General features: G+C 69.0%; 51 protein-coding genes (1 of these 51 cut by a window edge). 36 read left to right on the top strand and 15 right to left on the bottom strand.

Annotated elements, in window-relative coordinates; translation table 11 throughout:
• Positions 1-118 precede the first annotated feature (118 nt).
• The 9 genes from ABZ470_RS23650 (at position 119) to ABZ470_RS23610 (ending at position 9,130) form a co-directional block, all read left to right on the top strand.
• Entirely contained in the window at positions 119-649 is a 531-nt protein-coding gene (locus tag ABZ470_RS23650; protein WP_362913857.1) for a hypothetical protein, read from the top strand.
• A gap of 35 nt (positions 650-684) precedes the next feature.
• Complete coding sequence (locus ABZ470_RS23645; RefSeq protein WP_362913855.1) at positions 685-1,650, top strand: N4-gp56 family major capsid protein; 966 nt, start codon at positions 685-687, stop codon at positions 1,648-1,650.
• Between the two features lie 61 nt (positions 1,651-1,711).
• On the top strand, positions 1,712-2,125 hold the full coding sequence (locus tag ABZ470_RS23640) for a hypothetical protein (RefSeq protein ID WP_362913853.1): 414 nt from the start codon (positions 1,712-1,714) through the stop codon (positions 2,123-2,125).
• A 147-nt stretch (positions 2,126-2,272) separates the two neighbouring features.
• Positions 2,273-3,442 carry a hypothetical protein gene (locus tag ABZ470_RS23635; RefSeq protein WP_362913851.1) on the top strand — a complete coding sequence of 390 codons (1,170 nt, stop codon included), beginning with the start codon at positions 2,273-2,275 and terminating at the stop codon, positions 3,440-3,442.
• Positions 3,439-3,633 (top strand): hypothetical protein, encoded by a 195-nt coding sequence (locus tag ABZ470_RS23630; RefSeq protein WP_362913849.1) that lies wholly within the window; start codon positions 3,439-3,441, stop codon positions 3,631-3,633. The genes ABZ470_RS23635 and ABZ470_RS23630 overlap by 4 nt, the downstream gene beginning before the upstream one ends.
• Positions 3,634-4,097: 464 nt before the next feature.
• Entirely contained in the window at positions 4,098-4,994 is an 897-nt protein-coding gene (locus tag ABZ470_RS23625) for a hypothetical protein (RefSeq protein ID WP_362913847.1), read from the top strand.
• Positions 4,995-5,147: 153 nt separating this feature from the next.
• Complete coding sequence (locus ABZ470_RS23620) at positions 5,148-5,882, top strand: hypothetical protein (RefSeq protein ID WP_362913845.1); 735 nt, start codon at positions 5,148-5,150, stop codon at positions 5,880-5,882.
• A gap of 41 nt (positions 5,883-5,923) precedes the next feature.
• Positions 5,924-7,789, top strand: a complete 1,866-nt coding sequence (locus tag ABZ470_RS23615; protein WP_362913843.1) for a hypothetical protein — start codon at positions 5,924-5,926, stop codon at positions 7,787-7,789.
• 726 nt (positions 7,790-8,515) lie between these two features.
• Complete coding sequence (locus ABZ470_RS23610; protein ID WP_362913841.1) at positions 8,516-9,130, top strand: LysM peptidoglycan-binding domain-containing protein; 615 nt, start codon at positions 8,516-8,518, stop codon at positions 9,128-9,130.
• Positions 9,131-9,611: 481 nt separating this feature from the next.
• Here the strand turns inward: ABZ470_RS23610 and ABZ470_RS23605 are convergent, their stop codons facing one another.
• Positions 9,612-10,766: a tyrosine-type recombinase/integrase gene (locus ABZ470_RS23605; RefSeq protein ID WP_362913839.1), complete on the bottom strand. Its 1,155-nt coding sequence runs from the start codon at positions 10,764-10,766 to the stop codon at positions 9,612-9,614.
• 17 nt (positions 10,767-10,783) lie between these two features.
• Between ABZ470_RS23605 and ABZ470_RS23600 the strand changes: the two genes are divergently transcribed.
• The gene (locus ABZ470_RS23600; RefSeq protein WP_362913966.1) at positions 10,784-12,223 is read left to right on the top strand and encodes an MFS transporter; all 1,440 of its coding nucleotides are present in this window, start codon (positions 10,784-10,786) and stop codon (positions 12,221-12,223) included.
• A gap of 62 nt (positions 12,224-12,285) precedes the next feature.
• Here ABZ470_RS23600 and ABZ470_RS23595 read toward each other — a convergent pair whose 3' ends face one another.
• Positions 12,286-14,391, bottom strand: a complete 2,106-nt coding sequence (locus ABZ470_RS23595; RefSeq protein WP_362913837.1) for a PhoX family phosphatase — start codon at positions 14,389-14,391, stop codon at positions 12,286-12,288.
• Between the two features lie 136 nt (positions 14,392-14,527).
• On the opposite strand from ABZ470_RS23595, the gene ABZ470_RS23590 reads away from it, so the two are divergent.
• A complete protein-coding gene (locus ABZ470_RS23590) occupies positions 14,528-14,974 on the top strand; it encodes a sterol carrier family protein (RefSeq protein WP_362913835.1) in 447 nt (148 codons plus the stop codon).
• Positions 14,975-15,167: 193 nt separating this feature from the next.
• On the opposite strand, the gene ABZ470_RS23585 is transcribed toward ABZ470_RS23590, so the two are convergent.
• Entirely contained in the window at positions 15,168-15,596 is a 429-nt protein-coding gene (locus ABZ470_RS23585) for a DUF4190 domain-containing protein (protein ID WP_362913833.1), read from the bottom strand.
• Between the two features lie 21 nt (positions 15,597-15,617).
• Between ABZ470_RS23585 and ABZ470_RS23580 the strand changes: the two genes are divergently transcribed.
• The 3 genes from ABZ470_RS23580 (at position 15,618) to purM (ending at position 19,295) form a co-directional block, all read left to right on the top strand.
• Positions 15,618-16,151: a hypothetical protein gene (locus ABZ470_RS23580; protein WP_362913831.1), complete on the top strand. Its 534-nt coding sequence runs from the start codon at positions 15,618-15,620 to the stop codon at positions 16,149-16,151.
• Between the two features lie 644 nt (positions 16,152-16,795).
• Complete coding sequence (purF, locus tag ABZ470_RS23575; RefSeq protein WP_352015249.1) at positions 16,796-18,232, top strand: amidophosphoribosyltransferase; 1,437 nt, start codon at positions 16,796-16,798, stop codon at positions 18,230-18,232.
• A 37-nt stretch (positions 18,233-18,269) separates the two neighbouring features.
• Positions 18,270-19,295 carry a phosphoribosylformylglycinamidine cyclo-ligase gene (gene purM / locus ABZ470_RS23570; RefSeq protein ID WP_362913829.1) on the top strand — a complete coding sequence of 342 codons (1,026 nt, stop codon included), beginning with the start codon at positions 18,270-18,272 and terminating at the stop codon, positions 19,293-19,295.
• Between the two features lie 182 nt (positions 19,296-19,477).
• Here the strand turns inward: purM and ABZ470_RS23565 are convergent, their stop codons facing one another.
• On the bottom strand, positions 19,478-19,711 hold the full coding sequence (locus tag ABZ470_RS23565; protein WP_352015251.1) for a DUF3073 domain-containing protein: 234 nt from the start codon (positions 19,709-19,711) through the stop codon (positions 19,478-19,480).
• 150 nt (positions 19,712-19,861) lie between these two features.
• Entirely contained in the window at positions 19,862-20,965 is a 1,104-nt protein-coding gene (locus ABZ470_RS23560; protein WP_362778160.1) for a Glu/Leu/Phe/Val dehydrogenase dimerization domain-containing protein, read from the bottom strand.
• Positions 20,966-21,151: 186 nt separating this feature from the next.
• On the opposite strand from ABZ470_RS23560, the gene ABZ470_RS23555 reads away from it, so the two are divergent.
• Entirely contained in the window at positions 21,152-22,009 is an 858-nt protein-coding gene (locus ABZ470_RS23555) for a hypothetical protein (RefSeq protein ID WP_352015253.1), read from the top strand.
• A 322-nt stretch (positions 22,010-22,331) separates the two neighbouring features.
• Complete coding sequence (gene bldC / locus ABZ470_RS23550) at positions 22,332-22,535, top strand: developmental transcriptional regulator BldC (RefSeq protein ID WP_013133571.1); 204 nt, start codon at positions 22,332-22,334, stop codon at positions 22,533-22,535.
• Between the two features lie 230 nt (positions 22,536-22,765).
• Here bldC and ABZ470_RS23545 read toward each other — a convergent pair whose 3' ends face one another.
• Entirely contained in the window at positions 22,766-23,461 is a 696-nt protein-coding gene (locus tag ABZ470_RS23545; protein WP_362778162.1) for a TetR/AcrR family transcriptional regulator, read from the bottom strand.
• Between the two features lie 200 nt (positions 23,462-23,661).
• Between ABZ470_RS23545 and ABZ470_RS23540 the strand changes: the two genes are divergently transcribed.
• From ABZ470_RS23540 to ABZ470_RS23525, 4 genes are all read left to right on the top strand, one after another.
• Positions 23,662-24,747, top strand: a complete 1,086-nt coding sequence (locus ABZ470_RS23540; RefSeq protein ID WP_352015255.1) for a LacI family DNA-binding transcriptional regulator — start codon at positions 23,662-23,664, stop codon at positions 24,745-24,747.
• Positions 24,748-24,865: 118 nt separating this feature from the next.
• Positions 24,866-25,114 (top strand): hypothetical protein, encoded by a 249-nt coding sequence (locus ABZ470_RS23535; RefSeq protein ID WP_352015256.1) that lies wholly within the window; start codon positions 24,866-24,868, stop codon positions 25,112-25,114.
• Between the two features lie 77 nt (positions 25,115-25,191).
• On the top strand, positions 25,192-26,055 hold the full coding sequence (locus ABZ470_RS23530) for an N-acetylmuramoyl-L-alanine amidase (protein ID WP_362778166.1): 864 nt from the start codon (positions 25,192-25,194) through the stop codon (positions 26,053-26,055).
• Between the two features lie 35 nt (positions 26,056-26,090).
• Complete coding sequence (locus tag ABZ470_RS23525) at positions 26,091-27,749, top strand: beta-N-acetylhexosaminidase (RefSeq protein ID WP_362913827.1); 1,659 nt, start codon at positions 26,091-26,093, stop codon at positions 27,747-27,749.
• A 220-nt stretch (positions 27,750-27,969) separates the two neighbouring features.
• Here the strand turns inward: ABZ470_RS23525 and ABZ470_RS23520 are convergent, their stop codons facing one another.
• Together ABZ470_RS23520 and ABZ470_RS23515 are read right to left on the bottom strand one after the other, a co-directional pair.
• Entirely contained in the window at positions 27,970-28,173 is a 204-nt protein-coding gene (locus tag ABZ470_RS23520) for a cation transporter (RefSeq protein WP_352015259.1), read from the bottom strand.
• Positions 28,174-28,215: 42 nt separating this feature from the next.
• Positions 28,216-29,283: a quinone-dependent dihydroorotate dehydrogenase gene (locus ABZ470_RS23515; RefSeq protein WP_362913825.1), complete on the bottom strand. Its 1,068-nt coding sequence runs from the start codon at positions 29,281-29,283 to the stop codon at positions 28,216-28,218.
• Between the two features lie 171 nt (positions 29,284-29,454).
• On the opposite strand from ABZ470_RS23515, the gene ABZ470_RS23510 reads away from it, so the two are divergent.
• From ABZ470_RS23510 to ABZ470_RS23490, 5 genes are all read left to right on the top strand, one after another.
• The gene (locus ABZ470_RS23510; protein WP_352015262.1) at positions 29,455-29,838 is read left to right on the top strand and encodes a hypothetical protein; all 384 of its coding nucleotides are present in this window, start codon (positions 29,455-29,457) and stop codon (positions 29,836-29,838) included.
• Positions 29,839-29,970: 132 nt separating this feature from the next.
• On the top strand, positions 29,971-30,732 hold the full coding sequence (locus ABZ470_RS23505; RefSeq protein ID WP_362913823.1) for a phosphatase PAP2 family protein: 762 nt from the start codon (positions 29,971-29,973) through the stop codon (positions 30,730-30,732).
• A 444-nt stretch (positions 30,733-31,176) separates the two neighbouring features.
• On the top strand, positions 31,177-31,407 hold the full coding sequence (locus ABZ470_RS23500) for a hypothetical protein (protein ID WP_352015264.1): 231 nt from the start codon (positions 31,177-31,179) through the stop codon (positions 31,405-31,407).
• A 379-nt stretch (positions 31,408-31,786) separates the two neighbouring features.
• On the top strand, positions 31,787-32,605 hold the full coding sequence (lepB, locus tag ABZ470_RS23495; RefSeq protein ID WP_352015265.1) for a signal peptidase I: 819 nt from the start codon (positions 31,787-31,789) through the stop codon (positions 32,603-32,605).
• 134 nt (positions 32,606-32,739) lie between these two features.
• Positions 32,740-33,585 carry a universal stress protein gene (locus ABZ470_RS23490; RefSeq protein WP_352015266.1) on the top strand — a complete coding sequence of 282 codons (846 nt, stop codon included), beginning with the start codon at positions 32,740-32,742 and terminating at the stop codon, positions 33,583-33,585.
• A 55-nt stretch (positions 33,586-33,640) separates the two neighbouring features.
• Here ABZ470_RS23490 and ABZ470_RS23485 read toward each other — a convergent pair whose 3' ends face one another.
• The gene (locus ABZ470_RS23485; RefSeq protein ID WP_352015267.1) at positions 33,641-35,560 is read right to left on the bottom strand and encodes a glycoside hydrolase family 15 protein; all 1,920 of its coding nucleotides are present in this window, start codon (positions 35,558-35,560) and stop codon (positions 33,641-33,643) included.
• An 83-nt stretch (positions 35,561-35,643) separates the two neighbouring features.
• A complete protein-coding gene (locus ABZ470_RS23480) occupies positions 35,644-36,669 on the bottom strand; it encodes a hypothetical protein (RefSeq protein ID WP_352015268.1) in 1,026 nt (341 codons plus the stop codon).
• A gap of 291 nt (positions 36,670-36,960) precedes the next feature.
• On the opposite strand from ABZ470_RS23480, the gene ABZ470_RS23475 reads away from it, so the two are divergent.
• Complete coding sequence (locus tag ABZ470_RS23475) at positions 36,961-37,701, top strand: HAD family hydrolase (protein ID WP_352015269.1); 741 nt, start codon at positions 36,961-36,963, stop codon at positions 37,699-37,701.
• A gap of 52 nt (positions 37,702-37,753) precedes the next feature.
• Here the strand turns inward: ABZ470_RS23475 and ABZ470_RS23470 are convergent, their stop codons facing one another.
• Positions 37,754-38,515 carry a helix-turn-helix domain-containing protein gene (locus ABZ470_RS23470; protein WP_362913820.1) on the bottom strand — a complete coding sequence of 254 codons (762 nt, stop codon included), beginning with the start codon at positions 38,513-38,515 and terminating at the stop codon, positions 37,754-37,756.
• A gap of 61 nt (positions 38,516-38,576) precedes the next feature.
• On the opposite strand from ABZ470_RS23470, the gene ABZ470_RS23465 reads away from it, so the two are divergent.
• Positions 38,577-39,983, top strand: a complete 1,407-nt coding sequence (locus ABZ470_RS23465; protein WP_362913818.1) for an MFS transporter — start codon at positions 38,577-38,579, stop codon at positions 39,981-39,983.
• On the opposite strand, the gene ABZ470_RS23460 is transcribed toward ABZ470_RS23465, so the two are convergent.
• A complete protein-coding gene (locus ABZ470_RS23460) occupies positions 39,909-41,138 on the bottom strand; it encodes an MFS transporter (RefSeq protein WP_362913816.1) in 1,230 nt (409 codons plus the stop codon). The two genes, ABZ470_RS23465 and ABZ470_RS23460, sit on opposite strands and share 75 nt — an antisense overlap.
• Before the next feature lie 101 nt (positions 41,139-41,239).
• On the opposite strand from ABZ470_RS23460, the gene ABZ470_RS23455 reads away from it, so the two are divergent.
• Positions 41,240-42,121 (top strand): LysR family transcriptional regulator, encoded by an 882-nt coding sequence (locus tag ABZ470_RS23455; RefSeq protein ID WP_362913814.1) that lies wholly within the window; start codon positions 41,240-41,242, stop codon positions 42,119-42,121.
• Here ABZ470_RS23455 and ABZ470_RS23450 read toward each other — a convergent pair.
• Entirely contained in the window at positions 42,086-44,407 is a 2,322-nt protein-coding gene (locus ABZ470_RS23450) for a M28 family peptidase (RefSeq protein WP_362913812.1), read from the bottom strand. The genes ABZ470_RS23455 and ABZ470_RS23450 overlap by 36 nt on opposite strands.
• Positions 44,408-44,557: 150 nt before the next feature.
• Between ABZ470_RS23450 and ABZ470_RS23445 the strand changes: the two genes are divergently transcribed.
• From ABZ470_RS23445 to ABZ470_RS23435, 3 genes are read left to right on the top strand one after another with little or no spacing between them, the layout of a single operon-like run.
• The gene (locus tag ABZ470_RS23445; RefSeq protein WP_352015275.1) at positions 44,558-45,175 is read left to right on the top strand and encodes a DedA family protein; all 618 of its coding nucleotides are present in this window, start codon (positions 44,558-44,560) and stop codon (positions 45,173-45,175) included.
• Positions 45,159-46,241, top strand: coding sequence for a histidine kinase (locus tag ABZ470_RS23440; protein WP_362913810.1), 1,083 nt, complete (start codon positions 45,159-45,161; stop codon positions 46,239-46,241). Before ABZ470_RS23445 ends, ABZ470_RS23440 begins: the two co-directional genes overlap by 17 nt.
• Positions 46,232-46,882, top strand: a complete 651-nt coding sequence (locus tag ABZ470_RS23435) for a response regulator transcription factor (RefSeq protein WP_352015277.1) — start codon at positions 46,232-46,234, stop codon at positions 46,880-46,882. Before ABZ470_RS23440 ends, ABZ470_RS23435 begins: the two co-directional genes overlap by 10 nt.
• Here ABZ470_RS23435 and ABZ470_RS23430 read toward each other — a convergent pair.
• Entirely contained in the window at positions 46,823-47,464 is a 642-nt protein-coding gene (locus ABZ470_RS23430) for a TetR/AcrR family transcriptional regulator (RefSeq protein ID WP_362913808.1), read from the bottom strand. The genes ABZ470_RS23435 and ABZ470_RS23430 overlap by 60 nt on opposite strands.
• Positions 47,465-47,504: 40 nt before the next feature.
• On the opposite strand from ABZ470_RS23430, the gene ABZ470_RS23425 reads away from it, so the two are divergent.
• Together ABZ470_RS23425 and ABZ470_RS23420 are read left to right on the top strand one after the other, a co-directional pair.
• Entirely contained in the window at positions 47,505-48,341 is an 837-nt protein-coding gene (locus ABZ470_RS23425; RefSeq protein WP_362913806.1) for a helix-turn-helix transcriptional regulator, read from the top strand.
• Positions 48,342-48,410: 69 nt separating this feature from the next.
• Positions 48,411-49,163, top strand: a complete 753-nt coding sequence (locus tag ABZ470_RS23420) for a glucose 1-dehydrogenase (protein WP_362913804.1) — start codon at positions 48,411-48,413, stop codon at positions 49,161-49,163.
• Between the two features lie 15 nt (positions 49,164-49,178).
• Here the strand turns inward: ABZ470_RS23420 and ABZ470_RS23415 are convergent, their stop codons facing one another.
• The gene (locus tag ABZ470_RS23415) at positions 49,179-49,784 is read right to left on the bottom strand and encodes a DUF1707 domain-containing protein (protein ID WP_362913802.1); all 606 of its coding nucleotides are present in this window, start codon (positions 49,782-49,784) and stop codon (positions 49,179-49,181) included.
• A gap of 410 nt (positions 49,785-50,194) precedes the next feature.
• Between ABZ470_RS23415 and ABZ470_RS23410 the strand changes: the two genes are divergently transcribed.
• From ABZ470_RS23410 to ABZ470_RS23400, 3 genes are all read left to right on the top strand, one after another.
• Positions 50,195-56,665 carry a metallophosphoesterase gene (locus ABZ470_RS23410; RefSeq protein ID WP_362913800.1) on the top strand — a complete coding sequence of 2,157 codons (6,471 nt, stop codon included), beginning with the start codon at positions 50,195-50,197 and terminating at the stop codon, positions 56,663-56,665.
• A 249-nt stretch (positions 56,666-56,914) separates the two neighbouring features.
• A complete protein-coding gene (locus ABZ470_RS23405; protein ID WP_362913798.1) occupies positions 56,915-57,364 on the top strand; it encodes an SRPBCC domain-containing protein in 450 nt (149 codons plus the stop codon).
• On the top strand, positions 57,361-57,671 hold the 5' portion of the coding sequence (locus ABZ470_RS23400; protein ID WP_362913796.1) for a helix-turn-helix domain-containing protein. The gene runs 28 nt beyond the window's last position; the window shows 311 of its 339 coding nt (coding positions 1-311); it begins with the start codon at positions 57,361-57,363; its stop codon lies off the right edge, out of view. Before ABZ470_RS23405 ends, ABZ470_RS23400 begins: the two co-directional genes overlap by 4 nt.

Below are 57,671 nucleotides of genomic sequence, written 5' to 3'. Positions count from 1 at the left end.
GACAGATCAACCGGCCCTGTCATGCGTATCTAGTCCGGTAGCAGGAGCCAGCCAAAGCCCCCCCATGCAATGGCTGTGGCCCGCGCAAACCATGATTACTAATGGGAGTAGGAAGTAAATGAGTGAGTACGACTGGGACGACTTTGAGTCTGAGGACGAGGAGACCGAAGAGGGTGGGCGCACCGATGCGCAGCCGTCCGGCGTCAAGTCCCTGCCTAAGCATCTGCGTCAGCTGATCGTTAAGGCTGCAGCCGAAAAGAAGGCTGCTCTTAAGCGTGCTGACGAGGCAGAAGCCCAGCTCAGGAAGAACACCATTGAGGGCGTTTTGAGTTCCCGGAACGTGCCCGCCAAGGTCGCGAGGTTGATTCCGGCAGATGTCGCAGCGACGCCCGAGGGCGTCTCTGAGTGGCTGCAGGAGTATGGCGATGTATTCGGCGTCTCCGCCGAGAACGCTTCTCAGAATGCGTCTCAGGGCGCTACAGGCCACATGCCGGCCGATGCCGACAATGCCGCCCTTGCCCGTATGCAAAACACTGCGGCGACGGGCGCCCAATCACAGGGCGCCCAGACGGATCTGCAGATGAGGCTTAACGATCCAAGCCTGACTTTTGAGCAGCTCCAGGCCCTTATCAGGGGGGAGACTGCATGACCCAATTTAGCGGAGGTTAAGGCTCCGCCGTAATCATGAGTAATGTCTATACCAGCACCGATGTTGCCTCTCTGGGCACGTCCCTGGTGCAAACGGCGTATGACAGGTACGTCCGTTTTCAGCTCCGCTCCATGCCCCTCTTCCGCTCTTTCGCGGACTCTCGGGTAGAGCAGCCTACGGCCCCCGGCTCGTCTGTCGTTTGGCAGTTCTACAACGATCTTTCTCCGCAGACCGCAGAGCTTGATGAGTTCACTGATCCGGATGCGGTAGGCGTGCCTAGCACCACGTCGATTTCTGTGACCATGCGGGAATACGGCAATGTGGTCATCCTGACGCGGAAGCTGCAGCTCACTGCAATTTCTGACGTGGACGAGGCTACCGCTAATATCCTCGCCTACAACATGAGGGACAGCATCGACAATCTCGTCTCGCCCGTTCTTGCGGGCGGTACGAATGTGGTCCGCAGGAATGGCGGCACCCTCAAGTCGAACATGATCTCTGGCGGTGCTGGCACCACTGGTGCGGTCGCTTCCGGCGACATTCTGACGTCCCCTATGGTGCGTCTGGCTGTCGCTAAGCTCCGCTCCGGAAAGGTCATGCCTCGGCAGGGTGAACTGTACGGAATGCTGATTCACCCAGATGTCTCGCACGACCTGAAGGCCGAAACTGGGGCTGCCGCTTGGCGTGACCCTCACAACCTTTCCGGTGCTGAGGCCATTTGGACCTCCACCATTGGGATTTACGAGGGCGCCTACTACGTGGAGAGCCCGCGCATTCCATACGCGGCGGACGGCTCTGGCAGTGCCCGGGTTTACCGGAATGTCATGTTGGGCCGTGAGGCCCTTGCCGAGTCGGTCATTTCTGAGCCTGAGATTGTGATCTCCCCGGTCACTGACAAGCTCCAGCGGTTCCGTGGCATGGGATGGAAGGCCTTCCTCGGCTGGGCGCGATTCCGTGAGGCCGCGCTGATCCGCATTGAAGCCGCTTCTTCCATCGCCTAAGTCTAAGTAGTCAGAAAGGCCCCAGCTTCCCGGCTGGGGCCTTTCTCTATGGAGTCTCCACATGAGCAACACCTTGTACGACAAGGGCCGCGAGAAGTTTCTGACGGGGGCGATCTCGTGGGCTTCGGACAACATCAAGATTTACCTCGTCCGCGGCTATACCCCCAATACCAGCACCCATGAATTCCTGAGTGACATCACTGGCGGTGGAGGCGGGACACTCGTGGCCACGAGTGCCAACCTTTCCAGTAAGACCACCACGGCGGGTGTGGCCGATGCTGCGGATATCACCTATTCAGCGGTAGCAGCTGGCGCCGCTTGTGCCCATCTCGTCATTGCCAAGGACACCGGGACGGCTGGCACTAGCCCTCTAATTGGCCTCATCGACACGGCTACCGGCTTGCCGGTTACCCCTAATGGCGGCGACATCACGGTCACTTTCGACAACGGCGCAAACAAGATCTTCAAGCTGTAGGCTCAAGTGCCTGCTTCTTACCGGTCTATATCGGCGGCTCAGTCCACTGCCGAAGTCGAATCATTCACTGCGTCTCGCCCTTCTGGAGCCGTCGAGGGTGATCTACTGGTCGCCTTCCAGATGGGCGACCGGTCGGAGTCTGCCAGTATGGGCCTGCCCACGGGCGGGGCGGCCTGGGCACTGGGGGCCGAAGTACTGGGCAGCAGCTATGTCTCCGCAAAGATATTCTGGAAGGTCGCCGGTTCCAGCGAGCCAGCGAATTACACCTTTAGCCAGTCCACCAGTGGTGTGGGGTGTCAGGTGCACATTGTGGCTATCCAGGGAGCCACGGCTACGCCTTCGCCCGTTTTCGCCACCAGTTCCTCCTACTCGACACCCAATATTTCCACGCCGGGATTGACTCCTCCCGGCTCTACAGGCGTGGAAATTCGCTACGCCATCGGCGACTTCTCCTCCTCGACTACAGGCCAGACCCTCACCGCCCCAGGTGGCCTCACTTCACGATCGTCCGTACAACTGGGCTCCTATCGTGTGACTGGCGTAGCCACCCGAAATCTCGCCAGTGGCAGCGCCACTACCAGCCTGAATTTTTCCGCGCCTGCCACAATTGATGACGGCGCTGGGGTTACGGTCGCTGTAGCCAGTAGCGTGTTGCCTATCACAGGCTCCGGGATTTCCTCCGGGGAAGCATGGGGGGCGACGGTGGTTGCCGTCCCAACTCCTCAGGCCCTTTCCCTCTCGGGGATTGCGGGAGGGGAGGCTTTCGGTCTCGCCCAGATCGGCCTAGGGATTTCCCTCACGGGAGTTCCCTCCGCGGAGGCCTTCGGCCTTTCTGTCGTAGATGCCGGCCTCCGCCCCCCGGGGATTTCATCCGCTGAATCCTGGGGTGCTGCCAAGGTCATTATCCAGCAGTTCATTTCCCCGCCCGGGATTCCGGATGCTTCGGCATTCGGGGCGGCAGGGATTCAGACCGGTTACCCCATCACCCTCCTTCTGACGGGCATCCCGTCCGGGGAGATGGGGGATGGCGTAGACGTACGCCTCCGCAGTCAGTACGTACTGCAGACGCCATCAATCCAGGAGACGCCCCTTGGAGTGGGTTCGCTTATGCGCCGGTTCGGCCTGCATCGAGGGATCAGCATCATCCGGCGTCCGGACGGCTCTTACTACTCGTCTCGCTACCCAGCCCAGACGGAGCTGGAGGAGGCCTCCATGGTGTACCTGGGCGGACGCATCCACCCGATTTCGCCAGAGGCCGCAGAGGAACTCACTGATGCCGGATTCGGCGCGTACATCACCCTGAGAGAGATTGAATGAAGCGCTTTACGATCACGGTCACCGCTTTTCCGGTGACGGAAATCGATGGAGTCCAGTGGGCGGATGGCACTGCAGCCATCCGCGTCAAGGCGGGCCAGACCTGGGAGTCGCCATACGTCGGCAGAGTGGCCGACCTGGAAGAGGCCTACGGCGGCTATCCGGATTTCAAGCTCAAGTGGCTGGACAAGTGACGTACATCCGAGACGGCGAATCGTACGCCTCCTACGGGGCGTACCTCCGCAGCAAGAGACTGGCTGTCACGGATTGCCGCTCGGCCACCAATCCCCGATGGGACCGCACGGCAGGCAAGGCCTGGACTCGGGACCTGACGGCGTACGCCGACGCACGGCGCCAGGGGATCCAGCCGGACAGCACGGCTCGCCCCGACGTGGAGCGTGCCGTGCGGGAGTCCGACAGGACGGGGGTGGCCTATGGCTCACCTTGATATTCAGGGCGAGCTAAACCGATTGGCCGGTACGTCCGGCCTCGGGGAGGCCGGGGCAGCCAATCTCTACGCGGGCACTGTCGGTCTAGAGGTCGTGGGCGCTCTCCAGGCGAAGGCGTCCCTCCCCGGCGTCGCCCTTCAAGGCGTCGCCAATGCGCTTGCTGGCACAACCGGCCTCGGTGTCCCCGAGGCCCTATCCCGAATCTCTCCATGAGCACACTCGCATCCATCACTGACCGCATCATCGCCACCCTCCAAGGCGCCTCTCGGGATCAAGCCGAGCAGACGCACCTGGTGGCCGGGATCGCCGACACGGATCTCACCCTTCAAGCTTTTGAGCCGAAGCTGCTTTCGCAGGGCCTTATCGAGATCGGGGATGAGCTGCTGTGGGTGTCCGCGGTGGACAATGGCTCTGGCTCCGTGACGATCGCCCCATATGGCCGGGGAGTCCAGACGTCGGCGCCCAGCGCCCATGATGCGGGCGCCATGATCGTCAACAATCCGCGCTTCCCCCGGGCCTTGATCCGCGCGTCAGTCAATGACGCCATCTCAGGCGTCTATCCGGATCTGTACGCGCGCAAGACGTACGAGTTTCCAGCCGTCGCCACCAGGGTTAGTTACGAAATCCCTGCCGAAGCTGAGCAAGTGCATCGGGTCTCCTGGCAGGACATTGGGCCTTCCAAGCGATGGATTCCCGTCAGCCGGTGGCGTTTCGATCCGGCAGCGAGCACGGACGATTTCCCTACCGGAAAGAGCCTGGACCTGTATCAGGCGCCCCTCCCCGGGCGTACGGTGCGTGTGGTCTATCAGCGCCCTCCGGCGCCGTTCACCGACTCTTCCACGGAGTTCGCCACGGCTACCGGCCTGAATGCCTCCGCTGAGGACTGCATTGTGTATGGCGCTCTTTTCCGTCTGGTCGGCATGCTGGAAGCTCCGCGCCTCCAGCTAGCGGCAATTGAGTCGCAGCTTCGCGGACAGCTGGTCCAGCCTGGCGCTACTCAAAGCGCCGTACGGCATTACATGCAGCTCTACCAGTTGGCCTTGACAGCTGAGCGGGAGCGTCTCCTTAGGTCCGATCCGGTCTCCGCACACTACAGGTACATCTAATTGACTCGCCATTACTCGAACACTGCTGTCCAGACGACGATCACGTCTGCCATTTCGGATAGCTCTACGACAATCCCAGTCGCCTCGGTGTCTGGGTATCCTTCCGTGCCCTTCACGGCCGTTTTGGAGGCGGGCACCGCCCAGGAGGAGCTGGTGGAGGTCACCCTGATTTCGGGGACGAACTTCACGGTCAGCCGAGGGATTGACGGCACCCCAGCGCAGCCCCATTCGAGTGGGGCTGCTTTTGCGCATGCTGTGAGTGCCCGGGATTTCAAGGATATTCAGGATCACGTCGGGGAGACGACGGGGGTTCACGGGATCGCCAACACGTCTTTACTGGCGACCATCAATGGATCTCAGACGCTCACCAATAAGACGCTGACCTCCCCCACCATCAATGGCGGGGTGCTCACTACTCCCACTATCGGGAGCTTCGTCAACGCGCAGCATACCCACACGGACGCGGCTAGCGGAGGCGTGATTAGTGCCCAGTGGTGGCCTCCGGCCGCGACGATGTCCGGCACTTTTTCCCCTTCTGGAAGCTTTTCCGAAGTCTCATCTTTGGCGCTTTCCTTTTCTTCTCCGTCTAGCTGGCCGTCTGGAGCGACGAGGATTGCCTACCACCTACATCTATATTTGACCTCCCCGTCGGCTAGCGGCTCCCTGGTGTTGGACGTGAGGGATAACGGCTCGTCGATCGTTCCCAAGCCCAATGGCGGTTTCCCCGTCAGCTCCGTTCCATCCACGCAGTACGGCGCCATGGCTCAATATTCTTGGCATGGCAGCCTGCCCAGCTCGGGATCGCATTCTGTGCGCGTCTATCTCAGATATGACGCGGGAGTGGATATCACGGTCGTCGGCGGGCAGTTCTGGGCCTATCTGATCTAATGGCAACTTCCGGAAGCCTCATTATCCGCACGCTCCCCGGTGTGCTCTCCCGTGTCGCCAGCGTCGGCAGTGGCCCCTATCAGGATTACTACAATGTCTATGACTATGCTGTTGCCGGCGTGCCTTTCCTGGGGAGCATCTCTCCGGATTCTCCCCTGACTAGATCATCCGCCCAATTTCGGAAGGATCAATTCGACAGTGCGGCAGAGCCAGGCGAGCAGTCCCTTTCTGGCTGGTGGCTCCGTAGCCAATCCTCGTGGCATCTTGGCACAGGCATCGTAAATTCCGACGTGCGCCTCGATGAAACAGCAGAATTCCGTTTCGCTGATGCCGAAGGCGTCAACCCCTGGACCCCTGGTCAGCTAACGCTACTGCGCTACCCATACCTTCAGCAGCCCACGACCGGTCCCACCCTTTGCCTGGGGGTGGAGGTCGGAGGCCTCAATTACGTCCTCTACACGGACGGCAACAAGCTGGGAATGTATGGTGAGGTTCTCGGCGATTATTACTCCATCACCTGGGGTGGATCCGGGACCATCCAATCGATCACGACGGACGGCAAAAACTGGTACGCCTCTGCTGCGGACGGCATTTACTGGGGTGCCCTCGGTGGCACCACAGGATCTAAGCTGTGGACAATTTCCGCTGCTCGGGTGATCTGCCGTTGGGTGAAAGGCCGGATCATGGCGGCAGTGGATAGCGCGCTCTATGAGCTTGTACCCCCTGTCGGATCCGCCCCCTACTCCCTGCCGACGACGCCCACCTACACGCATCCCGTTTCCAGCTACGCCTGGACGGATATTGCGGATGGGCCTGAGGCCATTTACGCCATCGGGTACTACGGCACCGAGAGCAGCGTCCTTAAGCTTGCGCTCACCACCACGGGCGCCGTGCCTGCCCTCTCTGCCGCCACCACGGCGGCAGAGCTTCCCCGGAACGAGTTGGGGATGAGCCTGTATTCATACCTGGGTGCCTTTATGTGCATGGGCACGAACCGCGGAGTGCGGATCGCCCTCATTCGGGAAGGCGGCAATCTGGAGTATGGCCCCCTGATCGAGACCCCTAACCCTGTGCGGGACTTCGTCGCCCAGGACCACTACGTGTGGGCCACATATACGGGCGCATTCGTCGATGGCGGGTCAGGCCTGATCCGGATTGACCTCTCCGCGCCCCTGCCGAATGGACGCTATCCATGGGCTAAAGACTTGCGTGTGTCTAGCAGCAATGAAGTCACGGGTGTCACGACCCTAGGCACATCTGACCGCCTGGCGATCGGCGTCGATGGAAGCGGCCTCTATTTCGAGGATGGCTCAGACGTGGAGGAATCCGGCTGGTTCCAGACCGGCCGGATTCGCTATAACACCTTGTGGCCCAAGCTGTTCAAGCAATTCAACATCAAGGCCCAACTCCTTGGTCCGGTAAGTATCGCGTCAATCGATGCGAGCGGAAATGAGTATCAGCTTGCGTCCGTGTCCACGGACAATCGGACGCACGATGATTTGCCGATCAACTACCCGAGCGGCCCGCAGGAATACATCTCTCTGAAATTCACCTTGTCGAGAAGCGCTCTAGACAGCAGCAAATCCCCGATCTTCCGAGGGTATCAGGTGAAGGCGCTGCCTGGTGGGCCGCGCCCTAGGCAATATGTGATCCCCCTCCGGTGCTATGACCAGGAGATTACCGAGGATGGCCAAAGGACCGGCTATGTGGGCTTTGGCCTGGAGCGCCTAGAGGCAATTGAGCGTGCCGACTCTGCGGGTGAGGTCGTCCTTTTCGAGGACCTAAGGCGAGGAACGGCTGTCCCCGTGACCATTGAGCAGATTGAGTATCGCCAGAGCGCCCCTCCGCAGGGCGCCGGATCGGTGTGGGGTGGCGTTCTTACGGTTGCCCTAAGGACAGTGAATTAATGGATTGGTCGCAGATTATCGCAGGCCTCATTGTGGCTGCCGCAATCGCGGCCGGCACTGTGGCCACTCGGACCTTTGTCCGGGGTCTCAAGACGTATCTCCAAGAGGAGATCAAAGCGCTACTTGTCCCGAACGGGGGCAGCTCCCTCGCTGACCGGGTGGCGAAGTTGGAGACAGCCGTGACAGCGCTTAAGACCACCTTGGAGGAGACGGAGTGCCTACCTGGATGCCCCAGGCGCAGCGAGTCCACGCTTATACAGACGGAGGCGCCCAGACGCCGACGCGGGCTTTTTGGATAGGCGCCAATCTCGACTCAAGCTATTCCGCCGTGCTGGCTGCCCGGCTCCTGAATGCCTCTGTAAGCCCCGTGCATCTCGTCTGGGACCCCATGGAGGGGGACGTGGTGCAGATGCTCCCTGCGGGGCGTGTAGGGCTCTACAGCGCCCACCCCCGGAAGGGCTCCATTCAGATTCTTGTGAACGGCGATGCGCCGTTCACCGCAGGCCCCATGAGAGGCCTGCCGGACATCATGTCCTGGCTCCGCGGAGTGGGGATCCCCGATGCCTTCCCCCTGGGGCCTCCCGTGCCCGACCGCCCGCAAGGCGGGCGGGAGCCCGGACACTACGCATTCATTGAAGGGATCGACTGTGAGCGAATTTTGGGATCCGGCCTGGCCGATGGAGCCAGAGCCGATTGAGGTAGAGGTCCCCGACGGAGAGGATGCCGATGGCGACGGCGACTGACGTCCTGGCCTACGCCAAGAGCCTGCAAGGACAGTACAGCCGTCCGAACCCATTCAGCCTGTGGTACTCCGCACGACACCGTATGCCGTTCAAGACCTCCGCCTGGTGCGCGATGTTCGCCACGTACGTGGGCTACCGGACGGGGATGGTCGCGGAGTTTGGGGAGTTCGCCAGCTGCCCCCTGTGGGTGTCGGACCTGAAGAGGCGCAAGCGCTGGACCAAGCGCCCCGAGGTAGGCGCCCTGGTCTTCTACGACTGGAACGACGACGGGCAGGCCGATCACGTCGGCCTGGTCGTCCGCGTGCTGTCCGGTGGCCGGATTGAGGCAATCGAGGGCAATACACGCAAGGGTGGACATGTGGACCGCGTAGCGCTGCAAACGCGATCCCCGGGCGATGTGCTGGGATACGGGAGGATCAGTTACACACCCGACACGGGTACGACGTATGTCGTCAAGTCCGGAGACACTTTGGCGCGCATCGCACAGCGCTACGGCACTACGTGGCAGAAGGTCCACGAGGCCAACCGCGCCACGATCGGCGCGGACCCGGGCAAGATCCTCCCTGGTCAGAGGCTCAAGATCCCTCACGGCTCATAAGGATCTCATCCCGGCTCGCCTTTGCCCTGGCAATTAATTCCTGCCCGAAACAGTTCGGATTGTCAATGATCAAGTAAGCTACGGTTAGCCTATCCTTATCGGGCATAGTGACAGGAGAATCTCCCGTTTTGGGGTATTTCTTCACTTCCTCCTGGATTGATGCGCATGAGGCCAGGGGGGTCTGAGCTGGGGTTTTCCCTGCCGTCGAGGCGCAGGACACCAGTATGGCGACCAGGGCAAGCCCTACAAATCGCAGGCTTTTGACCACGGAGACACTCCTTGACCTTGAGCGCCATAGGACCGAATGATAAATTTCGGACACAGGACGCAGCTGGGGGGTAGAAGTTTCCCATTTCCGTGCTCTCTAGGCACGAAAAAGCCCGACCCCCCGGAAGGGGTCGGGCGGGGCCAGGGCTCATGACAACCAGGACCCAAGATCCCCCGCGATGCTAGCCGTGCGACGCGGGAGATAATGCCCATGCTATCCGGCTGTCCGCCGCCGGTCCATGAGAGAGACCACGGTAGCGAGCCCCTCAGCTGTGTCCTGTGTCACTGAGGTTTGCGGGTGGCTGGGCGGGGCGACCAGGTGAGCAAGCTCGGGGATCTGGGCGGCGAGGTCATCGGGCACGATCCGATTCTTGAGCCGCCACGCCTTGTACTCCTGGTACTGCTCATCATGATCCATGTAGATGCTCGTAATGGCCGTGGACTGGTGATTTAGCGCTTCCTTGGCCAGTTCGAGAGAATCCGCCCGGCCTGATGCCCTGGCCACCGCCCGTACGGCGTTGCCCGTGAGTCTGCGGAGGCTATGCCATCCCATCTGGCGCTGATAGACGCCCGCGTTCATCAGGTGGTCCCTGATGAGGCGGCTGGGTGTGGTGATGCGACTGGTGGGGGCAAGGATGTAGTCACGCTTACGCCCCTTCTTGACGTATCCAGCAGCGAAGAAGGCGGGAAAGACGTACCAGGTGCGCCGGACTTCCTTTCCTGTCAGTTCCTCGTATGTCTGCTTCCAGGCGGACAGCACCGCCCACGCCTCAGGGTCCAGGGGCATCTGCTGACCGTACTTGCGGGCCTTCTTGTTGTCGTATCGGATGTCCCTCTCTTCCCAATCGATGTCCCCCCACTGGAGATCAAGGATCTCGTTGATTCGCCTGGGGAGGATGCGCGCCGCCAGCAGGAGCGCCCTGTCTCGGGGGTGGTGGGCGGTCGCCACCTTGAGAACAAGCATCCACTCCGCGTCCTTGAGGCGGATCCTGGCGGGCTTGTAGTCGCCCTTGCGGTCCCCTAGCAGGTCCACCGGGTTGGGTCCCCAGGTAATGTATTCATGCGTCATCAGCCACTTAATGATGTTGCGCACGTGGGAGATCTTGATCGCGTAAGTGCCGTCGTTGCAGTGCTCTGAAACGTAGTTGGCGAAGTAGTCGATGATCAATTCGGGGTCGAGAAGGTCTGTCGTGAGGGGCACCGGGGCGAGAGGGATCACGGGGACAGTCAGGCCCTCCAGATGCCCGATGAGGGTGTTATAGGTGGTTCGATAGCTGCCGATGGTTCCTTCGGAGAGCTTGCGCACCCTCCTCATGAACACAACATGAGCTTCCTGGGCTTCTGCGAGGGGCATCGGGGGCTTGAGCATGGGCGACCTTCCTTGACCTGTGTTTTACCTGCTCACGCTCCTGTCTCGTTAAACCCTTCGTTGTCCTGATAATGACCTACCTCGACAACAACGTGGTGAACGTCGCGCTGCCGACGATCCAGCGGGACCTCGGGCTGAGCCTGTCCGGACTTGAGTGGATCGTCAGCAGCTACATCCTGGTGTTCGCCGGACTGATGCTGGCCGGAGGGCGCCTGGCCGACATCCTCGGCCGACGAAGGATCTTCGTGCTCGGGCTGAGCGTCTTCACCCTGGCCTCCCTCGCCGCCGGGCTGGCCACCACCGGCGGCCTCCTGATCGCCGCCAGAGCGGCCCAGGGCGTCGGCGCCGCCCTGCTGACCCCGACCGCGCTCGCCCTGATCAGGTCGGTCTTCCCCGACGCCAGGGAACGTGCGACCGCCATCGGCCTGTGGAGCTCCGTCGGCGCGCTCGCCCTGGCCCTCGGGCCGTTGACCGGCGGTTTCATCAGTGAGAACTGGCGGTGGGGCTGGATCTACCTGATCAACGTGCCCGTCGGGCTGGTGACCGTCGGCCTGACCCTCTGGGCGATCAGGGACACCCCCGACGGCCGCGTACGGCACAGCCTGGACATCCCCGGCCTGGCCACGTCGAGCCTGGCGATGTTCGCCCTGACCTACGGACTCATCGAGGGCGGCCGGGCCGGTTGGACCTCACCGGAGATCCTCGGCGCGTTCGGACTGGCCGTCGCCTTCGCGATCGCGTTCGTCGTCATCGAGCGCCGGAGCCGGGAGCCGATGATCGACCTGTCGGTGTTCAGGTCACGGGTGGTCAGCGGCGGCATGCTCTCGATCGGGCTGTGGGCGTTCGGCGTGTTCGGGATCTACTTCTTCACCGCGCTCTACCTGCAGAACGCGCTGGGCTTCTCCCCCCTTGAGGCCGGGGCCTCCTTCGTGCCGATGGCCCTGGTGATGGCGGTGTCCGCCGCCCTGTCCGCCCGGATCAGCCAGATGATCGGCACCGCGCCGACCGTGGCGGCCGGACTCCTCGTGATGGCCGGAGCGATCTTCGGGATCTCCTTCGTCGGCGAGGGAGGCACCTTCGGCGACCTGCTGCCGTGGTTCCTGCTGTACGGCCTCGGCGGCGGCCTGCTCGTCCCGGTCACCACGGTCGTCCTGGGCATGCTCCCCGCGGACCGCGCCGGAATCGCCGCGGGCGTGCTGAACGTCTCCCGGGAGGTCTTCGGCCTGCTCGGCGTCACGATCCTCGGGGCCATCCTGAACGGCAGGCAGACGGCGTTCCTCGCGGACGGCGCGGGCCCGCTGACGGCCTTCCTCGACGCCTACCGGACGACCCTGGTGATCGCGGCGCTCATCGTGCTGGTCGGGGTGCCGGTCAGCCTGTTCTCCCTGCGCCGGTCCCGCTCGGGGCGGGACGGGGACAGGCCCGCGGAGGCCGTACCGGCGATGGCGCAGGGATGAGGAAGTACGGTGCCGCCCGCGGCCCCGCCCAGATGGGCGCGGGCGGCACCGGGATCATCGGGTCAGGAGCCGATCTTCCCGCCCCTCCTGTGCCAGGTGACCACCACGGCGGGGCGGGGCTGGCTGGTGCCCCCGTCCGGCCAGTGGCTGCTCGGCGCCTCCGGGGTGGCGCCGTTGGTCTCCCCGGGGTGCTGGACGGCCGTGAAGACACTGCGCTGGTCGGGGCTGACCAGGGGGCCACAGGTCTCCGCGCCGACCGGGACGCTCAGGAACTGCTTGAGGTGGCCGCGCTCGGGACCGCGGACCGGCATGACGAACAGGCCGTCGTGGGCGCCGAGCTGGTTGCCGTCGGTGGAGATCCACAGGTTGCCGTCGCCGTCGAAGGCGACGTTGTCCGGGCAGGAGATCGGCGAGACCTTCGTCTTGTCGAACCCGGCGAAGTAGGTCGCCGGGTCGTTCGGGTCGCCGCAGACCAGCGGCAGCGACCAGGAGAAGGTCGTGGCGCCCGCGTCGTCGCGCCGCTCCGTGATCTCCAGGATGTGGCCGTGCTTGTTGGCCGGACGCGGGTTGGCCTCGTCCACCTGCGCGGGGGTCCGGTTGGCGTTGTTGGTCAGCGCCACGTAGACGCCACCGGTGACCGGGTTGCGCTCCACGTCCTCGGGACGGTCCATCTTGGTCGCGCCGACCTTGTCCGCCGCGGACCGGGTGTAGACGAGGACCTCCTGGGCCGTCATGCCGGGCACGTGCGAGATGCCGCCGGTCACCAGCGGAATCCACTGCCCGGAGCCGTCGAAGCTCCCGTCTGAGGGCAGCTTGCCGCTGCCGTCGATCTCCTTGGCCGGGCTGTCCCCGGTGAACTTCGCGACGTACAGCGTGCCCTCGTCCAGCAGCGTCCGGTTGTGCCGGTCGAAGCCGGGGATGTAGCGCCTCTTCGAGACGAACTTGTAGACGTACTCGAACCGGGAGTCGTCCCCCATGTAGGCCACGACCCGGCCGTCCCTGGCCAGGGTGGTCGTCGCGCCCTCGTGGGCGAGCCTGCCCAGGGCGGTGCGCTTGATCGGGGTCGAGGTGGGGTCGAACGGGTCGATCTCCACGATCCACCCGAACCTGTTGACCTCGTTGGGGTGCTTGGCCAGGTCGAAACGCTCCTCGACCCGGTCGAACCTGCGGTTGCCCGCCGGGACGCCGGTCGTGGGGCTCACGCCGTACCGGGAGAGGTAGGGCTTCTGGGCCTCGGGGACGCCGTTGCCGTTGACGAAGTACTGGTTGAAGTTCTCCTCGCCGCTCAGCACCGTCCCCCACGGGGTCGTGCCGCCGGCGCAGTTGTTGAGCGTGCCGACCGGGGTGGTGCCCGCCGGGTCGGCCGCGGTCTTCAGCAGGTCGCCGCCCGCGGCGGGGCCGGTGAAGCGCATCGGGGTCAGCGCGGTGATCCGGCGGTTGTAGCGGCGGCGTCCCCGGGTGACGAGCCGCCACTGCCCGGTCCCGCCGACCCGCTCGATCTCGACCACCGAGCCGCCGTGCGCGGCCAGCGCGATCCTGATCTGCTCCTCGGTCGCGGCGTCACCGTTGGTGTAACCGCGGAACATCAGGTTCTCGTCGGTGTACTCGTGGTTGACCCAGAGCAGGCCACGGTGGCCGCCCAGCGGGAAGAAGGTGACGAAGTCGTTGTTGTAGCCGAACTGCTTGGCCTGCGCGTCCGCGCTCTGGTTCTCGAAGTCGAAGGCGGGCGCGTCGGGCAGCACCGGGTCACCCCAGCGCACCACCGGCGCCGTCTCGTAGCCCTCGGGAACCGTCACCCTGTCGTCGGTGTTCGGCGGGACCGCAGTGAAGGTGAGCCTGCCGCCGCCGTGACCCCCGTGCCCTCCCGGGCCGCCGTGACCGGGACGGAAGGCCTGCTCCGCGTCGTCGGGGCCGGGAGCGGCCAGGGCCGGGGCCGCGCCCGTCGCGACGGCGCCGATCGCGAGCGCGCCGAGGGTGCCCGCGCGCAGCACCCCGCGGCGGGAGACGACCTCGGCGACCACGTCACCGAAGTAGGTGTTCTCGCTGGTGTTCTGGACGTCGTGAGCGCACTGGTTGCCGCAGCGGAACCAGCAGGTCAGCGCGCTGCGTCCACCCCCGTGAGGGCTGGCCAGCAGGGGGAGCGCTCTGCGCGGTGACACGTTCGCCACGGGGGCCTCCAAGGTTGTGGTGCGACCGGTTCGGCTGGACGTTACGAGGGCCGGGGGAATCCGGAGTGAACGACGTCTGCCCACCCGGTGAAGCGTGTGTCGCGATCCCCACCCCGAGCCGGGGGATGATGGGAACGTGCCTCCTCACAAGCCGGATCCCGCCAAGGTCCACGCCGCCCTCGACGCCCAGCTCGTCGCGCTCGGCGAGCCCGCCTACGACGGCGGGGAGACGACCGCCGAGTTGCTGCGGGCCTGCGTCGCCGTGGTGCTGCGTGCCTACGACCTGGGCCTGCGCCCCGAGCGGGAGGCCGCCCGCTTCGCCGTACGGCACCTGCTCGACCGGCTGGCCACGGCGGCTCCGGGACGGACCGTCGAGGTGCGGGTCCCGCCGTACGCCGCGGTGCAGTGCGTCGAGGGGCCCCGGCACACCCGGGGCACCCCGCCGAACGTGATCGAGACCGACGCGCTCACCTGGCTCGAACTGGCCACCGGGCGGCTGACCTGGGAGCGGGCCGAGGAGGAGGGCAGGGTCATGGCGAGTGGAAGCCGGGCCGACCTCTCCGCCCACCTGCCCGTCGCCTAGACACCACCCGAAGGCCTCGCCCGCCACACCGTAGGACCACCCGGAGCCCCTCACGACCGCCCCCGTGCCCACCCACCACCGCGGGCCACCACTACGGTCGGCCACCGTGGGCCACAGTGGGGCCATCGCGGGGCCGCTACGAGAGTCGTCGTGAGCCACGGTGGGACCGCTGTGGAGCCGCTGCGGCCATCACCTACGACCGCCACTGTGGCGCGCTCTGGACCTGTACGCCCAGCCGCTCCTCGACACAGCGCTGCTGCAGGCCGGGCGGCAGGTCCATGCAGTCACCGACCGTGCTGTAGAACCACGTCAGGAACACCACCGCGATGATCAGCGCCAACACGCTCAGCACGATGCCCCCGACGGCGCGCCCCCGGTTGGAGTCCTTCACGAAGGCGACGATGCCGATGACCAGTCCGGCGATGGCCGTCAGCACGCCGAGGCCGCACACCACGAGCAGGAAGATGCTCGCGATGCCCAGCACGAGCGACGCCGTGCCGAGCCCGCCGCCCTGCGGCTTCTGGTAGGGGCTCTGGTAACCCCCCTGGTACGGCGGCGCCCCCGGATAACCCGGTCCCCCCGGCGTGAGCGGCGGCTGGTAGGGCTGCTCCTGCCCGTACACCCCTTCCCGACCGGCCCCCGGATGCTGGCCATACGGCCCTTCCTGCCCGGCCCCCGGGCGTTCCTGGCCGTACGACCCTCCCTGGCCCGTCCCCGGGTGCTGGCTGTACGGCCCTTCCTGGCCAGCTCCTGGATACTCCTGGCCGTACCGCCCCTCCTGCCCGCTTCCCGGATGTCGACCGTACGGCCCCTCCTGTCCGGCTCCCAGACTCCCCGAGCCGTACGGTCCCTCCTGCCCGCCTCCTGGACGATCCTGTCCCGACGGCCCTTCCTGACCGGCTCCCGGGTACCCCTGTCCGTACGGTCCCGCCTGACCGCTTTCCCGGGGTTCCTCGCCGTACGGTCCCTCCTGGCCTCCCCGGTGGCCGGCGGCCTGCTGGCCGTACGGCGATGCCCCTCCGCTCGCTCCGCCGTACGGAGCGCCCTGGCCCTGGGCGCCCTGACCTCCGTAGGGACTGGCGCCGGGGATGCCTCCGTACCGGCCGGGCTCGGGATACTGGAACACCTCGGTGGCGTCCGAACCCCTGTCCGGGCCTCTCTCTGGGCCTCTGTCTGAGCCGGGGTCGGTCTGGAGGGGTTCCGGGACCTCGGGAGCGGTCGGCAGGTCGGGATGACGCGGTGTCACCGGTTCGTCCGGCGTGGAGATCGGCTCCCCCGGCGGCCTCTCCCATCGCCCCGGCGCCCCAGGTTCCGGCGCCCCCGGCACTCCCGGACCGGGCACTCCCGGCGTTCCCGGGCTCGGCACTCCAGGACCGGGCCCCGGCGTTCCCGGACTGGGCACTCCAGGACCGGGCAGCCCCGGTTCCGGGGCTCCCGGCTCCCGGGGCACCGGTCCGCGCGGTTCTGGAGACCACGGCTCCGGCTCCTCGGGAATCGGCCGCCTGGGCTCGGGAGAACGCGGCTCCGGTTCCTCCTCTCCCGGGGCCGTCGGGTGCTCCCGGCCCGACGCCTCCTCGGGCTCCCCGTCTGGCCACCGGTCCCGCTGTTCCCGCCGCGGATCAGGCTGGTTCGGGTCCTCAGGTGTTGTCACGTCCACTCTCCCGACGTGTAGGGATGCCGGATACCCCACACTCCCCCGGCTCTTTGCCGTGAAACAGGCCGACACGGCAAAACACTGACGATTGTTCGGCAACGGTGCGGCAGACGGCGGAGAAGGCCCCCGGGTTCGAGCAACGAGGAAGCCGACCTAGACTGAAGCATGTGCTGAAGGGCGACGGCCAGCTGAGCCATGACCTTGACCCCCGTGACCGGCCTCCGAAAGACGCGTGCGGCGTCTTCGGCGTCTGGGCACCCGGGGAGGAAGTCTCCAAACTCACCTACTACGGGCTGTACGCGCTGCAGCACCGCGGGCAGGAGTCCGCGGGCATCGCGGTCAGTGAGGGAAGCCGCATCCTCGTCTACAAGGACATGGGCCTTGTCGCCCAGGTCTTCGACGAGTCGATCCTCGGCACCCTCCGCGGCCACCTGGCGATCGGGCACTGCCGCTACTCGACCACCGGGTCGAGCGTCTGGGAGAACGCCCAGCCGACGCTGAGCTCGACCGAGGAGGGCGGCCTCGCGCTCGCCCACAACGGAAACCTGATCAACACCCCCGAGCTCTCCCAGCGGCTCGCCCCCGGCTCGACCAGGGCGACGACCGACACCGAGGTGCTCGCCTCACTGCTCGCCCAGGACCGCAGCCAGCCCATCGAGGACGCCGCCGCGGAACTGTTCCCGCAGGTCAAGGGGGCATACTCGCTCGTCTTCATGGACGAGCGCACCCTCTACGCCGCCCGTGACCCACAGGGCATCCGCCCGCTGGTGCTCGGTCGTCTCGAACGCGGCTGGGTCGTCGCCTCGGAGACCGCCGCGCTGGACATCGTGGGCGCGACCTTCGTCCGCGAGATCGAGCCGGGCGAGCTGATCACCATCGACGAGCGGGGTGTGCGTTCGCGCAAGTTCGCGCTCCCCGAGCCCAAGGGCTGCCTGTTCGAGTACGTCTACCTGGCCCGTCCCGACACCACGATCGCTGGGCGCAGCGTGCAGAGCACCCGCGTCGAGGTCGGCCGGGTGCTGGCCCGTGAGCACCCCGTCGAGGCCGACCTGGTCATCCCGACGCCCGAGTCCGGCACCCCCGCCGCCGTCGGCTACGCCGAGGCGAGCGGCATCCCGTACGGCCAGGGCCTGGTCAAGAACTCCTACGTCGGCCGCACGTTCATCCAGCCGTCCCAGACGATCCGCCAGCTCGGCATCCGGCTGAAGCTCAACCCGCTGAAAGAGGTCGTCGCGGGCAAGCGTCTGGTCGTGGTCGACGACTCCATCGTGCGCGGCAACACCCAGCGGGCGATCGTCAAGATGCTGCGCGAGGCGGGGGCCAGGGAGGTCCACGTCCGCATCTCCTCCCCGCCGGTCGCCTGGCCGTGCTTCTACGGCATCGACTTCGCGACGCGGGCCGAGCTGATCGCCGGTTCGCTCAGCGTCGAGGAGATCCGTGCCTCCCTGGGCGCCGACTCCCTCGGTTACATCTCGATCGAGGGGCTGACCGAGGCGACCACGATCCCCGCTGAACGGCTCTGCCGTGCCTGTTTCGACGGCGTCTATCCCATCGCCATCGACCAGGACAACGTCGGCAAGTACGTCCTGGAAGCCAAGCTGTGATCCTGTCTGTGATCCCGCAGAACACCTCGGAGACCGCATGACCAGTTACGCCGCCGCCGGTGTGGACATCGACGCGGGCGAACGCGCCGTCGAGCTGATGAAGGCGAAGGTCGCGCGGGCGCGACGGCCCGAGGTGGTCGACGACGCCAGCGGCTTCGCCGGTCTGTTCGACGCCTCGGCGCTGCTCGGTTACCGGCGTCCGCTGCTGACCACCTCGACCGACGGGGTCGGCACCAAGGTCATGTTGGCCCAGCGCCTCGGCAAGCACGACACGATCGGCATCGACCTGGTCGGCATGGTCGTGGACGACCTGGTGGTCTGCGGTGCGGAGCCGCTCTTCATGACCGACTACATCGCCTGCGGCAAGGTCGTCCCCGAGCGGATCGCCGAGATCGTCGGCGGTGTCGCGGAGGGTTGCCGCCTGGCGGGCTGTGCCCTCGTCGGCGGTGAGACGGCCGAGCACCCAGGCGCCATGGGCGCCGACGAGTACGACCTGGCGGGCGCGGCGACCGGTGTGGTCGAGGGCGACGAGCTGCTCGGCCGTGACCGGATCCGCGAGGGTGACGTGGTGCTGGCGCTGGCCTCCTCCGGCGTGCACTCCAACGGCTACTCGCTGGTACGGCACGTCATCGCGCAGGCCGGTCTTTCGCTCGACGACCAGTTCGCCGAGCTCGGCCGCACGCTCGGTGAGGAACTGCTGGAGCCGACCAGGATCTACGCCCTGGACTGCCTTGAGCTGACCCGTGCGACGGAGGTCCACGCCTACGCGCACATCACCGGCGGCGGCCTTGAGGGCAACCTGTCCCGTTCCCTGCCGCCGACGCTCGACGCCCTGCTCGACCGCTCCTCCTGGACCCCGCCCGCGGTCTTCGGGCTGCTCGCCGGGCACGGGAAGATCGCGCAGGCCGACATGGACCGCACCTTCAACCTCGGGGTCGGCATGGCCGCGATCGTCGCGCCGGAGGCCGTCGATCCGGCTCTGGCGCTGCTCAAGGCGCGCGGCCTGCCCGCCTGGGTGCTCGGCGAGGTCGTCCCCGGCACGGGTGTCGCGCGTTACCGCTAGCCGTGTACGGCGAGCCCCGGGTGGATGGCCACCCGGGGCGTCTCGGCGTCCGGAACGCCTCCGTGAAAACACCGAACAGCGCTCCGGGAGCCGGAGCGCTGTCGGGAAAAGACGCAGGGAGAGAACACCCGGTGGTCTTTCGGCCCCCGGGTGTCTCTCACTCGTATTCGAAGTGAAGCCGCCTAACGCCGGCCGGACGTCCCGTCTTCACGGTCGTCTCCGGAGCCGTAGTCATCGGCGTAATCGGCGTACCGCTCAGCCAGTTCGTCATAGGAGTCGTTGGCGTCGTCATTGTGGTTGGAGTCGTCTCTGACTCCGAGCTCGTCGCGAAGACGCTCAAGATCAGTGCCACCGCTGTTGTACTTCAGCTGGCGAGCAACCTTGACCTGCTTGGCCTTTGCTCGGCCGCGCCCCATTGGCTCGACCCCCTCGTGTGGGGTCGTGCCCGACCCCTCGTCGCTAACGCACCACGCACTGACGCCACCTGACTTGAGGCGTCAGCTCTCGTTCGACTACAACCGTACCCGTTTTACGCCCGGCTCGGTACGCCGTATGGGCGTGATGGGCTAGCGGCCCAGCCAAATGCCCCTAATTCGCCCGACTTCCGACATTCTGCGCTCCGCTAGCCTATCGGCTGCGACCGCCGGAGGGACGCCATCCTCGTCCGCCGTCACGAAGATCTTGAGAGTCGTGTCGAAGATCTGGGTGGCCTTTGCCTTCGCGCGGCCCATGTCGAACCCGTGGATCTCGTCGGCCACCTGGATGACGCCGCCGGAGTTGACCACGTAGTCGGGCGCGTAGAGGATGCCGCGGTCGGCGAGCTCCTTCTCCACCCCCGGGTGCGCGAGCTGGTTGTTCGCCCCGCCGCACACGATCTTGGCTCGCAGCCTGGCCACCGTCTCGTCGTCGAGTGCCCCGCCCAGGGCGCACGGCGCGTAGACGTCGATGTCCGCACCGGTCAGCGCGACCTGGTCGGCGACCACCTCGACCTGCGGGTGCCTGGCGCGGACCCGCTCGACGGCCCGCTCGCTGACGTCGCAGACCACGACCTCGGCCCCGGCCTCGACGAGGTGGTCGACCAGGCGGTGGCCGACCTTGCCGACGCCCTCGACGCCGACCCTCCTGCCACGCAGTTCCGACGTGCCGTGGACGTGCTCGACGGCGGCCCGCATGCCCTGGAACACGCCGTAGGCGGTCAGGATCGAGGAGTCGCCCGCCCCGCCGTTGGCCAGTGTGCGGCCGGTCACGTAGGAGCTCTCGCGGGCCACGAGGTCCATGTCCTCGCTGTAGGTGCCGACGTCGCAGGCCGTGAAGTAACGGCCGCCGAGGGACTGCACGAACCTGCCGTAGGCGCGCAGCATGGCCTCGTTCTTGTCGACGGCGGGGTCTCCGATGATGACGGCCTTACCGCCGCCGAGGTCGAGACCGGCCAGGGCGTTCTTGTAGGCCATCGCCCGGGAGAGGTTGAGCACGTCGGTCAGGGCCGCCTGCTCGCTGTCGTAGGGGTAGAACCTGGTGCCGCCCAGGGCGGGGCCGAGGGCGGTGTTGTGGATGGCGATGATGGCTCGCAGGCCGCTGCGCTCGTCGGAGCAGAACACGACCTGCTCGTGCCTGGCCTGGCTGTTCGCTGGGCTGGTGTCCTTGTGGGACAGCCCGAAGACGTCGGTCACGGTGGTGGCTCCCGGTCGTCCGTCCGCCGCTCCGTTGCGGCGGAGATCACCCTCAGCGTAGCCAGAACCATGTAACGAGCCGCGATCGCGCCCCCTGGGTCTCACCAGCCGAGACACCATGGACGACGGAACTCCTCACGACGGCGGCACCGGACAACGGCCTGCCCTTCGTGACACGATGCGGACGTGCTGCCCTATGCCGCGTACCTCCGTGTCTACGAACCGCTGACCGCGTTCGCCCCGCCGGAACGCTCATCCTGGGCCGCCTACGCCGAGGCCACCGACCGGCCTCGCCGCGCGGGCGCGCTCCACGCCGAGCACGGCGAGGCCGTACGGCGTCTCCTGGGGGTGCCCCCGTCCCCCGCTCCCGCCCAGGAGAGCCCCAACGCCTACCTCAGGCGTGTCGAGGACGTCCTCTACGTCTGCCCGTGGCAGAGCCGGCTGAGATCGTGGCTGGCCTTCTCCCGCTTCCGTGGTTCGACCCCCGTGAGGCTGATGGAGCGGTTCGTACCGATCTCCGTCGCCGAGCAGACGGCCGACGACTTCGACAAGTTCAAGCGCCGTGGCGGGGCCGCCGCGTTGCGCACCCATATCCGTACCTCGACCTGGCACGTTCCCACGTCGTGGTTCGTCCCCTTCGACGGCAACGAGCGCTGGCTCGTGCTCGAAGGAGAGGGAGACCCCGAGGGCACGACCACCACGAGGAACCTCATCTACGTGACGTCCATGGCCCACGCCAGACGGCGCTGCGCCCGCGCCCTGCAGATCATCCGCAGGCAGGTCGGCGAGGTCGCGGTCGCCGCCGAGGTGGAGGAGATCGCCCGCTGGCTTGAGGAGTTCCACCCGCACTCGCTCGTGGAACTCGACTACGGCGGCATCGTCCACCTGATGGGCGACGACAAGCTCCAGGCCGACCAGTCGGTCGCGGAGATCGCCGCCGCGCTGACAGGTCTGGAGAACGGCGAGGAAGAGTTGGCCTACGCCATGTACCAGCGCGTGATCCTCCGCTGGAGATCAATACAACTTCTCGAATCAGCAAACTGAGTCGCAAATCATCCCTCTGACCTGCATAAGTAGGTTCGTCGATGACCGGTGACACGTCTACGAACTGAGTAGTTTGCCGTTTTCACTGCGATACCACGAAACGTGTCGCTAGAATCACCGAGCGTGACAACAACAGGTGCACAAGAGAGATGAGCCACTCAAAGGCTCGCCAATCGCTCTACGTGGCTGTATGGTCACATCGGGTGATGCCGCATATGGCCCGAACAGCCGCACGCAAGGGGCCATAGGGGGACAACATCCGTGACAAGCGTCAAGTCGCAGGATCGCTGTCGCCGGTCCACATGGAGGAGAGGCCGCACAAATGTCAGCTCGTACACCCGAGGCAGAGCCGCTGCTCACCCCGGCGGAGGTCGCAACCATGTTCCGGGTCGATCCCAAGACCGTCACCCGGTGGGCGAAGGCCGGGAAGCTAACGTCCATTCGCACACTCGGCGGACACCGCCGCTACCGGGAAACCGAGGTTCGCGCGCTGCTGGCGGGGATTCCGCAACAGCGCTCGGAGTAAGACGGGGGCCGTCACGGACCTAGGGGGGATCCAGCGCGCGCTCACGTCGGATTCGTGAGCGCGTGAGGCCAAACGGGTTATGTGGGATGCGGCGTCGCCCGCCCGGCGCCGCCCCACATCGTCCCGTACGGCCACGCGGCCCCGAAGCCTGGTCCCACCCCTGCCCCGGCCCCCACACTCCGTCCGCACGCTCCGTAACCCACGGCCCGCCCGGTGATCTTCCGAGCCGGTCACGGTGCGTGTTCGGAGACCAGGTTCTCCAGCAACGGCACGACCCTCGGGTCGTGACCGGCCGCCACGCCGAGCGTGGCCACCATGTGGTCGACCAGTATGCGCTCGACCACCCGCCGGTCGACGTCACGGTACTCCAGCCAGTCGAGGGCCGCCGTCTCGACCGAGGCGATCCACGAACGCAGCGTGACCCGCAGGACGGGTCCGGGTTCCTCGACCCGCAACAGCCTCATCACCAGGCCCAGCAGGCGGTGCCGTACCCCGTCGACGATCTCGCCGACCTCGCCGCTGCGGTTGGCGGGGCCGCCTCTGACCAGCGCCGCGAAGCCTGCGGCGCGTTCCTCGACGAAGTCGAAGTAGCGTTCCAGCCCCACGGCGAGCCGCTCGACCGGGCCGCCGTTCTCGCTCGGCTGCAGCCGCGCCTCAAGTTGGTCCGCCGCGCTGCGCAGCGCGGCCACGTAGAGCTCCTGTTTGCCGCCGAAGTAGTGGTAGACCAGCGCCCGCGACGTGCCCGCGGCCGAGGCGACGTCGTCGATGGAGACGTCCTCCGCGTCGCGCGCGCCGAACAGCTCAAGGGCCGCCGCCACGAGTTCCTCACGCCGCCGGTCGACGCTGAGCCTGCGCCGTGCGGGACGCGCGCCCCGCCCCGCGGGTCTGTCCCGTTCCCGTTCCTCGGCCCCGGATATCGAACCCACGTCCCGCACACTAGCCGAGCCGATCAAGGGGTGGCGGGGAGAAACAAGAGTCGTTTTCTGGGCTTTCGCCGTGGTGAGCCGCCATCTGGGTGACCGGAGTGGGGGGAAAGATCCAGGAAACAGCCTTCAGGCCGTACCCGATTCGTAACTCGATCGTTTTGAGTGACAGGTGCCCATCCACCACTTCCCGGGGGAGAGCCATGTCAGGACCACCGGTCAACACCACCGTCACCCGAGCGCGCGAGTTCGCCGACCCCGTCCTACAGGACGGCGCGGGGCCGCGTCCACGGCCCACGATCCGCAACGTGGCCGAGCGCGCCGGTGTCTCCAAATCACTGGTCTCGCTCGTGCTGCGCGGATCGCCGCACGTCAGCGAGCACCGGAGGCAGGCGGTGCTCCAGGCGGCCAGAGAGCTCGGATACCGGCCGAACGCGGTCGCCCGCAGCCTCGTCGAGGGCCGCACCCACCTGGTCGGGGCGCTCGTCGCCGACCTGCACAACCCCTTCTACGCCGAGTTCCTCGACGGCCTGCAGGAGAGCCTGCACGGCGACGGCCTGCGGCTGCTCATCGGCAACAGCCAGTGGGACCCGGCCTTCGAGGACGAGGCGGTCGAGGCGTTCCTCGAACTGCGCGTCGACGGCCTCGTCCTGCTCGGCATCGCGCCGACCAGCGAGACACTCGTCGAGGCCACCGGCTACACGCCGACGGTCGTGGTCGGCGAGCGTGACATCGAGCTGGGCGGTGTGGACATCGTCGTGGACGACGACCAGCTCGGGGCGCGGCTGGCCATCGACCACCTCGTGGAACTCGGCCACCGCAGGATCGCCCACATCGAGGGCACCCGATTCTCCTCGGGCCGCTTCCGGTGCGAGGGCTACCTGGTCGCGATGCGCAGGCACGCGCTGGCGCCGTACATCATGGTCGAGCAGGGCGAGTGCACCGAGGAGGGCGGGGCGGAGGCGGCGCGCAGGCTGCTGACCCGCGACCCCCGTCCCACCGCGATCTTCGCCGCGAACGACACGGTGGCGATCGGGGTACTCGCCGCCGCCGCCGAGCTCGGCCTGCGGGTGCCCGAGGACCTGTCGGTCGTGGGATACGACAATGTCCACCTCGCCGGGACCCAGCCGATCTCGCTGACGACCGTCGACCAGCCCCGCAGGGCGATGGGGCGCTCCGCGGCGGCGCTGCTGAGCGACCGGATCGGCGACCCGGGCAAGGTCGCGCGGCTGCGCGAGATCACTCCCAAGCTCGTCGTACGGCGCAGCACGGGCCCCGCGCTGCCGTAGGGAGCCTGCCTGGAGCGTTACAGGTCCAGGCGGGCCCCAAGTCCCCGTCAAAAGCAGGTCAACCCTCGATGTCGCGAAGACACGCGGGTGTTGACTGCGATGTGACGAGGGGGTAGCAATGCGTGATCCTGAGCTGATTTCGTGTGCCCAACGGGCGGCCGCCGAGCTTGAGCGGGCATGGGCGCACTGGCGGGCCACCAGAGGGCGCGGCGAGGACACGGGCGCCGAGTCCGTCGCGAGCTACGTGGCCCATTCGATCGACCATCCATGGGGCCGTCCGCGTGTGGTCCTCGGACTGGACGCGGACGACGCCAGAGAACTCGCCGCGCTGCTGCAGAGGCAGGAGACGGGAGAGCGGGTCTGGTGACCGCCGGGGTCTCGGCGAGGTAACGGTCCCGGGCCACGTAGGTTGGGTGGTTGACGGTTCCTTCGAGGAGGATGAGCGTGACCAGCAAAGCACTCGTGGCCACTCTTGCTCTGTGCGGCCTTGGCGTCGCCGCCTGTGGCGGCACCACGGGCGGCACCGGCGCGGCCCCGGCGCAGAACGGCGGCCCCGCCTCCGGTACGGCCTCACCCGCCTCCGCGCTGTCGGAGCGGACGGCGACCCCGGCTCCTGAGACCCCGGCGACGGGCGGGAGCGTTCCCGCGGACCCGCTGAAGGGCAAGGTCGTGGTCATCGACCCCGGCCACAACGGGCAGAACTACCGGCACCCTGCGGAGATCAACAAGCAGGTCGACGTTCTGACCCAGAAGAAGGCCTGCGACACCACCGGCACCGAGACCAACAACGGTTACACCGAGGCGGCCTTCACCTGGGACGTCTCCCAGCGGCTGGCCAAGATCCTCAAGAGCAGGGGCGCGACGGTCAAGCTCACCCGGCAGAACAACTCGGGCTTCGGGCCGTGCATCACCGAGCGGGCCGCGGTCGGCAACAAGGCCCACGCCGACGCGGCGATCTCCATCCACGCCGACGGGGCGTCCGCGGGCGACCACGGCTTCCACATCATCATGCCGAAGAAGATCAACGGACCGGTCGACCCGGTGGTCGGGGCGTCCAGGAAGCTCGGCATCGACGTACGGAACGCCTACAAGGCGGGCACCGGGACGCCCTACTCCACCTACATCGGCAGCAAGGCCCTCGACTTCCGCAACGACCTGGGCGGCCTGAACCTCTCCACGGTGCCGAAGATCTTCATCGAGTGCGGCAACATGCGCAACGCGGGGGACGCGGCGAATCTCCAGAGCCCGGCGTTCCGCCAGAAGGCCGCCCTCGCCCTTGCCAACGGGCTGCAGAACTATCTCAAGTAATGCGCGATCATGTTCGATTTGACATGATCTGAAGCATGAATGCGCCGTTGCCACGTCCTGTCGCCTTCGAAACCTCCACCGACTCGTTCGAGCTCTCTCCGGGGGCTCCCGTCGCGGGCCCCGCCGACCTGGCCGGGGCCGTACGGCTGGCACTGTCCGTGCTCGACCTGAGGCCCGCGGGGGCGGGAGAGGCCGGGGCGGTCACGGTCGAGCACGACGCCGCGCTCGGCCACGAGGCCTACACGCTTGAGGTGACGGGCCGGGGGGTGCGGATCGCGGCCGGCGACCGCCAGGGGGCGTTCTACGCGGGCCAGACGCTGCGGCAGCTGCTGCCCGACGCGGCCTTCCGCGCGGCTCCCGTTGAGGCCGGGGGCGCGGGCTGGACCGTTCCCGGTGTCACCGTGCGGGACGCGCCGCGCCTGGCGTGGCGCGGGGCGCACCTGGACCTCGCACGGCACTTCCTGCCCAAGCGGGAGGTGCTCAGGATGATCGACCTCATGGCGGTCCACAAGCTGAACCGGCTCCACCTGCACCTGGTCGACGACCAGGGGTGGCGGGTCGAGAGCCGGGCCTACCCCCGGCTGCACGAGGTCGGCTCGCACCGGCCGCGTACGATCGTCGGGCACCACGAGGACGCCCCGGTCTACGACGAGGTGCCGCACGGCGGGTACTACACGCTGGACGACCTCGCGGAGATCTCCGGGTACGCCCGCGCGCGGGCCGTGACGGTCGTGCCCGAGATCGACGTGCCGGGGCACGCCTGCGCGATCCTGGCGGCCTACCCCGAGCTCGACGCGCGGGCGACCGGCGGCAGGGCCCCCGAGCCGTTCACCGTGCTCGACCGCTGGGGCATCTCGACCGCCATCCTGTCCCCGCTCCCGTCGACCGTCGACTTCCTGACCGTCGTCATCGACGAGATCCTGGGGGCACTCGGCGAGACACCGTACGTGCACATCGGCGGGGACGAGTGCGTGCTCGACGACTGGGCCGCCTCCCCCGAGATCGCCGCCTTCCAGGCGGAGCTCGGCCTGGAGAACGTGGGCGACCTGCACGCGTGGTTCCTGCGCAGGCTCGCGGACGTGCTGGCCGAGCGGGGCAGCAGGGCCGTGGTGTGGGACGAGGCCTTCGTCAGCGGCATGCTGCGGCCCGACACGATCGTGATGCCCTGGCGTGGCCCCGGCGTGGCGCAGCGGGCCGCGCAGGCCGGGCACGACGTGGTGCAGACCTCGGTCTTCCCGCTGTACTTCGACTACGCGGAGGCGGCCTCCGAGGAGGAGCCGCTGGCCATCGGCGAGACCATCACCGTCGGCGACGTCGTGGCCTACGAGCCGGTGCCGTCGTCGTGGACGGACGCGCAGCGGGAGCACGTGATCGGGGCGCAGTTCCAGCTGTGGAGCGAGCGGCTGCCCGACGCCAGGGCGCTCGACTACCGGGCCTGGCCCAGGGGTTGCGCGCTGGCCGAGGTCGCCTGGTCGGGCACTCCCGGGGCCGACTTCGACGCGCGGCTCGAACGGCACCTGCGCAGGCTGGACGCGCTCGGCGTCGAGTATCGCCCCCTGTCCGGGCCGCGCCCGTGGCAGCTCGGCGGCGCCGGTCCGCGCCGCCACCGCCCCGGCTTCGTCAACGCCGAGGACGTCATGAAGCGCCTTGAGGGCATGACCCACGACGCCGACTCGACCCGGCCGAGCATGTGACGGTACGGCCCCGCACCGGGGACCACGGTCTGGTCCCCGGTGTGAGGGTCACGGCCCTCGCGGGAGATCGTCTCCCGTGGCGGCCGGGGTCACGGGCTCCCCGGGGTGGTCGTGGACGTCGCGGCGGGAGGGCCGGACGGCCGGGGGGCGTGGGGTGCGGGGCGCGCCGGGGTCGGCGGGTGGCGCCGGGGGGCGTGCCGTACGAGAAACGGGCGGGCGGTCAGCCCGCCACCTTGTAGCCGGCCTCCTCGATGGCGGCGCGGATGGCGGCGTCGTCGAGGGTCTCACCGGAGACGTCGACCCGGCCGCTGGCCAGGTCGACCTCGACGCCGGTCACGCCGGGGACCTCACCGACCTCCTCCTTGACCGAACTCACGCAGTGGCCGCAGGTCATGCCGGTGACGGTGTATGTGCTCAGGCTCATCACGCCTCCAGGTGTCGAGGTTTACCCTCCCAGGGTATTACCTCAGCCCGCGGTGCGGCCGATGATCTGGCGCACATCCGTGACACCGTGCCTCCGCAGGCGCCGGGACAGGTCGCGGTTGATCCGCCAGGCCCACAGCGGCCCCTCGTAGATCATGCCGGTGTAGCCCTGCACCAGGGTCGCTCCGGCCAGCAGGCGCTCCCAGACGTCGTCGACGCCCTCGACGCCGCCGACGGAGACCAGCACGAGGCGGTCGCCGACCCGCGCCCTGAGCCTGCGCAGCACCTCAAGCGAACGGGCCCGCAGCGGACGTCCGGAGAGGCCGCCCGTCTCGGTACTGCTCACGCCCTGGCGGCTGATCGTGGTGTTGGTGGCGATGACGCCGTCGAGCCCGAGTTCGAGGGCCAGGTCGGCGACGGCGTCCACGTCCTCGTCGGCCAGGTCCGGTGCGATCTTGACGAGCAGCGGGGTGCGCCTCGGCGTGCCGTCGGCGACCTCCTTGACCGCCCGCAGCAGGGGGCGCAGCAGTTCGACGGCCTGCAGGTCACGCAGGCCCGGGGTGTTGGGCGAACTGACGTTGACCACCAGGTAGTCGGCCAGCGGGGCGAGCTCCTTGGCGCTGGACACGTAGTCGTCCGCGGCCTGGGACTCGGGCACGACCTTGGTCTTGCCGATGTTGACGCCGACCACGACGGGGACCCCGCGGGTCCTGCCGAGGGCCTTGGCCGCGGCGGCGGCACCGGCGTTGTTGAAGCCCATCCTGTTGATGATCGCCCGCTCCCTGACCAGGCGGAACAGCCTGGGCCTGGCGTTGCCCGGCTGGGCGTGCGCGGTGATCGTACCGACCTCGACGTGGCCGAAGCCGAGCGCGGACATGGCCTCGACGCACCTGGCGTCCTTGTCGAACCCCGCCGCCAGCCCGAAGGGGCTGGGGAAGTGCACGCCGAAGGCCTGCACCCGCAGGGCGGGGTCGCGTGGGGCGAGCCTGCGGTGGACGAGCCGCTTGACCACGGGGGCCGCCGACAGCAGGCGCAACGCGCCGACCGTCAGGTGGTGGATGTCCTCCGGGTCGATGCGGCTGAGGACCTGCGTGAACACGATTCGATACATCACCGATCAGGGTAGTCCCCCGGCGGGACGCGGCCCGCCCCGGCCATGCCGTACGGGGTCGGAGTCGTCCCCAGGCGAGGATGCTCCCGCGTCGCGGGCTCCGCGGGCACCGTATATTGCCGTCAACAGATCGTTAAGCGTTCGGCAAACTGGGGGCGGCAGGGTGTGGACATGAGCATCCTGTCACGTTCGACCATCATCCGCAGGCGCCGCGCCCTGGTGCACATCGTGCTCAGGGACATGGCGGAGACCGGTGACACCACGGTCCCTCCGTGGTGGGAGGCGGACATCGAGCAAGAGTTCGGTGGCCTGAGCGGGTTCCTGGCCGAGCTGAGCCGCCAGTGGTGGACGGCCTACGCCGCGCACCTGGACGCGCTGATCGAACTCGGTTGGGACGAGCCCGCCCAGGCGTGGGCCGACGTGGCCGAGCAGATGCCGCAGTTACGCGCGGTGCTCGACTCCTACCTCGACGAGTCGGCCCTGGCCGAGGCCGAGCGGCGGCACTGTGACGTGCTGCGCTGGACCACCCGGCGGGAGAGCAGGAACGCCGCTTGAAGAGCGTTCCGGGAGTCCCTGTCTGAGGATCTCTGATCGGGACGGCCGGGCCCCGCAGCGCCGGTGGCACGCCGTTCCCGCCCCGTGCGGGTCGAATCCCTGGCATATCCGTCCCCTTTCGGGTAGCGATGGATGATGGCCAGGACACTCGGAGAGCGCAGCCGTCAGGATTCCGACCGCCGCCTGGGGATGCGGCTGACGTTCGCGGTCGGGGCCGTGGCACTGTTCTCGGTGCCGTTCGTCCTGTTGCTCGTGCTCGTGCTGATCTCCTTCGAGCCGCTGAACGACCTCGACGAGGCGATCGCCACCGGATTGCACGCCTATGTGCTGGCCGACCCCGGCTACGCGCGTCTTCTCGGGGCGTGGACCGACATCCTGGGCCCCAACACCTGGCGCGTGCTCGTGGTCGCCGCCGCGGCCTGGGCGTGGTACCGGGGAGCGCGCCGCCCGGCGGTCTGGGCGGTCGTCACGATCGCGGCCAGCGGTGTGCTGAACGTGTTGATCAAGGAGATCGTCAACCGGGCCAGGCCCGTCCTGCCGGACCCGGTCTCCTGGGCGCCGGGGTGGTCGTTCCCCTCCGGGCACGCGATGGCGGCGGCCACGGGGGCGAGCGTGCTCGTGCTGATGCTGCTGCCCCGGCTGAGGGGACCGGCGTCCAGGGCCGCCGCCTGGACCCTCGCGGCGGTGCCGGCGGTCTTCGTGGCGTACACGCGGGTCGCCCTCGGCGTCCACTGGTTCAGCGACGTGGTCGCGGGGCTCGCGCTGGGGGTCGTGGTGACCGCGGGGACGACGGCGGGGTTCGAGCGGTGGCGGCGGGAGGAGGGGCGCAGGCCCGCGGAGCCGTACGTCGAGGGGGTCGAGCCGGAGGCGTTCTCCCGGGGTGACCGCGAGTAACCGTCACGGTGGTGCCGGCCCCGGGTTCGAATGTCGTGATCTTCTTCCGATGGCTCTCACCTGAGGAAACGTCGCCACAGATTCTGACAAAGATCAGCAATGGGTGCCGTCAATCTAGTGATATGCCACCGTTTACTGAATTTTCCACTCAAAGCCGGGGGGCGACATGGATGATGAAGGCAAAAAGGTTTGTTGCCAGAGTCACACCGCTCGATCCCCCACACTGGTCCTTCGAAAGCCCACAATGGCCATCGCAGGGTTCGTGACACATGGATAAGATCAAGAAAAATCACCCAATATCACGATCTGTGCGCATTGGGCTACTTTAAGCTACGAAGTAGGATAGAAATCCTTAATGGAAGATTAAGTATTTTCCAGCAAGGAACCAGCAGCCGGCCGGACATCTAGGGTTCGACGGCTAACCCTCGGAAAGGAAGCCGTCCCATGGATCGTCAGCCGATTGTCTGCAATACCTGCACGGGTGTTCTTCTCACCACGGACTCCCGTGACTACACCCCGCAGCGGGGACGTCTGATCGTCACCAACGGTTACTGCTCCTGCCCGGCCGCGCAGAAGGCCGCCCCCGTGGTCACCTCGGCCACCCTGCCCGCCGCCCCCGCTCCCGAGCCTGTCGCGCAGCGCCCGGTGCCCGAGACGGCGATGGCGAGCGCCTGAGCCGCGTGCTCGAACGCCTCGTACGGCCTGGCGGCCGTGACGTGCCGGCCCCGGTAGTGCTTCGGTAGTGCCCCCACGGTGCCCCGCGGTGTTTCAGCAGTGCCCTGGAACACCCCGGTAGCGCTTCGGTGGTGCTCCCGGCCGTACACACGGCCAGACCGCTCGTCCCGGCCAGAACACGGGGACGGCGGTGGTCCGGTTCCTCGTGGGAGAGACCCTGACCGGCGTCACACGTGGGCGTTCCTCACTTCACGGACGGTGTCGGGAGCGCCTCTCCTGGGTACTCAGAGGCGGGATCGCCTCGACGCGAAGCGTCGGAAGTAGGCATGATCTAGGCTCATCAGCGAGAAACCATTGAAGGCCGGGCGGCCGGGACGGGGTGCACGTGGTCGCGGAGGACGTGGAACAGCCGGCCAGGGGCAGCGACAAGAAGAAGGGCTCTCTCTGGCGGGAGTTGCCCATCATGATCGTGGTCGCCCTTCTGCTGGCCCTGCTGATCAAGACCTTCATCGTCCAGGCGTTCTACATCCCGTCCGGATCGATGGAGAACACGCTCCAGATCAACGACCGGGTCCTGGTCAACAAGCTCGTCTACCGGGTGCGTGACATCGAGCGCGGTGACGTGGTGGTCTTCTCCGGCGGCGTCGACTCCTGGCCGGACGAGGTCGAGTTCGAGGAGCCCTCGAACCCTGTCACCGGCGCCCTCAACTGGGTCGGCTCCCTCTTCGGCCTGGTCCCCACGGAGAAGGACTTCATCAAGCGGGTCATCGGCGTCCCCGGTGACAAGGTGAAGTGCTGTGACGGCCAGGACCGTGTCACGGTCAACGGTGTCCCCCTCGACGAGAAGGCCTACCTGTTCCCGGGCAACAAGCCCTCGGTGACGCCGTTCGAGATCACCGTCCCGCCCGGGCGACTGTGGGTGATGGGCGACCACCGGATGGTCTCGTCCGACTCGCGCGCCCACCAGGGTGACCCCGGTGGCGGCGCCATCCCGATCGACCATGTGATCGGCCGCGCCTTCGTGATCGTCTGGCCGTTCTCGCACGCCGACGTCATCTCCATCCCCGACACCTTCTCCCAGTCCGCGCTGAAGGCGACGGCCGCCCTCGGTTCCGGGGCTCCGCTGCTGCTCGGCGCCGCGGTCGCGGTGCCCCTCGTCCGCCTGCGCACCCGCAGACGGCTGCGCCGCCGCCGCTGACTCCCCCGGTAGGCCCCCTCCGGTAACCCCCGATTCCCCCGCCAGGCCGTGGGGGAGGTTTTACGGCGTGGTGTTCCCCCTGGTCAGCGAAGTACGACAAGGATGGAAACAGGGGACATGGGGGAGGCAGCGCGATGCAGTACAACGCCGACCAGCGGCCTGTGGTCGCCGGATACGACGGTTCCGAGGCGAGTGAACGGGCGCTCAGGTGGGCCGCCGAGGAGGCCCGGCTGCGTTTCGCCCCGTTGGTCGTCTGCCACGCCTGGCAGTGGTCCCAGGGAACTCCGGTGCCGCTGGCCAGCATGGAGACGGTGCAACGCCTCGGCAGTCAGGTGCTCGACAAGGGCGTCGACCTGGCGCGGCGGCTGGCTCCCCGGATCGAGGTCAGGACCTCACTCGACCTGGGGTCGCCGTCCGTCGTCCTGATGAGCGAGTCCGGCGCCGCCGACCTGCTGGTGGTCGGCAGGCGTGGCTCAGGCGGCTTCGCGGAGCTGCGGATCGGCTCGACGGCCGTACAGCTCGCCGCGCACGCCTACTGCCCGGTCGCCGTCGTCGGGGAACGGCCCGGCCCTCCGACGAACCTGGTGGTCGTCGGGGTCGACGCGACCGCCCTTGAGCGGCTGGAGCTGCGGCTGGCGTTCGAACAGGCGTGGCTGCGCAAGGCGTCACTGCGGGCGATCTGCCTGATCCCCGAGGAGGCGCGGGACACCCGGGAGTACATGGTCGGCTTCCGGCGGGCCGTCTCGATCCTTGAGGAGAGATACGGCCAGGTGAACGTGGAGACGACCGTCGTGGACGACGCCCACGTCGCGGCCCTCCAGCGGGCGGCCCAGGACGCGGACCTGGTGGTCGTCGGGGACCGTGGCTGGGACGACCCGGCCGAGCTGCCGCTCGGCGTGCTCTGCCAGGCGTTGCTGCGCGGGGCGCCCTGCCCGGTCGTCGTGGCCCCCTCCCACCGGCCGCTCAGCGCCTCGCGGTAGCGCCGGGCCCGCCCGGCGTCTCCCCGGCGTTCCGAGCGCGGCCCGGCGGCCGGGTTCACAGGGGGTCGGTCGCCGGGTTGCGCCACGTACGGCCGCCGAACCTGCCGCGTTCCGCCCTGATGATGTGGATGACCGCGTTGATGAGGGCCAGGTGGGTGAAGGCCTGGGGGAAGTTCCCCAGGTGACGTCCGCTGAGCGGGTCGATCTCCTCGGCGTAGAGGCCGAGCGGGCTGGCGAAGGAGAGCACCTTCTCGCAGAGCCTGCGCGCCCTGCGGTGCTCCCCGATCTCGGTCAGGGCCGAGACCAGCCAGAACGAGCAGATCGTGAAGGTCCCCTCCTCACCGGTGAGGCCGTCGTCGGTCTCCTTGGGCAGGTAACGCAGCACCAGGTCGTCCACGGTCAGCTCGTCGGCGATGGCGAGCACCGTGTCGCGGACCCTGGGGTCGTCCGGCGGCAGGAAGCCGACCAGCGGGATGAGCAGGAGTGAGGCGTCCAGGGTGTCGGAGTCGTAGTGCTGCCTGAAGACCCCCCGCTCGCTGACGCCGTTGGCGCACACGTCGGCGTGGATCTCGTCGGCGATCCGCCTCCAGCGGGCGACCAGGGCCGTGTCCTGGCGGAGCCTGGCCAGCCGTACCCCTCTGTCCACGGCGACCCAGCACATGACCTTCGAGCTGGTGAAGTGCCGTGGCTCGCCGCGTACCTCCCAGATGCCCCGGTCGGGCTCGCGCCAGTATCTGATCGCGGACTCGACCTGCCGCCGCAGCACCGGCCAGATCCGCTCGTCGAGGCGGTCCCTGGAGCGGGTGTGGATGTAGAAGGAGTCGAGGACGGCTCCCCAGACGTCGTTCTGCCGGTGGTCGTAGGCGGCGTTGCCGACCCGGACCGGCCGGGAGCCCTCGTAGCCCTCAAGGTCGTCCAGGACGTGCTCGGTGAGGACGCGTTCTCCGTCGACGCCGTACATGACCTGCAGTTCCTCGTCGCGTTCCGCGACGTCGGCGATGAACCAGAAGAAGTCGTCGGCCTCCCAGTCGAAGCCCAGCGTGTACAGGCCCCACAGGGCGAAGGTCGAGTCCCTGATCCAGCTGTAGCGGTAGTCCCAGTTGCGGTCGCCGCCGGGTGTCTCCGGCAGGGAGGTGGTCGCCGCCGCGACCAGGGCGCCGCTCGGGGCGAAGGTCAGGCCCTTGAGGGTGAGGGCGCTGCGTTCGAGGAAGCTCCGCCACGGGTGGTCGGGGAAGTCTCCCCTGGCCAGCCAGTGCTGCCAGTGGTGCGCGGTCCACACGAGCCTGCCGTACGCCTCGTCGAAGGTGTAGGGCGGCTCGTGGGCGGTCCAGGTCAGCGCACAGAAGCGGGTGTCGCCCTCCTTCAGGAGGGTGCGCGCCGTGGCCCGCGTCGCCTCGAAGCCCAGCCGCATGTCGGTGGTGAGCCTCAGTTCGAGGGACTCCCCCTCGGCCCTGGCGACGCCCTGGTGGTAGCCCCGGTCCGTGTAGGACCAGCGGCCGGGGGTGCGGCCGTAGCCGAACATGGGTTCGCAGTCCAGGGTGACCTGCGCCTCCCCGCTGACGCAGCGCACCGTGCGCAGCAGGACGTGGCTGGCGTCGTAGTCGGTCGGCGCCCTGCGGTGGGTGTGGGACAGCTCGTCGTCGTGGTGCCACGGGCCGACGACCAGCAGGTCGCGCACGACGATCCAGCCGGTCGGGGTGCCCCAGCTCGTCTCCAGGACCATGGTTCCCGGCAGGTAGCGGCGTGCCGCGGGGACCCTGATGTCGGCGGGGCCGAGGCGGAAGCCCCCGGCGTCCCGGTCCAGGATGGCGGCGAACACGCTGGGCGAGTCGATCCGTGGCAGGCACAGCCATTCGACGTTCCCGCTCGGCGCGACCAGGGCGGTCGTCTCGCAGTCGGACAGGAACGCGTAGTCCGCGATCGGCGGGAACGGAGAGCAGTCGCGGAGCACACCTGTCAGGGGGTTCACCGTCATCGGATCCCGCCTTCCCGACCTGCCGCGAGCCGGTCGTCTCCTTCCACTCTAGGCACGAAAACGCAGGTGAGAAAGGCCACCCCTCAGTCGTCGCGGGGTCCGGGCAGGGAGATCCTGAGCCTGCGCAGCGCGGCGGCGAACTCCTCGGCGGGGTCGCCGAGGTAACTCCACGGGGCGCCGCGCCCGACCCGGTTGCCGACCTGCCTGAGGTGTCTGGCCGCGAGGTCGTGGGTGCTCGCCTCACGGACGAAGACGGCCCCGAACAGATGGTGGGCCTCGAAGTCGCGGGGGTGCGCGGTGGCGTAGGCCGTCCAGCGGCGTTCGGCGTCCTTCAGTTCTCCGACGACCCGCTCGGAGAAATACCGCATGCTGAACTTCATGTAGGCCATCATCTTGTTCTCGACCACGAGACGGCGTTCCTCGGCGCGTAGATACTCCAGGTGCGCCAGCGCCAGCATCGCGGTGAGCGGATTTCCCCGGGGCGCGAACGCCGCCGCTTCCCGGGCGTGGGAGAACATCTCCTCGTGGGAACCGCCCCACTTCTCGGAAAGCGCCTGAATCCGGGCCCAGTGAGCGGAGAAGAGCGTGGCGGAACGGGAGACGGTCTCCTCCCAGATCTCGTCCTCCTCGGCCCGGTCGAACTGCATGCCCAGGGCGAACCAGATCATGGACTCCCACGGCACGGGGTCGTACGGACGCAGTCTCGCCGCCTCCATGAGCGGTTCGTGGGCGCCGGACAGGGTGGCGAAGAACATCTTGAACCGGTCCTCACCCGCCTCCCCGGAGAAGCCTCCGCCCCGGATGACCCACGCCTCGTCGATGACCGTACGGCCGAGCCAGAGCAGGATGTCGGCCCGGTCACGGGACCCGGCGAGCAGTTCGGCGATGCCCTGGCTCCTGCCGACCGCGGCGCGGCTGAGCGCGTCGAGCCGCAGGGAACGTAACTCCGGGTCACCGTGGGTCTCCCCGAGGAGGACGAGTCCCGCGTTCAGATAGCCTTCCTCGACCGCCTCGACGGCGGCGTCAAGGGCGATGTCGTTCCAGAGACGCCCGACGACGAAGGCGTCTCCGGCAGATCGTCCGCCTTTCCGGCGCCGGAAGATTCTCATAGAAGGCCCTTTTTAGCACTTCACGATTGCCAACGTGATCGAAAAACACAAAAGTCGTGATCAACGGTCCATATGACATACCAGAAATATGACTTTATGGAGAGATTCGTTGGAGAATCCGGGCCGGGTAATCGAGGGATCCGGCGTACCACGCGGGGAAAACGGTCTGAGGGAAAAGTGACGGCGCGGAAAGCGAAAGCACATGCCTTCGGGACCTGGCGCGTTCACCACGGGTGATTCGGGATGACCGCCCCGTGCACGGCCGTGGATGATCGGATACGGTGCGGCCACGTGACACGGAACCGGAACGTCGAGGGACTCCTGTTCGACCTCGACGGCACGCTGCTCGACCACGACACAGCCGCGACCACGGCCTTCACCGCGGCTCTCACAGGGGTCGCGGGGGCGGACGTCGACCACGAGGCGGCGCGGCGGCGCTGGTCGGAGCTCGAACACCACGCCATGGACCGTTACCTCGCCGGTGAGCTCACCTTCACCGGACAGCGCCGCCTGCGCGTGACCACTCTCTTCGCCGAGCTCGGCCTGGGGTCCTGGGACGACACCGAGGCGGACACCTGGTTCGCGGGCTACCTGCGGCACTACGAGGCCGCCTGGCGTGCCTTCCCCGACGTCGCGCCCTGCCTGGCCGTACTGGCCGGGGAGGCCGTCCGGCCGCGGCTCGGGGTCCTGACCAACGGGGACGCCGCCCAGCAGCGTGACAAGCTCCGCAGGATCGGGCTGGGTACGGCGCTGCCCGTGCTGGTCGCGTCGAGCGAGGTCGGCGTCGCCAAGCCACGGGCGGAGATCTTCCACGCGGCCTGCGCGGTGCTCGGGCTGCCGCCCGGACGGGTGGCCTACGTCGGTGACAGGCACGACGTGGACGCCGCCGCGGCGAACGCCGCCGGGCTGTACGGCGTCTGGCTGAACCGGGCGGGCGCCCCGGTGCCCGCCGGGCTGCCCGCCGTACGGTCCCTGGAGGAGCTGCCCGCCCTGCTCGGGTTCGGTCAGCCGTACGGCGGCGCGGCCGGGTGACGGGTCAGGGGCCGGCTCGGCGGAGCCGTTCCTCGCGGCGATCTCCAGCGCCTCAGACGGGCGCCTCGAAGGAGAAGGTGTCCGCCAGCCCCCGCCTGCCCGTCTCGGTGAGGTGGACGACCCGGGGCGAGACGCCGTACCGCAGCCAGTCGAGGGTGAAGAAGCGGCCGGTGAGCGCCGCCCCCAGCCCTCCCGCGAGGTGGTGGCGCCGCTCGCTCCAGTCGACGCAGTAGCGCACGACCGGGCGCCGCCTGGTGCTCAGGCGGGCGACGTCGACGCCGAAACGGCCGAAGACCTCCCTGCCCTTCCCGGTCAGGTGGTACTCCAGGGCCCGGCCGTAGGCGGCGGGCAGGTCGGGCCCCCGGCCGTCCTCCTCGGCCTTCGGCGTCCCGGTGAGCAGCCCCTGGCTGACGAAGGTCTCCATGAGCCCGACACCGAGCGACCCGGCGAGGTGGTCGTAGCAGGTGCGCGACCTGCGCAGGGCGTTCTCCCTGCTGCTGGCCCGCAGCGAGGCGACGGGGGCCGGGACGGCCGGGGCGATGACCGCCAGCGCCTCAAGCGCCGTGGAGACCTCGGCGCTCGCCAGGCGGTAGTAGTGATGCCGCCCGCGCTGCTCGCCGACGACCAGACCGGCCTCGGTGAGCCGCCGCAGGTGCACGCTCGCGGTGGCCGGGGTGACCCCGGCCTCCTCGGCCAGGACGCTCGCGGCCAGCGGACGGCCGCCGGAGAGCGCCTTGAGCATGTGGGCGCGGGAGGCGCTGGCGATCAGGCGCGCCGCGCGGGCGATGTCCGGGTCACGTCGTGGGTACTCCACGGCGCGAACGTACATCAACGGTTAGACGGATGACTAAGTGACCCGGGACGACCATGCGGTCATGCGTACAACCGACCGCCGGGCCCCCGTCGAGCGGCTGGTCTGGCCCCCGCTCATCGCGCTGAGCCTCGGCTACTTCCTGGTCATGCTCGACGTCACCGTCGTCACCGTCGCGGTCCCCACCATCAGGGAGTCCGTGCACGCCGACGCCTCGGCCACGGCCTGGGTCGTGGACGGCTACAGCACGGTCTTCGCGGGCCTGCTGCTCCTCGGCGGCGGCCTCGGTGACCGGCTCGGGCACCGCGGGGTCTTCCTGACCGGCCTCGGCGTCTTCACCGTCGCCTCCCTCGGCTGCGGGTTCGCCACGACCTCCGTGACGCTGATCGCGTCGAGGATGCTCCAGGGCGTCGGCGGGGCGCTGCTGGTGCCGACGTCGCTGGCGCTGCTGGCCGCCGCCTACCCCGGGCGGGCGACCCGGGCCAGAGCCCTGGGGGTGTGGGCCGGCGTCGCCGGGGTCGCCTTCGCCGCCGGCCCCCTGGTCGGCGGTCTCCTCGTGGCCGGGCTGAACTGGCAGGCCGCGTTCTGGATCAACGTGCCGGTCGCGCTGCTCGCCGTGTGGCTCACCCTGAGGCACGTCCCGGCCCCGGCCGCCCGCGCCTCGGGTCGTGGACTCGACCCCGTCGGTCAGGTCCTGGGCGTCGTCGGCCTGACGGCGCTCGCGGGCATGCTCAACGAGGCCGGTACCCAGGGCTGGACGTCACCGACCGTGCTCACGGCCTGCGGGGTGGGGATCGTGGCGCTCGTCCTGTTCGTCCTGGTCGAACGGCGTCTTGAGGCCACCCCCGGCTCCACCCCCCTGCTGCCGCCCTCGCTCTTCCGCTCCCCCGGTTTCTCCCCGGCCGCGGCGGTCGGGGTGCTGCTCAACCTCGGCTACTACGGGATGCTCTACCTGTCCACGCTGTACTTCCAGAACGAGCGCGGCTACGGCGCCCTCGGCACCGGGATCGCGCTGCTGCCGACCGTGTGCATGGCGGTGTTCGCCGCCCCGCTCTCCGGCCGCCTCACCGCGCGCCACGGCCCCCACGCCCCGATGGCCGGGGCGCTGCTGCTCGGCGCGTTCGGCTTCCTCGGCTGGCTGGTCGCCGGTCCCGACACCCCCTACTGGCAGTTGCTCTTCGCCCTGGTCGCCACGGGTCTGGCCACCCCGACCACCGTCCCGGCCGCGACCGCCGCGATCGTGCAGGCCGCGCCGGACGCCAACGCGGGTGTCGCCTCGGCGGTGTTCAACGTCGCCAGGCAGATCGGCAACTCCGTCGGCGTCGCCCTGTTCAGCACCCTCACCGCGACGTCCGCGCCGCTGGTCCCCGGCCTCCACACCGCCGCCCTGATCGCCTCAGGCGCCTTCTTCGCCGGGGCGTTCCTGGCCCTGATGTCCTGGCGCGCCAACCGCGTCCCGGTCCCCCTGTGAACCGCGGCGCCGTACGGCGAGCACCACCACCGGCACGGCCAGGAGCGCGAGCGCTCCCCCCGCCCACATGACGCCGGAGACCGCGACGGTGTCGACGACCCGGCCGCCGAGCAACGCGCCCAGGGAGATGGCCGCGTTGAAGACGGCGACGAACAGCGCCGACCCCGCCTCCGGGGTCTTCGGCGCCGCCGTGAGCACCCACGTCTGCATGCTGACCGAGACCCCTCCGTAGGCCAGCCCCCACGCCGCCAGCGAGACCACGACCGCGGCCCGCGTCTCACCGGCGAGCGGGAGCGCGAACATGCAGACGCCGAGCAGCCCGGCCACGGCCAGGACCGTGCCGTACCGGGCCCGCACGACGACGGCCCCGGCGACGAAGTTCCCCATCACCCCGGCCAGGCCGTACACCAGGAGCAGGGTGCCGACGAGGCCGGGGCCGACTCCGGAGACCTGCTCAAGGACGGGCCTGACGTAGGTGTAGGCCGCGAAGTGGCCGGTCACCATCAGCAGGACGACGACCAGGCCGAGCCGTAGCCGGGCGTTGCGGAGCAGGCCGGGCAGTTCCCGCGCCCTGACCGTCCCGAGGGCGGGCAGCGGCGGCAGCGTCAGGACCAGCGCGACCAGCAGGACCAGCGCGAGCACCCCGAGCGCGGCGAACGCCGGGCGCCAGCCCACGAGTTCACCGGCGAACGTCCCCGAGGGCACCCCGAGCACGGAGGCCAGGGAGACCCCGCTGAAGATCAGCGAGGTGGCCGTCCCCGCCCGCTCCGGCGCCAGCCGTGCCCCCAGCCCCGCCGCGACCGCCCAGAAGCCGCCGATGGACAGCCCCACCAGGACGCGGGCGGCCAGCATGACGGCGAACACCGGGGCCAGCGCCGAGAGCAGGTTGGCCACGGCCAGCAGCGCCGCCAGCGCGACCAGCACCCGCCGCCGGTCGAGCCCGCCGACGGCCACCACGAGCACCGGTGCCACGATCGCCCCGACGAGGCCGGGGACCGTCACCACCAGGCCCGCCGTACCCGCGGAGACGCCGAGTTCCGCGCTCATCGCGGTGAGCAGCCCGACCGGCAGCATCTCGGTCGTGACGACGGAGAAGGTGCCCAGGGCGACGGCGACGACGGCGGTCCAGTTCCCGGTCCTCACCGGGGTTCGCATCGTTGTGAACATGCCGCCAAGCCTGTGCCGCCGCCGGGCCGGGAACAACGACGAAGATCGCATCCTTACATTAACCGGGCTAATCGATTTGGGGACGCGCGGTGCCTGAGCTGGAGATGAGAGAGCTTGAGTGCTTCCTCACGCTGAGTGAGGAGCTGCACTTCGGGCACGCCGCGGAACGGCTGCGCGTCTCCCAGGGACGGGTCAGCCAGCTCCTGCGTTCGCTGGAGCGCAGGATCGGCGCCCGCCTCCTCGAACGCACCAGCCGCCGGGTACGGCTCACCCCGCTCGGCGAGCGTTTCCTGACGGACCTGCGTCCGGCCTACGACGCCCTGCGGCAGAGCGTCGAACGCGCCAGGACCGGGGCGCGCGGCGTCGAGGGAGTCGTGCGGATCGGCTTCTCCGGCTTCCTGAACGAGCAGGTCATGACGGCGATCAGGGCCTTCGAGGACCGGCACCCCGCCTGCGAGGTCGAGACCGTGGAGTACCCGCTGGCCGACCCGTTCGGCGGCGTGCGCCGGGGCGAGGTCGACGCGGCCGTCGTCCCGGCCCCGGTCAGGGAGCCCGACCTGGTCGCGGGGCCGCTCTTCTCCAAGGAGCCGATGACCCTGGTGGTCTCCGGCCGCCACCCCTTCGCGGGCCGGGAGTCGGTCTCCGCCGAGGAACTCGCCGACTGCGTGCTCGTCGACATCGCGGAACCCGCCCCGCGTTACTGGCGCGACCTGCAGGTGCCCGCCGTCACCCCCGGCGGCAGGCCCGTGCCCCGGGGGCCCGGGGTCAGTACCCTGCAGGAGGCGCTGACGCTGATCGCCGCCGACCGGGGGGCGATGCTGCTCTGCGCGCCGAGCGCCCGCTACCACGGCCGCCCCGACATTGCCTTCGTCCCTGTCACCGGCCTGCCGGACTCCGCACTGACGTTCGTCCGGCACCGCGACAACGAGACCGCCTCACTGCGCGCCCTCGGCGACGCCATCGCCGTGTGAGCCGCGGCGCAGCGTGTACCCCCGGGTGACCGCGACGAGGTCACCGTCCTCCCTGGTCGCCGCGACCAGTCCCGGGGGCCGGGGCACGAAGCCGGGCACCGCGGACAGGCCGTCGCTCTCGGAGATCGCGATGACACGGACCCGCTCGGCGGGCGACAGCCGTACGGTGACCCTGACCCCCTGGGAGGGGATGCCGCGGAAGCGGATCTCACTCGGCCAGGTGCCGGTGCGCGTACCGGTGACCTGGACGCCCGCCTGGCCGAACCGGCCCGCGGACACACCCGCCCAGGTGATCGGCCGGTCCAGCCGCAGCGTCACCGAACGGGCTCCCCGGCCCGCTGTCACGCGCATCGTGAGTGTGCCGCCGTCGTAGGAGGACACGACGACCCTCGGGCCGTCGGCCCTGATCGCCGGGGCGGGGCCCGTCCACAGCGACCCCCGCGCGTAGCCGGGCGGCAGCCCGTCAACGGCACGCGCCGAGACGTACCGCCTGGTCCACCCGGCGGGTTCGGGGTCCGCGCTGGCCCAGTGCGCGACGCGGGTGTCGGCGTCCATGACATAGGCCAGGTGCGTACGGCGTGGCCGCTCGGCGTCGAACCCGTCCACGGCCAGCCCCGCGCCGACCAGGGCGAGAGCCAGCCCGGCCGCCGTCAAAGGTACGGCGCGCCCGAGCCGGAACGGTTCGACGAGCGGCGCGACGCCCAGCCAGAACAGCGCCAGCACCAGGGCGCCCACCCCGCCGAGCGCCAGGCCCATCCCGTCGAAGGCGTTCCAGGCCAGGGAGGGCAGCACCGCGGCGGCCGTGACCGGCCCCAGTGTCGTCGCGACCGCCCGTACCCAGGCCGGCACGCCGGTCACGGACGCCGCCAGCGCGCCGAGCGCGCCCAGCAGCGCGGGCAGGGTGAACAGGAAGGCCGCTCCCGGGGCGAACCAGGCGCACAGCACGCCCAGCCCGGCCAACCAGACCAGCACGGCCGCCGACAGCGCGACCGGGCCGAGCCTGCGGCGCAGCGGCAGGTACCAGCAGAGCACCGCCAGCGCGGACATGACCGCGATCGCCGCCTCGAAGGCCTGCGGGCGGTGCAGAAGCCCGCCCATCGTGTCGTACTCGGGCCGCAGGCCGACCAGCAGTTCCCACAGCCCCTGGGCCATGACGACCGAGGCGAGCAGCGGCAGGACCGCCGAGACCGTCGCGACCGCCAGCCGGGGAAGGGTGAGCAGCCGCCGTACCCGGCCGAGGACCACCAGGCCCGCGACCGCCAGTACGGCCAGCGCCGCCAGGAGCGGGACGGCCGTGCCCGGGTAGGTGATCATGACGCCGAGGGCGCGGAAGTAGGTGACGTCGTGGTCGGAGGTCAGCGTCCGCAGGTCGGCGCCGCCCAGGGCGCGGGTCAGCGCCAGCATGGTGGAGCCGTGGTGCTGCAGGCTGCCGGGGTCGAGGTTCGCGACGGAGTCCGCCGCGGTGTGGTAGAGCGAGGAGCCCCTGATGTAGGCGAAGTTCATGCCGGTGAACCCGGCCCCGGTCAGCGGGGTGAAGTCGGTGTTGTTGGGCAGCAGCCGGTACATCTCGACCATGGAGGAGTCACCGCGCGGGGCGGGGACGGCGTCGGCGAACGTCTCGACCAGCCGGGCGTTGTTCCGTGAGGTCTCGAACATCAGTGAGGGGCCGCGCACGCCCCTGGCCTCCCAGTTCAGCAGCACCCCGCCCGCACGGCCGAGCGGATGCCGCCTGACGAACGCCTCGGCGCCGAGAACGCCGTCCTCCTCACCGTCCGACATCAGCAGCACGACGTCGTTGCGGAGACCGGTTCCCGTGCGCAGTGCCCTGACCGTCTCGATCATCGCGGCCACCGCCGCGCCGTCGTCGGAGGCGCCGGGGCCCATCGCCGCCGAGTCGTAGTGGGCGGCGATGAGCACCGTACCCGTCGGGTCGGTCCCGGGAAGCCTGCCCACGATGTTGTCGACCTGGCCGAACGTCGCCAGCCCGGAGGCCGGGCGAGCTCCGACGGCCCGCTGCACCTCGACCTGGAGACCCTCGGCCCGCAGCCGTCCCACCAGGTAGTCCCTGGCCCGGTCACCCGCCGGACTTCCGATGGGCCGTGGCTCGGCGGCGAACTCCCTCAGGTGGTCCAGGGCACGCCGCGCGCTGAACTCCCCGGCGGGGGCGGAGGCGGGCAGGGGCTGCATGGTGCTGTCGGCCATCGCGGACAGCACGACCACCGCCACCAGGACGACGAGTGCCGCCGGCCCCGTGAACGCCGTCTTCTTGAACATCTTCTTGAACACGGTCGGCGACGATAGGTACGGCCGACGGCTCCGCGACATGAGGCGCCTGCCCGAACCTCGCTGTGGTTTTCCACAGGTGTGGTTTTCCACAACCGGAAACGGTCACGAACCTCATGGTGACCATATCCCGACCTTCGTAGCCTTCTGGGCATGACGGATTGGCTGGTAGCACTGATGGAAAGCCTCGGCGCCCCGGGGGCCGGGTTCGCGGTGGCGATGGAGAACCTCTTCCCTCCCATCCCGAGCGAGGTGATCCTGCCGCTGGCGGGCTTCGCCTCCTCCCAGGGGGAGATGAGTCTGCCGGCCGTACTGCTGTGGACCACGACGGGCTCGGTGGTCGGCGCGCTGGCGCTGTACTGGATCGGCGCGCTGCTCGGCCGTGAACGCACCCTGGCCCTGGCCGCCCGCATCCCGCTGCTGAAGGTCTCCGACATCGACAAGACCGAGGCGTGGTTCCTCAAGCACGGCCGCAAGACCGTGTTCTTCGGCAGGATGATCCCGATCTTCCGCAGCATGATCTCGATCCCGGCCGGGGTCGAACGCATGCCGCTGGGTGTCTTCACGGCGCTGACCGCCGCGGGCAGCCTCATCTGGAACACCATCTTCGTGCTGGCCGGCTACCTCCTCGGGGAGAACTGGTCCCTGGTCGAGGCCTACGTCGGCGTGGGCACCAACGTGGTGATCGCCGTGGTCGCGCTGGCCGTGGTCGTCTTCGTGGGCCTCAGGCTGAACGAACGGTACAAGGGGCGGCATGCGAGCCGTCGTTAGGGGGCTGCGGTTGCTCGGGGCGGTGACCCTCGGCGCGTTCACCGCCCTGCTCGGCCTGGTCTTCGTCCTGGTGGCGCTGCCGTTCGCGGGGCGCCCCTGGGCGCGGGCGGCGGCCCGGCGGCTGGCCGTACTCGAAGTCCGGCGGCTCGGTCTCGACCTCTCCCCCCAGGGCGGGGGTGAGCTGGGCTACCTCGCGGCGAGGGTGCCGGTCGGCGTGCTCGGCGGCCTGGTGGTCCTCCTGCTCGGGTACGGCACGGTCACGGCCGCCGTCCTGGCCTGGACGTGGGGCAGGGGCCTGCCGTTCGACGGCATGCCGCCGACCCCGCCGCTGGTCGCCTACATCGGCCTGGCGGGGGTCTTCCTGCTCTTCCTGCACCTGTCCGGCCTGGTGGGGGCGGACGTGCTCGAACGGCGGCTGGCCGTACGGATGCTCGCCCCCGACCCGACCGAGGCGCTGCGGCGCAGGATCACCGAGCTGACCGAGAGCAGGGCGGGGGCGCTGGCGGCGGTCGACTCCGAGCGGCGCAGGATCGAACGTGACCTGCACGACGGGGTGCAGCAGCGGCTGGTCGCGCTGTCGATGCTGGCCGGACGGGCCCGCAGGGGACGGCCCGAGCTGCTCGAACAGCTGCACGAGCAGGCCCAGCAGGCGCTGACCGAGCTTCGCGAGGTGGCCTGGCGGGTCTATCCTTCGGCACTCGACTCGCTGGGGTTCGCCGAGGCGCTGGCCGGGGTCGCCGAACGCGCCGGGGTCCCGGTCAAGGTCGTCGGAGCGCCGCCGGAACGGCTGCCCAGGACGGTCGAGACGGCGGCCTACTTCGTGGTCAGCGAGGCGGTGACCAACGCCGACAAGCACTCGGGGGCGGACCTGGTCACCGTCGAGGTCCGCGAACAGGGCACGATGGTCCTCGTGCGTGTGGAGGACAACGGCGCCGGTGGCGCCGACGCGACGGGGGACGGTCTGTCCGGGCTGGCGGGCCGGGTGGCCGCGCTCGACGGCCGTCTCACCGTGACCAGCCCGGACGGCGGGCCGACCGTGATCACGGCGGAGCTGCCATGCGGGTGATCCTGGCCGAGGACTCGACCCTGCTCAGGGAGGGTCTGGTCCGGCTGCTGGCCGAGGAGGGGCACGAGGTGCTCGCCGCCGTGGGCGACGGCGAGGCCCTGGTCGAGGCCGTCTCCGAGGCCGGAGCGGAGCTCGACGTGGTGGTGGCCGACGTCCGGATGCCGCCGACGCACACCGACGAGGGCCTGCGCGCGGCCCTGGAGATCAGGCGGCTCCGGCCGGACGTCAGGGTGCTGGTGCTGTCGCAGTACGTGGAGAAGAAGTACGCGACCGAGCTGATGAGCGGCGACATCTCCGGGGTCGGCTACCTGCTCAAGGACCGGGTGGCCCAGGTGAGCGACTTCCTTGAGGCACTCGACCGGGTCGGAGCCGGGGGGACGGCCTTCGACCCCGAGGTGGTACGGCAGTTGCTCGCCCGCACCAGCCACGCCGACCCGCTGACCCGGCTGACCGCCCGGGAGCGGCAGGTGGTCGAGCTGATGGCGCAGGGGCTGACCAACGCCTCGATCGCGCAGACGCTGCACGTGTCGCAGAGCGCGGTCGAGAAGCACGTCAACGCCCTGTTCGACAAGCTTGAGCTGTCACACACCACCGGTTACAGCCGACGGGTCCTGGCCGTGCTGCGCTATCTCGGCTCCTGAGGAGCGCCCGCCGGGCAGGGAGTCGAGCCAGTCCAGGAGGCGGTTCCCCTCGCGGACCATGATCTCCGGGTCGCGCAGGGCGTTGGTCAGCAGCGACATGCCCTGGTAGGCGCCGACGAGCGTGAGCGCCAGGCCGTCCGGATCGGGGGCGCCCAGTTCGCGGAACTGCCGCTCGGCCCAGTCGAGCAGCAGCCGGATGACCCTGCCCGCCTCGACGTCCATGCCCCCGTCCTCGCGTTTGTCCAGCTCGACGGCCAGGGTCCCGGTCGGGCAGCCGTAGCGGGCCGCGACGTCGCGCTGGCCGATCCAGCCGCCGACCAGGGCCTTGAGGCGCTCGCGCGGGTCGGGGAGCCTGTCGAGTTCGTCGGTGAGGCCCGCCAGGTGCCCGGCGTGCTCGGCCAGGGCCGCCTGGACCAGCGCGTCCTTGGTCTTGAAGTAGTAGTACACGTTCCCGACGGGGACGTCGGCGGCGTTGGCGATGTCGGCGATGGTGGTGCGCTCCACGCCCTGCCGGTGCAGGACCTGGGCGGCGGCGACCATCAGCTGCCGCCGCTTGCCCGCCGATTTCTTTGAGTCAGCCACCTGACTAACAATAGTCGATCCCTGTGGCTATCGTGGGGACATGACCATCGAGGCGATCGGCGACTCCACCCGGCGACGCGAACGGCTCCGTGACTTCCTGCGCGCCCGCCGGGCCCGGCTCACCCCCGGCGACGTCGGCATCCCCACGGCCGGACGGCGCCGGACCCCGGGGCTGCGGCGCGAGGAGGTGGCGCTGCTGGCCGGGGTCGGGGTCTCCTGGTACACCTGGCTCGAACAGGGCCGCGACATCACCGTCTCGACCGGCGTGCTCGACGCGATCGCCGGGGCACTGCGCCTGGGCGAACCCGAACGGGCCCACCTCTACTCCCTGGCCGGTCTCAACCCGCCGCCCGCCGGGCGGACGCCCGCGAGCGAGGTCACCCCCGAGCTGCGGCGCCTGCTCGACGGGTGGGAGGGACGGCCCGCGGTGCTGCGCGACAGGAACTGGGACGTGCTGGCGTTCAACGAGACGGCGCGGAGCGTGTTCGGCTTCGCCGAGGGGGCCGCCCACAACTGCCTGGTCACCTTCTTCACCAGCCCCCGCTATCTCGCCATGCGCGAGACGTGGGTCTCGGCCGCCCCCGCCGTCGTGGCCGCCTACCGCGCCGACTGGGCGCGTTTCCCCGGCGATCCCGGGTTCGAGCGGGTGGTCGCCGACCTCGGCGTCGTCAGCCCCGACTTCGCCGAACTGTGGGAACGCCACGAGGTGGGCGTCCCGGCCCAGGCCGTCAACGCCCTGCGCCACCCCCGGGCCGGTGAGCTGTTCTTCGACGCGACGACCCTGACGGTCGCCGACCGCCCCGGCCTGAACCTCGTGCTGTACGACCCCCGCCCCGGCACCGTCGAGCGTCTCGCCGCCCTGACCCGCACGGCCTGAACCTGGTGGTGCCACACCCACGACAGGCGCGCACTGTATGCCCGCGCGCCGTACCGGCACGCTGGACCCATGACACGGTTCTCGGGAAAAGTCGCACTGATCACCGGCGGTACCAGCGGCATGGGCCTGGCCACCGCGCACCGGCTGCTCGCCGAAGGAGCCCGGGTCGTCGTCACAGGCCGTGACAGGGTACGGCTGGACGCCGCCGTGGCGAGCCTCGGCGACCGGGCGTTCGGGGTGGCCGGCGACGCGGCGAACCTCGCCGACCTGGACACACTGGCCTCGACCGTCCACGACCGGTACGGCGGGCTGGACGTGGTGTTCGCCAACGCGGGCGTCGGCGCCTTCCAGCCCTTCGGCGACGTCACCGAGGCCGAGTTCCACCGCGTCGTGGACATCAACCTCAAGGCGGTGTTCTTCACCGTCCAGAAGACGCTTCCCCTGCTGTCCGACGGGGGATCGATCGTGATCAACGCGTCGTTCGCCCTGCACCGTGGAACGCCCGGCACGGCCCTCTACTCGGCGGCCAAGGCCGCGGCGCACAATCTGACCCGGACCCTCGCAGCCGAGCTGGCGCCACGGCGCATCCGGGTCAACTCCGTGAGCCCGGGCACCATCGACACCCCGGCGTTCCGCACCGAGGTCTCCGCCGAGGCCCGGGCCTCCCTCGCGGCCTCCATCGCCGCCGGACGCGTCGGCACCGCCGAGGAGGTCGCCGCCGTGGTCGCCTTCCTCACCTCCGGCGAGGCCTCCTACGTCAACGGCCAGGACATCCTCGTCGACGGCGGCCTCGTCAACTCCACCCCCGTACCGGTGTTGTGAGTCCCGTTCCCGGGCTCAGCGGTCCTTCCTGCGCTTGACCCTGCCGCCCACGCCGCCGAACAGCGCCAGGCCCTTCACCACGACCACCGGCGCCGACGGGTCGATGTCCGGGCCGCCCTGCACGTCGAAGCCGCCGAAGATGCCCACACCCTGGCAGCGCACCTCCACCCCCTCGGGCACGATGATCTCGGCCCCGCCGAAGACGGCGTTGATCGTGATCTCGATCTCCTTCGCCTCGAACTCGGCGTCGGTCATGTCGAACCGCATCCCGCCGAAAAGGGCCAGACCCCTGATGCGCCGCCGTACCCGCCAGCGGCCCTTGCGGTCGGCGCCGCCGAAGATGGCGATGACGTTCTCGGGTTCTGAGTTCGTGCCCGGGACGTAGGACACCGGGCTCGTGGCCGGACGGTGCCGCTCGACCTGCAGATCGCTGGTGAGAACCTCAAGTTCCCCAACCGTCTTGGCCTGGTAGAGCCTGTCCAGGCGTTCGGAGTACTCCTCGTAGGCCAGCTGACCGGTGCTCAGGGCCTCACCGAGCAGGGCGGAGACCTGCTCCCTGTTGCTGTCCGAGGCGCGCAGGTTCGACGTCTGGGGGTCCCTGCGCTGAGGGAAGTTTTCCATGAAAGTCACGATAGTTCTCATTTGTCACGACAGAGAGCGTGTCAAAGGGGCCGAGTCTCCGTACCGGCTCGCACCCCGCCACCCCGAGCCCGGCGGCCGAGGCTTACGGCGCAGGTCACCGGACCGGTCCGGCCTGCCGTTCACGGCACTCGGGAGGCGGTGCGCGTGCGCCGCCGCGGGCCGGTCGGTCATGGCGGTCTCCGCGCGCGGCCGCCGACCGGACGTGACCGGGGCGCCGCCCGTCTGATCACCGAACAAGCCCGTTGGGCGCCTTGTCTGATAGATCCAAAATGTGATCATTGTCGGGATTTGTTGATCGTTCACCTTCACTACACGCACGCGCAGTGAGCCGTTCCACCCGCCGTGATTTCTGTGATCAGCACACTCGAATCACCTGAAACGGCAGAAACATGACGCGCAGCAGCGCACCACGACCCCCTGCCTGGCCCGGTGCGATCACCGCGATCGCACTCACGGCCGGCGCACTCGTCGTCGCGCCGGCCTCCCCGGCCTCGGCGGCCTCGGCGACCGAGAACCGGCCGACCTACCTCGGCAAGTCCCTGTACACCGGTGAGTTCCACGCGCACACCGGGATGAGCGACGGAGCCGAGAACCCGAGCGCGGCGTTCACCTACGTACGCGACAAGACGGACGCGGACTTCTTCGCCCTCACCGAGCATGACGTGATGTGGGACATCCGCAACGGCGACGACTTCATCAAGGACTGGCGGGACGCCGACTCGGACGAGTGGCGCGCCCTGCACGAGCTGGCGGACAAGTTCAACGCGTCCCAGACCGAGCTCACCGTGGCCCCCGCCATCGAGAACACCTGGTACGACGGCACCGGCCACATCAACCTCTTCAACACCAGCTGGCACGCGACGGCCAGGGCCACGGAGAAGGGCACCGTCGACGGGTTCGCCAACGGCTTCGGCGTCGGCGACATGAAGTACGACTACTTCACCTACCTCGCCCGCCTCAAGCAGGACCCGAACGCGATCGGCCAGTTCAACCACCCCTCACCCACGGGCAAGGGCGAGTTCTTCGGCTTCAAGGGCCTGGACAGGACCGCCGACGAACGCATGGAGCTGATCGAGGTCAAGTCCCCGGACCAGGCCAGGGAGTTCCAGAAGGCCCTTGACGCGGGCTGGCACCTGTCCCCGGTCTGGAACGGCGACGAGCACTCCGCCACCTGGGTCACGAGCAACCCGTCGATCACCGGCATCTGGGCCAGGGGCAGGAGCCTGGACGACCTCTACGCGGCGATGCGCGACCGCAGCACGTACTCCACCGGAGACGTCAACGCCGTCCTCGCCTTCGGCGGCAACGGCAAGCTGATGGGCTCGATCCTGCCCGCGGGCACCACCACCCTGGACGCCGAGCTCCAGCTGAGGGACCCCGACGCCAAGGACTCCTTCACCGGCGCGCAGCTGATCACCAACGGCGGGAAGGTCGCCCACGACTTCGGCAGGCTGAGCGGCAACGACCTGACGCTGAAGAAGAAACTGGACGTCAAGGACGGCGACTTCTACTACGTCCGCGCCGACCAGGCCGACGGCAACTTCCTGGTCTCCGCCCCGATCTGGATCGGCGAGACGACGAGCGGCGCGAACTACGCCCCGCAGATCACCGTCGCCGACGTGCCCGCCACCGCCCGGTACGGCCAGGCCGTCACGCTGCCGCAGGTGAGCGCGACCGACGACTCCGGCGGGCAGCCGACCACCGCCCTTGAGGTGTGGGACTCCGCGGGCCAGGTCCCGGTCAAGGACGGCGCCTTCCAGATCCGCTCCTACGACGACACGTTCGTCGTCGTGAAGGCGACCGACGACAAGGGCAACACCAACGCCGAGCTGCGCCGGATCCAGATCGACCAGAGGACGCAGGACCCGGCGGGCGTGTTCCGCTTCACCAACAACGTGGCCGTGGGCGCCGAGCCCGGCACGGCGGGCATCGCCGTCACGACCGACCGGGACATCCAGCGCGTCTACGCGCAGGTCCTGCCGGAGGGCGGCGACGACTGGTCCAGGGCCCAGGTCCTCACCTCGACCGGCGACAGCCCGTACGAGACGTCGACCGTCGGCAACGACGAGCCCAAGTTCCAGCACTCCGTCACGGGCCAGACGCTGCGCTCCCACGAGTTCCGGCTCACCGGCCTGAAGGTCGGCACGTCCTACCGGTACCGCCTCGGCGTCACCAGGAACGGCGCCGCCCCGAAGGCCGCCGACACGGCCGCCTGGACGGACGTCAAGGGCCGGTTCCTCGCGGGCGGGACCGACAGCGAGCCCGTCTACATCCTCGGCGACGTCCAGGTCCCCGACAGCAACGCCGACAGCCTCAAGCTGCCGGGCAAGGTCCTCGACCAGCTGAAGGCCAAGGCTCCCGGCGGCGGCACCGTCATGCAGCTCGGCGACCTCGTCGAGGACGGCGGCCGCACCAGGATGTGGAGCGAGATCAACGACGCGCTCCTGTCCGGCCTCGACACGCAGTACGCGGCCGTCAAGGGCAACCACGAGACCTACGAGGACCCCGACTACAACTCGGTCGCCGTCGAGCCCGCCTCGGTCTTCACCAACATGTTCGCGCTGCCCAAGAACGGCGCCGTGGGCGAGGCCAACTACTCGTTCGACCGCGGGCAGATCCACTTCTCCGTCCTCAGCTCCACCGCCCGTCTCGACGACCAGCTCGCCTGGCTGGTGAAGGACGTCCGGGCCTCGGACAAGAAGTGGAACGTCGCCCTCGGGCACTTCTCCTACTACGGCGGCCGCCACGGGGCCGACGCGGGCATGGACATCGACCGCGAGAAGGTCACGCGCGTCCTCGACCAGCTCGGCGTCGACATGTACATCGGCGCCCACGACCACGTCTACAAGCGCTCGACGATCTACGAGGGCCGGCTGGCCCGGACGCCGGAGGAGACGGCCGAGGGCACCACCTTCGTGACGATGGGCTCCTCCGGCCCCAAGTTCTACGAGAACGCGAAGCACTGGTGGGACGACAAGGTCGACGACGAGGACGTCCAGATGGGCGGTGTCCTGACGGCCACCGACGCGGGCCTGCGACTGACGGCGTACAAGATCGACGGCCGGGTGGTCGACGACTTCACCGTCACCAAGCCGCAGGGCACCTGGAAGGTCTCCTCCGCCGAGATCAGGAACCGTGAGCTGGACGGCGTCGGACTCATCTCCTCCCCGGGCAGCCTCGACAGGCTGACCGTCATGGCCGCGACGTACGACGCCTCGCAGCAGAAGATGATCGACGTGCGCTCGGCCGACGTCACGCTCAACCACACCGGCCGTGAGCAGTACATCAGTTTCGACAAGCCGCTCGCGGTCGCGCCGAGCTCGACCGTCAGGCTGTTCGTCTGGGACTCGCTGAAGTCCGGCAAACCACTGCGGCCCGCCGTGACCCTGCGCGAGGGCCTGGCCGGTGACGGCACCGCCCAGACCCCCTACCTGATCGACTCCGCCGACGACCTGGCGAAGATCGACAACGACCCGGCCGGGCACTACAGGCTCGCCGGCGACCTGAACCTGAGCGGCCTCGGCCGTTCCCAGATCGGCCGCACGATCGCCTTCACCGGCGTGTTCGACGGCGCCGGGCACACCGTCTCCGGCCTGTCCGCGATCCCCGGCCAGGGGCCCGGACTGTTCGCCGACAACCACGGCACGATCGTGAACCTGGTCGTCAACGGCGAGGCGACCACCGACCGCACCCCGGCCGGTCTCGTCGCCGACATCAACCACGGCACGATCGAGCGGGTCCGTGCCGACGGGTCGCTGACCGCCGCGAGCTATGTCGGCGGCATCACCGGTCACCAGTTCGGCATCGTCCGCGACAGCGTCTCGACGGTGAACGTCAAGGCCACGGCCCAGTACGTCGGCGGCGTCGTCGGCGTCGCCATGGGCGGCTCCGTCACCCAGAACGTGCTGGCCACCGGCTCGGTCACCTCGGCCGGGGCGTCGGCGGGCGGCATCGCGGCCTACGGGTACGACGCGACCGAGATCAGCCACTCGGTCGCGCTGAACTCGAACGTCTCCGGCACCAGCTACGCGCACGCCATCCTCGGCCGCGTGCTCGCCGGGCAGACGGCCTCGCTGGAGGACAACCACGTCAGCCGGGCCGTACCGATCAGTGGGCAGACGCTGACCGACCCGCCCGCGGCGGGCAACCAGAGGGGCAACGTCGTCCCCCCCGCCGAGCTCCGCAAGCAGTCCTTCTACGAGGCGCGCGGCTGGGACTTCACCAACGTCTGGCAGTGGAACGAGACCGGCGCGCGGCCGACCCTGAAGGTGGCGCCCGAGACGCTGCAGGCCGGCGAGGCGCCCCAGCTGCCGAAGGACGACAGGGGCTTCCACATCGTCAAGAGCGCCGACGACCTCGCCCAGATCGGTACGCACCTCTCGTATGACTACGTGCTCGGCGCCGACATCGACCTGAGCGGAAAGCCGTTCACCACCCTGCCGGGCGCGTTCACCGGTGAGCTGGACGGCGCGGGCCACACGATCAAGGGCCTGACCTCGACCGGCGGCCTGTTCACGCAGGTGTCCGGAAACGTCCACGACCTCGCGATCGTCGGCGCCAAGGTGACCGGGACCACCGCGCGCGCGGGCATCCTGGCGGGCGCGAGCACCGGCACCGTCGAGCGTGTGTGGGTCTCCGGCTCGGTGACCGGGGCCTCGCGGGTCGGCGGTCTGCTCGGCGACTCCCAGGGTGTCGTCCGTGACGTCTACTCCACGGCGGACGTGCACGCGCTGTCCACCGAGGCGGGCGGGGTCATCGGCGTCGCGCTGGCGGGATCGCTCACCGAGCGGGCCTTCGCCACGGGTGCCGTCCTCGCCGACGGCCGCAACGACGGAGGCGTGGCCGGGTACGGCTACACCGGCACCACGATCAGGAACTCGATCGCGCTCAACCCGACCGTCACCGCGCCGTCCTGGGCGCACCGCTTCCTGGGCCGGGTGCTGGCGAACAACGTCGCCACGCTTGAGGGGAACTGGGCGGTCGAGACCCTCCAGGCCACCACGCAGCAGGAGACCACGATCGGTCCGGCGACGCTCAACGGCGCCACCGCGACCAGGGACGAGGCCCGCAGCCAGGACTTCTGGACCGGCAAGCTCGGCTTCGACCTCACCACGGTCTGGAAGTGGGACGAGGACGGCAGGCGGCCCGTACTGCGCGCCGTACCCGAGGACGTCCCCGCCGTCTCCGAGCCCGAGCCCACGGGCCCGGCTCTGGCGCGGGACACCGACGGCTTCTACCTCGTACGGCAGGCGGCCGACCTGGGTCAGATCACCGCCCACCCGGCGGAGAGGTTCCGGCTCGCCGCGGACCTCGACCTGACCGGCGTCGCCCCGATCACCCCCGCGTTCACCGGCGAACTGGACGGGGCGGGACACACCCTGAGCGGTTACACCTCCTCCGTCGGCGGCCTGTTCGCCTCCGTCACCGGCAAGGTGCACGACCTGACCCTCGCCGGGGCCTCGGTGAACGCCACCACAGGGAACGTGGGCCCGCTGGCCGACCGTCTCGACGGCACCGTTGAGCGGGTCGCCACCAGCGGCTCGATCGTCGGAGCCACCACGGTCGGCGGCATCGTCGGCTACAGCTGCGGCGTGTTGCGCGACTCGTGGTCGGCGACGACCGTCTCGACGACCGGCGGCAAGTACGCGGGCGGACTCGTCGGCATCGCCGGCGGCGCCACCCAGTGCTCCGCGAGCGGCGGCAGTCTCACCGAGCGGAACTACGCCACCGGCGCGGTGACCGTACCGAAGAGCGAGGCCGCGGCCGGCATCAGCGGCTACGCCTACACCGGCACCACCATCCGGAACAACGTCGCGCTCAACCCGACGGTGACCGCGACCGGATGGGCCCACCGGATCGTCGCCCGCACCCTGAACGGGGGCGCGCCGACCGTCGAGCACAACCTCGCCGTCGAGACCCTGGTCGCGTCGGTGCAGAGCATCGGCTCCACCGCGCCGGAGAGCTTCAACGGCACCACCGTCACCGTCGCGCAGGCCGCCGACCCGGCCACCTACGCGTCGATCGGGTGGGACCTGGAGAAGATCTGGCGGTGGGACACCGGCCTCGGCCGACCGGTCCTGCGCGCCGCCCTGACGGCACCCGCCACCGCGCCGGAACCTGCGAGCCCTGCCGCCGAGAACCCCGCCACGGAGGAGACCGCGACGCCTGCCGCGGCGGCTTCGGCGGAGTCCGCGGCCTCGGCGCGGACCGTCGCGTTCACCACCGTGGTCCCAGCGGCGGCGGCCAAGGCCACCGAGACCGACGGCATCCGCCACCAGGCGGTCGTGAACGACAACGGCACCGTCACGGTGACGGTGTCAGCGGGGGCCGCCACGGCGGCCAAGCAGCTGTCGTTCCTCCTGCTGAAGGCCGGCGCCCCCGCGTCGGCTCCGGCCGGAGGCGACATCGCCTATCTCGGGGAGGCCCGCCTCGACGAGCAGGGCAACGCGACGCTGACCGTGCTCCTGAACCAGCCGGACGGGACGACCCTCGCGCTCAACACCTCCGGTGACACGAAGCGTTACCTCGCCCCGCTCCTGTCCCGGGTACCCGAGCCCACGGGGATGAGGGTGCTCCACGACACCGTCACCGCCACGGTCAAGACGCAGGGGAACGCCCCCGCCCAGGTGACGATCACCCTGATCTGCACGGGCAAGGGCAAGTGCCAGGAGGATGTCACCGTCTCCCACGGCGGCCGTCCTGTCGACGACAAGAAGGTCACGCTCCAGCCCGGCAAGACCCGGGACCTGAAGCTCAACCTCCGCGACGAGGCCCGCGCCGCCCTCCGCGCCGGCAAGTCGATCGTCCTGGACGTCCGGATCGGCACGGCCCCGGCGGTCCAGGTGAAGGTCAACCCGTAAGGAGGCCCCGGCCTCTCCGACGACCCGAAAGCCCATGGCGCCCGCAGCCTTCTCGGCTGCGGGCGCCATGGCGCATCAGGGCGACGCCGCTACCGGACCTCCCCGTACGGGCATGGGCCGCGCCCTGACCAGCCGTGCCCATAACGCCCTCTCCGCCGACCCCAGGTCTACACGCAACACAAGGTTGCGCATCACTGATGCGGCCGCTAGGTTAATGCGCAACCGATGGTTGCCTATTGGAGGTCCGTGGTGGAGTTCGGAAAGCTGGAGCGTGAGATCCACATCGACGCGGCGCCGGAGGTCGTGTTCGATGTGGTGAGTCGCCCCGAGCACATCAAGATGTGGTGGTCCGACGACGCGTCGTTCGAGCCCGAGCCAGGTGCCGTCGGGGAACTGGTGTGGGACGTCCCCGGCGTGGTCGAGTCGATCACGGTGGTCGACGTGGACCCGCCCCGCAGGTTCGCGATGCGCTGGGTCGCTCCTGACGGACAGCTACCCGATGCGGGCAACTCCCTTCTGATCACCTTCGAGCTCGAACCCTCCGGCGACGGCACGATTCTGCACCTGACCGAGAGCGGCTGGCGGGAGAAGGGCTGGGAGGCCGCCGTGCTTGAGAAGGCCTTCCACGAACACGAGCACGGCTGGGACACCTTCCTTCCCCTCCTGCGGAGCTACGCCTCTTCCGTGGTGGCGCGATGACCGTCGCCGTCGACGACGAGCTCTGGTCGGCGATCGGCGACCCGATCAGGCGCCGTCTGCTCGACCTGCTGCTCGCGGAAGGCGTCGGTACGCCGACCAGCCTGAGCGATCACCTCCCGATCTCGCGCCAGGCGGTCACCAAGCATCTGAACGTCCTCGATCGCGCGGGCCTCGTGCGCGCGACACCGATGGGCCGCGAGCGACGCTACGAAGTCGACGAGGCACAGCTCGCCCGCGCCGTACGGCAGCTGAACGAGGTCGGCAGAACCTGGGATGTACGGCTGAACCGCATCAAGCGCATCGCGGA

Source organism: Streptosporangium sp. NPDC020072, assembly GCF_040631445.1.
In the GTDB taxonomy this organism is placed as follows: Bacteria; Actinomycetota; Actinomycetes; order Streptosporangiales; family Streptosporangiaceae; genus Streptosporangium.
Note: the sequence above shows the minus strand (reverse complement) of the source record. Positions and strands in the feature narration are given on the sequence as shown.

Bases quoted from the DNA above. Each gene is read 5' to 3' on its own strand.
- ABZ470_RS23650 (WP_362913857.1), top strand. From the start codon at position 119: ATGAGTGAGTACGACTGGGACGACTTTGAGTCTGAGGACGAGGAGACC.
- ABZ470_RS23645 (WP_362913855.1), top strand. From the start codon at position 685: ATGAGTAATGTCTATACCAGCACCGATGTTGCCTCTCTGGGCACGTCC.
- ABZ470_RS23640 (WP_362913853.1), top strand. From the start codon at position 1,712: ATGAGCAACACCTTGTACGACAAGGGCCGCGAGAAGTTTCTGACGGGG.
- ABZ470_RS23635 (WP_362913851.1), top strand. From the start codon at position 2,273: ATGGGCCTGCCCACGGGCGGGGCGGCCTGGGCACTGGGGGCCGAAGTA.
- ABZ470_RS23630 (WP_362913849.1), top strand. From the start codon at position 3,439: ATGAAGCGCTTTACGATCACGGTCACCGCTTTTCCGGTGACGGAAATC.
- ABZ470_RS23625 (WP_362913847.1), top strand. From the start codon at position 4,098: ATGAGCACACTCGCATCCATCACTGACCGCATCATCGCCACCCTCCAA.
- ABZ470_RS23610 (WP_362913841.1), top strand. From the start codon at position 8,516: ATGGCGACGGCGACTGACGTCCTGGCCTACGCCAAGAGCCTGCAAGGA.
- ABZ470_RS23605 (WP_362913839.1), bottom strand. From the start codon at position 10,766: ATGCTCAAGCCCCCGATGCCCCTCGCAGAAGCCCAGGAAGCTCATGTT.
- ABZ470_RS23580 (WP_362913831.1), top strand. From the start codon at position 15,618: ATGCTGGCCATACGGCCCTTCCTGCCCGGCCCCCGGGCGTTCCTGGCC.
- purM (WP_362913829.1), top strand. From the start codon at position 18,270: ATGACCAGTTACGCCGCCGCCGGTGTGGACATCGACGCGGGCGAACGC.
- ABZ470_RS23565 (WP_352015251.1), bottom strand. From the start codon at position 19,711: ATGGGGCGCGGCCGAGCAAAGGCCAAGCAGGTCAAGGTTGCTCGCCAG.
- bldC (WP_013133571.1), top strand. From the start codon at position 22,332: ATGTCAGCTCGTACACCCGAGGCAGAGCCGCTGCTCACCCCGGCGGAG.
- ABZ470_RS23540 (WP_352015255.1), top strand. From the start codon at position 23,662: ATGTCAGGACCACCGGTCAACACCACCGTCACCCGAGCGCGCGAGTTC.
- ABZ470_RS23535 (WP_352015256.1), top strand. From the start codon at position 24,866: ATGCGTGATCCTGAGCTGATTTCGTGTGCCCAACGGGCGGCCGCCGAG.
- ABZ470_RS23525 (WP_362913827.1), top strand. From the start codon at position 26,091: ATGAATGCGCCGTTGCCACGTCCTGTCGCCTTCGAAACCTCCACCGAC.
- ABZ470_RS23520 (WP_352015259.1), bottom strand. From the start codon at position 28,173: ATGAGCCTGAGCACATACACCGTCACCGGCATGACCTGCGGCCACTGC.
- ABZ470_RS23515 (WP_362913825.1), bottom strand. From the start codon at position 29,283: ATGTATCGAATCGTGTTCACGCAGGTCCTCAGCCGCATCGACCCGGAG.
- ABZ470_RS23510 (WP_352015262.1), top strand. From the start codon at position 29,455: ATGAGCATCCTGTCACGTTCGACCATCATCCGCAGGCGCCGCGCCCTG.
- ABZ470_RS23505 (WP_362913823.1), top strand. From the start codon at position 29,971: ATGATGGCCAGGACACTCGGAGAGCGCAGCCGTCAGGATTCCGACCGC.
- ABZ470_RS23500 (WP_352015264.1), top strand. From the start codon at position 31,177: ATGGATCGTCAGCCGATTGTCTGCAATACCTGCACGGGTGTTCTTCTC.
- ABZ470_RS23490 (WP_352015266.1), top strand. From the start codon at position 32,740: ATGCAGTACAACGCCGACCAGCGGCCTGTGGTCGCCGGATACGACGGT.
- ABZ470_RS23485 (WP_352015267.1), bottom strand. From the start codon at position 35,560: ATGACGGTGAACCCCCTGACAGGTGTGCTCCGCGACTGCTCTCCGTTC.
- ABZ470_RS23480 (WP_352015268.1), bottom strand. From the start codon at position 36,669: ATGAGAATCTTCCGGCGCCGGAAAGGCGGACGATCTGCCGGAGACGCC.
- ABZ470_RS23465 (WP_362913818.1), top strand. From the start codon at position 38,577: ATGCGTACAACCGACCGCCGGGCCCCCGTCGAGCGGCTGGTCTGGCCC.
- ABZ470_RS23460 (WP_362913816.1), bottom strand. From the start codon at position 41,138: ATGCGAACCCCGGTGAGGACCGGGAACTGGACCGCCGTCGTCGCCGTC.
- ABZ470_RS23445 (WP_352015275.1), top strand. From the start codon at position 44,558: ATGACGGATTGGCTGGTAGCACTGATGGAAAGCCTCGGCGCCCCGGGG.
- ABZ470_RS23440 (WP_362913810.1), top strand. From the start codon at position 45,159: ATGCGAGCCGTCGTTAGGGGGCTGCGGTTGCTCGGGGCGGTGACCCTC.
- ABZ470_RS23435 (WP_352015277.1), top strand. From the start codon at position 46,232: ATGCGGGTGATCCTGGCCGAGGACTCGACCCTGCTCAGGGAGGGTCTG.
- ABZ470_RS23425 (WP_362913806.1), top strand. From the start codon at position 47,505: ATGACCATCGAGGCGATCGGCGACTCCACCCGGCGACGCGAACGGCTC.
- ABZ470_RS23420 (WP_362913804.1), top strand. From the start codon at position 48,411: ATGACACGGTTCTCGGGAAAAGTCGCACTGATCACCGGCGGTACCAGC.
- ABZ470_RS23415 (WP_362913802.1), bottom strand. From the start codon at position 49,784: ATGGAAAACTTCCCTCAGCGCAGGGACCCCCAGACGTCGAACCTGCGC.
- ABZ470_RS23410 (WP_362913800.1), top strand. From the start codon at position 50,195: ATGACGCGCAGCAGCGCACCACGACCCCCTGCCTGGCCCGGTGCGATC.